Annotated in this window: 51 protein-coding genes; 25 read left to right on the top strand and 26 right to left on the bottom strand. The window is 45.5% G+C overall.

Annotated elements, in window-relative coordinates; translation table 11 throughout:
- From GWO68_RS15640 to pnuC, 3 genes are all read right to left on the bottom strand, one after another.
- Window positions 1-1,546: Ig-like domain-containing protein (locus GWO68_RS15640; protein WP_449578497.1), on the bottom strand; the 1,546-nt coding region annotated here is incomplete at its 3' end.
- Between the two features lie 565 nt (window positions 1,547-2,111).
- Complete coding sequence (locus tag GWO68_RS15635) at window positions 2,112-2,288, bottom strand: hypothetical protein (RefSeq protein ID WP_162347406.1); 177 nt, start codon at window positions 2,286-2,288, stop codon at window positions 2,112-2,114.
- A 157-nt stretch (window positions 2,289-2,445) separates the two neighbouring features.
- On the bottom strand, window positions 2,446-3,150 hold the full coding sequence (pnuC, locus tag GWO68_RS15630; protein WP_162347405.1) for a nicotinamide riboside transporter PnuC: 705 nt from the start codon (window positions 3,148-3,150) through the stop codon (window positions 2,446-2,448).
- A gap of 107 nt (window positions 3,151-3,257) precedes the next feature.
- Between pnuC and GWO68_RS15625 the strand changes: the two genes are divergently transcribed.
- The 9 genes from GWO68_RS15625 (at window position 3,258) to GWO68_RS15585 (ending at window position 13,804) form a co-directional block, all read left to right on the top strand.
- Complete coding sequence (locus tag GWO68_RS15625) at window positions 3,258-3,575, top strand: rhodanese-like domain-containing protein (RefSeq protein WP_162347404.1); 318 nt, start codon at window positions 3,258-3,260, stop codon at window positions 3,573-3,575.
- A gap of 193 nt (window positions 3,576-3,768) precedes the next feature.
- Window positions 3,769-5,238: an IMP dehydrogenase gene (guaB, locus tag GWO68_RS15620; protein WP_162347403.1), complete on the top strand. Its 1,470-nt coding sequence runs from the start codon at window positions 3,769-3,771 to the stop codon at window positions 5,236-5,238.
- 212 nt (window positions 5,239-5,450) lie between these two features.
- Window positions 5,451-7,514: a GAF domain-containing SpoIIE family protein phosphatase gene (locus GWO68_RS15615; RefSeq protein ID WP_162347402.1), complete on the top strand. Its 2,064-nt coding sequence runs from the start codon at window positions 5,451-5,453 to the stop codon at window positions 7,512-7,514.
- 19 nt (window positions 7,515-7,533) lie between these two features.
- Window positions 7,534-7,872, top strand: coding sequence for an STAS domain-containing protein (locus GWO68_RS15610; RefSeq protein ID WP_162347401.1), 339 nt, complete (start codon window positions 7,534-7,536; stop codon window positions 7,870-7,872).
- Entirely contained in the window at window positions 7,865-8,275 is a 411-nt protein-coding gene (locus GWO68_RS15605; RefSeq protein WP_162347400.1) for an ATP-binding protein, read from the top strand. Before GWO68_RS15610 ends, GWO68_RS15605 begins: the two co-directional genes overlap by 8 nt.
- A 159-nt stretch (window positions 8,276-8,434) precedes the next feature.
- Complete coding sequence (locus GWO68_RS15600) at window positions 8,435-10,747, top strand: peptidylprolyl isomerase (RefSeq protein ID WP_162347399.1); 2,313 nt, start codon at window positions 8,435-8,437, stop codon at window positions 10,745-10,747.
- A 162-nt stretch (window positions 10,748-10,909) separates the two neighbouring features.
- Window positions 10,910-12,283, top strand: coding sequence for a peptidylprolyl isomerase (locus GWO68_RS15595; protein WP_162347398.1), 1,374 nt, complete (start codon window positions 10,910-10,912; stop codon window positions 12,281-12,283).
- A gap of 6 nt (window positions 12,284-12,289) precedes the next feature.
- The gene (locus GWO68_RS15590) at window positions 12,290-13,255 is read left to right on the top strand and encodes an AAA family ATPase (RefSeq protein ID WP_162347397.1); all 966 of its coding nucleotides are present in this window, start codon (window positions 12,290-12,292) and stop codon (window positions 13,253-13,255) included.
- A gap of 120 nt (window positions 13,256-13,375) precedes the next feature.
- Window positions 13,376-13,804 carry a hypothetical protein gene (locus GWO68_RS15585; protein WP_162347396.1) on the top strand — a complete coding sequence of 143 codons (429 nt, stop codon included), beginning with the start codon at window positions 13,376-13,378 and terminating at the stop codon, window positions 13,802-13,804.
- A 212-nt stretch (window positions 13,805-14,016) separates the two neighbouring features.
- On the opposite strand, the gene GWO68_RS15580 is transcribed toward GWO68_RS15585, so the two are convergent.
- Window positions 14,017-14,880, bottom strand: coding sequence for an SDR family NAD(P)-dependent oxidoreductase (locus GWO68_RS15580; RefSeq protein WP_162347395.1), 864 nt, complete (start codon window positions 14,878-14,880; stop codon window positions 14,017-14,019).
- Between the two features lie 161 nt (window positions 14,881-15,041).
- Here GWO68_RS15580 and GWO68_RS15575 point away from each other — a divergent pair, with 161 nt between their 5' ends.
- From GWO68_RS15575 to GWO68_RS15550, 6 genes are all read left to right on the top strand, one after another.
- A complete protein-coding gene (locus GWO68_RS15575; protein WP_162347394.1) occupies window positions 15,042-15,674 on the top strand; it encodes a GNAT family N-acetyltransferase in 633 nt (210 codons plus the stop codon).
- A 384-nt stretch (window positions 15,675-16,058) separates the two neighbouring features.
- Window positions 16,059-17,108, top strand: a complete 1,050-nt coding sequence (gene recA / locus GWO68_RS15570) for a recombinase RecA (RefSeq protein WP_162347393.1) — start codon at window positions 16,059-16,061, stop codon at window positions 17,106-17,108.
- Between the two features lie 272 nt (window positions 17,109-17,380).
- Window positions 17,381-18,187 carry a DUF3108 domain-containing protein gene (locus GWO68_RS15565; RefSeq protein WP_162347392.1) on the top strand — a complete coding sequence of 269 codons (807 nt, stop codon included), beginning with the start codon at window positions 17,381-17,383 and terminating at the stop codon, window positions 18,185-18,187.
- A gap of 203 nt (window positions 18,188-18,390) precedes the next feature.
- On the top strand, window positions 18,391-19,083 hold the full coding sequence (locus GWO68_RS15560) for a response regulator (protein WP_162347391.1): 693 nt from the start codon (window positions 18,391-18,393) through the stop codon (window positions 19,081-19,083).
- 5 nt (window positions 19,084-19,088) lie between these two features.
- Entirely contained in the window at window positions 19,089-20,123 is a 1,035-nt protein-coding gene (locus tag GWO68_RS15555) for a sensor histidine kinase (protein WP_162347390.1), read from the top strand.
- Window positions 20,124-20,858: 735 nt separating this feature from the next.
- Window positions 20,859-21,569, top strand: coding sequence for an RluA family pseudouridine synthase (locus GWO68_RS15550; protein ID WP_162347389.1), 711 nt, complete (start codon window positions 20,859-20,861; stop codon window positions 21,567-21,569).
- 140 nt (window positions 21,570-21,709) lie between these two features.
- Here the strand turns inward: GWO68_RS15550 and GWO68_RS15545 are convergent, their stop codons facing one another.
- Window positions 21,710-22,693 carry an NAD(P)H-quinone oxidoreductase gene (locus GWO68_RS15545; RefSeq protein WP_162347388.1) on the bottom strand — a complete coding sequence of 328 codons (984 nt, stop codon included), beginning with the start codon at window positions 22,691-22,693 and terminating at the stop codon, window positions 21,710-21,712.
- Between the two features lie 50 nt (window positions 22,694-22,743).
- A complete protein-coding gene (locus GWO68_RS15540) occupies window positions 22,744-23,967 on the bottom strand; it encodes an ABC transporter permease (RefSeq protein ID WP_162347387.1) in 1,224 nt (407 codons plus the stop codon).
- Between the two features lie 191 nt (window positions 23,968-24,158).
- On the opposite strand from GWO68_RS15540, the gene GWO68_RS15535 reads away from it, so the two are divergent.
- The 6 genes from GWO68_RS15535 (at window position 24,159) to tsf (ending at window position 29,177) form a co-directional block, all read left to right on the top strand.
- Window positions 24,159-24,524: a BlaI/MecI/CopY family transcriptional regulator gene (locus GWO68_RS15535; protein ID WP_162347386.1), complete on the top strand. Its 366-nt coding sequence runs from the start codon at window positions 24,159-24,161 to the stop codon at window positions 24,522-24,524.
- Window positions 24,525-24,526: 2 nt separating this feature from the next.
- Window positions 24,527-26,194, top strand: coding sequence for a M56 family metallopeptidase (locus tag GWO68_RS15530; protein WP_162347385.1), 1,668 nt, complete (start codon window positions 24,527-24,529; stop codon window positions 26,192-26,194).
- Between the two features lie 306 nt (window positions 26,195-26,500).
- On the top strand, window positions 26,501-26,950 hold the full coding sequence (rplM, locus tag GWO68_RS15525; RefSeq protein WP_162347384.1) for a 50S ribosomal protein L13: 450 nt from the start codon (window positions 26,501-26,503) through the stop codon (window positions 26,948-26,950).
- A gap of 7 nt (window positions 26,951-26,957) precedes the next feature.
- Window positions 26,958-27,344 carry a 30S ribosomal protein S9 gene (gene rpsI / locus GWO68_RS15520; RefSeq protein ID WP_162347383.1) on the top strand — a complete coding sequence of 129 codons (387 nt, stop codon included), beginning with the start codon at window positions 26,958-26,960 and terminating at the stop codon, window positions 27,342-27,344.
- Window positions 27,345-27,365: 21 nt separating this feature from the next.
- Entirely contained in the window at window positions 27,366-28,133 is a 768-nt protein-coding gene (gene rpsB, locus GWO68_RS15515) for a 30S ribosomal protein S2 (RefSeq protein ID WP_162347382.1), read from the top strand.
- A 207-nt stretch (window positions 28,134-28,340) separates the two neighbouring features.
- Window positions 28,341-29,177 (top strand): translation elongation factor Ts, encoded by an 837-nt coding sequence (gene tsf / locus GWO68_RS15510; RefSeq protein ID WP_162347381.1) that lies wholly within the window; start codon window positions 28,341-28,343, stop codon window positions 29,175-29,177.
- Between the two features lie 104 nt (window positions 29,178-29,281).
- Here tsf and GWO68_RS15505 read toward each other — a convergent pair whose 3' ends face one another.
- The 19 genes from GWO68_RS15505 to dapF all read right to left on the bottom strand — a co-directional run bounded on the left by GWO68_RS15505 (window position 29,282) and on the right by dapF (window position 49,537).
- The gene (locus GWO68_RS15505; RefSeq protein ID WP_162347380.1) at window positions 29,282-29,848 is read right to left on the bottom strand and encodes a hypothetical protein; all 567 of its coding nucleotides are present in this window, start codon (window positions 29,846-29,848) and stop codon (window positions 29,282-29,284) included.
- Window positions 29,849-29,899: 51 nt separating this feature from the next.
- Window positions 29,900-30,142: a hypothetical protein gene (locus GWO68_RS15500; protein ID WP_162347379.1), complete on the bottom strand. Its 243-nt coding sequence runs from the start codon at window positions 30,140-30,142 to the stop codon at window positions 29,900-29,902.
- Window positions 30,143-30,446: 304 nt separating this feature from the next.
- Entirely contained in the window at window positions 30,447-32,255 is a 1,809-nt protein-coding gene (locus tag GWO68_RS15495) for a MutS-related protein (protein ID WP_162347378.1), read from the bottom strand.
- A gap of 3 nt (window positions 32,256-32,258) precedes the next feature.
- Window positions 32,259-32,681: a RidA family protein gene (locus GWO68_RS15490; RefSeq protein ID WP_162347377.1), complete on the bottom strand. Its 423-nt coding sequence runs from the start codon at window positions 32,679-32,681 to the stop codon at window positions 32,259-32,261.
- 101 nt (window positions 32,682-32,782) lie between these two features.
- Window positions 32,783-33,844, bottom strand: coding sequence for a DUF4097 family beta strand repeat-containing protein (locus tag GWO68_RS15485; protein ID WP_235942095.1), 1,062 nt, complete (start codon window positions 33,842-33,844; stop codon window positions 32,783-32,785).
- Entirely contained in the window at window positions 33,837-34,472 is a 636-nt protein-coding gene (locus GWO68_RS15480; protein WP_162347376.1) for a hypothetical protein, read from the bottom strand. Before GWO68_RS15480 ends, GWO68_RS15485 begins: the two co-directional genes overlap by 8 nt.
- Before the next feature lie 20 nt (window positions 34,473-34,492).
- Complete coding sequence (locus tag GWO68_RS15475) at window positions 34,493-35,053, bottom strand: RNA polymerase sigma factor (protein ID WP_162347375.1); 561 nt, start codon at window positions 35,051-35,053, stop codon at window positions 34,493-34,495.
- A gap of 359 nt (window positions 35,054-35,412) precedes the next feature.
- The gene (gene amaB / locus GWO68_RS15470; RefSeq protein WP_162347374.1) at window positions 35,413-36,990 is read right to left on the bottom strand and encodes an L-piperidine-6-carboxylate dehydrogenase; all 1,578 of its coding nucleotides are present in this window, start codon (window positions 36,988-36,990) and stop codon (window positions 35,413-35,415) included.
- Window positions 36,991-37,140: 150 nt separating this feature from the next.
- On the bottom strand, window positions 37,141-38,655 hold the full coding sequence (locus GWO68_RS15465; protein ID WP_162347373.1) for a Do family serine endopeptidase: 1,515 nt from the start codon (window positions 38,653-38,655) through the stop codon (window positions 37,141-37,143).
- A 170-nt stretch (window positions 38,656-38,825) separates the two neighbouring features.
- Complete coding sequence (locus GWO68_RS15460) at window positions 38,826-39,365, bottom strand: Hsp20/alpha crystallin family protein (RefSeq protein ID WP_235942094.1); 540 nt, start codon at window positions 39,363-39,365, stop codon at window positions 38,826-38,828.
- Between the two features lie 129 nt (window positions 39,366-39,494).
- On the bottom strand, window positions 39,495-40,289 hold the full coding sequence (locus GWO68_RS15455; protein ID WP_162347372.1) for a DUF2490 domain-containing protein: 795 nt from the start codon (window positions 40,287-40,289) through the stop codon (window positions 39,495-39,497).
- Window positions 40,290-40,298: 9 nt separating this feature from the next.
- Complete coding sequence (locus GWO68_RS15450) at window positions 40,299-40,898, bottom strand: hypothetical protein (protein ID WP_162347371.1); 600 nt, start codon at window positions 40,896-40,898, stop codon at window positions 40,299-40,301.
- 9 nt (window positions 40,899-40,907) lie between these two features.
- The gene (locus GWO68_RS15445; RefSeq protein WP_162347370.1) at window positions 40,908-42,095 is read right to left on the bottom strand and encodes a M20 metallopeptidase family protein; all 1,188 of its coding nucleotides are present in this window, start codon (window positions 42,093-42,095) and stop codon (window positions 40,908-40,910) included.
- 272 nt (window positions 42,096-42,367) lie between these two features.
- Window positions 42,368-42,871 carry a sporulation protein gene (locus tag GWO68_RS15440; protein ID WP_162347369.1) on the bottom strand — a complete coding sequence of 168 codons (504 nt, stop codon included), beginning with the start codon at window positions 42,869-42,871 and terminating at the stop codon, window positions 42,368-42,370.
- Entirely contained in the window at window positions 42,855-43,520 is a 666-nt protein-coding gene (gene deoC / locus GWO68_RS15435; RefSeq protein ID WP_162347368.1) for a deoxyribose-phosphate aldolase, read from the bottom strand. The genes GWO68_RS15440 and deoC overlap by 17 nt, the downstream gene beginning before the upstream one ends.
- Window positions 43,521-43,623: 103 nt before the next feature.
- Window positions 43,624-46,995 carry a preprotein translocase subunit SecA gene (secA, locus tag GWO68_RS15430; RefSeq protein ID WP_162347367.1) on the bottom strand — a complete coding sequence of 1,124 codons (3,372 nt, stop codon included), beginning with the start codon at window positions 46,993-46,995 and terminating at the stop codon, window positions 43,624-43,626.
- 217 nt (window positions 46,996-47,212) lie between these two features.
- Window positions 47,213-47,677: a GNAT family N-acetyltransferase gene (locus GWO68_RS15425; RefSeq protein ID WP_162347366.1), complete on the bottom strand. Its 465-nt coding sequence runs from the start codon at window positions 47,675-47,677 to the stop codon at window positions 47,213-47,215.
- Between the two features lies 1 nt (window position 47,678).
- Complete coding sequence (locus GWO68_RS15420) at window positions 47,679-48,212, bottom strand: GNAT family N-acetyltransferase (RefSeq protein WP_162347365.1); 534 nt, start codon at window positions 48,210-48,212, stop codon at window positions 47,679-47,681.
- 548 nt (window positions 48,213-48,760) lie between these two features.
- Window positions 48,761-49,537 (bottom strand): diaminopimelate epimerase, encoded by a 777-nt coding sequence (dapF, locus tag GWO68_RS15415; RefSeq protein WP_202923783.1) that lies wholly within the window; start codon window positions 49,535-49,537, stop codon window positions 48,761-48,763.
- A gap of 107 nt (window positions 49,538-49,644) precedes the next feature.
- Between dapF and GWO68_RS15410 the strand changes: the two genes are divergently transcribed.
- The 3 genes from GWO68_RS15410 to GWO68_RS15395 all read left to right on the top strand — a co-directional run bounded on the left by GWO68_RS15410 (window position 49,645) and on the right by GWO68_RS15395 (window position 52,575).
- Window positions 49,645-50,538, top strand: coding sequence for a class I SAM-dependent methyltransferase (locus tag GWO68_RS15410; protein ID WP_162347364.1), 894 nt, complete (start codon window positions 49,645-49,647; stop codon window positions 50,536-50,538).
- Between the two features lie 463 nt (window positions 50,539-51,001).
- Window positions 51,002-51,619, top strand: coding sequence for a hypothetical protein (locus GWO68_RS15400; protein WP_162347362.1), 618 nt, complete (start codon window positions 51,002-51,004; stop codon window positions 51,617-51,619).
- A 20-nt stretch (window positions 51,620-51,639) separates the two neighbouring features.
- Entirely contained in the window at window positions 51,640-52,575 is a 936-nt protein-coding gene (locus GWO68_RS15395) for a Ppx/GppA phosphatase family protein (protein WP_162347361.1), read from the top strand.
- Window positions 52,576-53,624: 1,049 nt separating this feature from the next.
- On the opposite strand, the gene GWO68_RS15390 is transcribed toward GWO68_RS15395, so the two are convergent.
- Window positions 53,625-56,009 carry a hypothetical protein gene (locus tag GWO68_RS15390; protein WP_235942093.1) on the bottom strand — a complete coding sequence of 795 codons (2,385 nt, stop codon included), beginning with the start codon at window positions 56,007-56,009 and terminating at the stop codon, window positions 53,625-53,627.
- A 205-nt stretch (window positions 56,010-56,214) separates the two neighbouring features.
- Here GWO68_RS15390 and GWO68_RS15385 point away from each other — a divergent pair, with 205 nt between their 5' ends.
- Entirely contained in the window at window positions 56,215-57,282 is a 1,068-nt protein-coding gene (locus tag GWO68_RS15385) for an Ldh family oxidoreductase (protein WP_162347360.1), read from the top strand.
- Window positions 57,283-57,548: the final 266 nt, after the last annotated feature.

Genomic DNA, 57,548 nt, shown 5'->3' with positions numbered 1-57,548 from the left:
TATTGCCGCCGCTTGCCGCATCATACCAAACCAGCGTAGCACCAGTGGAAACTGTGGCAGTCGCTGTAAGCGTCTGGATCGGGCTGGCTGCACAAACAGTTTGATCTGCTCCAGCTGTAACGGTTGGCGTCTCGTTGATGGTCAGCACTACCGGCACGCGGCCGCTGCTGCAGTCGCCTAAATTAGCCTGGGCATAATAGGTTGCCGTGCCGATACTGCTCAAGGTTGGATTGGCAACTGTATTGCCGCCGCTTGCTGCATCATACCAAACCAGCGTAGCACCAGTGGAAACTGTGGCAGTCGCTGTAAGCGTCTGGATCGGGCTGGCTGCACAAACAGTTTGATCTGCTCCAGCTGTAACGGTTGGGACATCATTAACTGTAATTTCCTGAGAACACGTCTGAGTGCCAAAACCAGTTTTACTTATTGAGACCGATAATGTATAACTACCTGCTGAACCAGCAAGTACACTTACTGACGTAGATGTAGCTCCTCCCGAAGCAACTATCGTTTTGGTACCGTCACTGGCAGCATCTACTATTGTACCATCACCAGTTATAGACCAAACAAATGTAGCATCCGCTACATCGCTACTAGCGGTATAAGATGTTGTTGCCAGCTCACATACTGCAGTTGCAGGAGTAATGGCACAAGTAGGGAATATAATCTGATTTACATTTTTAAAAGGAACAGTTTGATTACCAACACTGATAACATCATCTTCAGGATCAATAACTAAAGCAGCTGTAATTGCGGCTTGCAGGTTACCTGTTGGCGAACTAGTCGGATCACAAGCAATACGTACATCTACACGTACAATAACCTCCTCACTGGCTTCCAGATCAGTAATAGTTACTGTACCTACTAATTTATTATCATTAAAAAGCTCACCGTCACCAGTAATATGCTCATTGCTAAGAGTTGCGACACTACCACCATCATCTTTAATACCACTATCTGTACTACCAACACCATCACCTCCACTCACTGCACCATAGTTTATTTGTACATTAACTATATCAGCCAGTGCAACACCTGATTGTCCTGTGGCGTCAGCTAAAAATTCATAATCCAAATCGATCGTCTGACTACCGACGGCATCTTTATCAACAACTATTTGTGTAAGGAAAGTTACAATATCCCCACATGTAAAGTCACCCCCTTCTAATGATTCTACAATATCGTCACCTGTATCTTGACCTACATCCCTGGTATCAAAAGCGCCTCCACCAGTTGAATGGTCATAGGTATTAGGCGAAGAAGCTACAAAATCTAGGCTAAAGTCTCCTCCATCAAATTTTGCTTCAGTAACTTTATGATAATCTACATCATTTGTTATCCCAATTGCACTCCAAAGAATATCCTTTACTTTATTATTATCAAATTCCAATAAGGTATTTCTTATCTCTGTTGTTTTATTCAAGCTTACATAATTAGCATGAAGAACTGCTGGCATGAATACTAGCAATCCAAAAAGCAAAGAACATAGCAGTTGTTTAGACAGTATGCTACTATTCCTACTCGTGTAATTATTAAAATTTTTCATAAGTAAATAACCTTCATAGTGTTGTATGTTAAGTGTTTTGCATTGATACTCCCTGGTTCTCCAGAGCTTTAATAGTGCTATGTGCGGCTAAAAAATAATGGCAGCTAACCTAAACTTCTAGCTCAGGTTGCTGCCGGCTTCATGGTGGTTTTCTGAAATATTGGGCAAAAGAATAGCTGCTGCCCTTGCAGGAGAGACAATTTATAATCATGTTCTTATGTTTTAGAAGGATTTCTTTCTAAAGTAGGGTGTCCGGAATGGAGAAGTAAATTATTTATCCTTATAGCTTATTGCTAAATAGTACCAGATATATGACCTGAAGTAGGTAGAGGAACTACTGTAAGAACATTTAACCTAAACCGGTTAAAACACGATGTAAAGCTGGTTAGAGGACAGCCTGGAATGGAATAGCTACAAAAAAAATAAGTAGCTGCTGTAATAAAGATAACGGCAGCCACTTATTTTTGTACTATGTAAATAATAAATTAAAGTAAACAAAAGAAATATAGTGGGGAACTATACCTGAATATGGGCAAACCTAATTAGAATGTTACAACATTATTTATTAACATTCTGAGAAACTATAGCCATAAAAATTATAGACTTCAAGTTGCTTTGGCTTCTTATCGCCATATTGCCTGTAATAAACCTGCTTGGGGCTTTCATCCGGAGATTCGTATCCCCATTTCAGGCGATTTTTATACTTTAGTTCCTCTGGCAATTCTAGTTTACGTTGTTTCATGTTGCTGCACTCTTAGTGGTTAAACATTACTTCCTAAACCGGACTTACATTTTAATTGAAACAGCCAGTTACCTGCATTTACGTAACCACACCTGCATCGGATTAAACTAAACTAGTATAAACATGGACATAAACAACTAAAAGTACAAAGCTATACTTAAGCCGGCACGCTTGTTTGCTCCTTTGCCAGCCTGGCTCTGCGCTGCCACTCCACTAAACCCCAGAACGCCATTACCAACAGTACAAAATAAAACACCGAGGTAAATACAAGCCCTTTCACAAAGTATAGCGGTATAGATGACACATTGGTCGCGATCCACCAGTACCAGCTTTCCACTTTTTTGCGGGCCATCAGCCACATGCCGGTATAAGCGGTAGCACTGGCAAAGGCATCGGCCCATGGTATTACGCCCGGGTAAAATGCATCTTTTAGATAGATAAGACAGCAATAAATAACAGCATATAAGCCCACAAAAAATGCCAGTTGCCAGGCCCACATCTTAGTTGTAGAAAACGTGATGTGCAGCACATGCTCCTGCTGCCTGTTGCGCCGGGCCCATAAATACCAGCCATAAATGCTAAGTATGCTATAGTATACATTTACACTTGCTTCGCCTATCAGGTGGTATTTAAAGCTCAGGTAAACATAAATCACCGTACTTATCAGGCCTATCGGGTAAACCAGTATATCTTCTTTACGCGAGTACCAGACACTTACAATACCGGCAAGTACTGCTACATATTCCAGCCAGGTGGTTTGCAGCATACCCGCCACAAACTGCTCCCACAACTGGGGCAGGCTAAATTGGGCAACTATAGTTAACAGCAAAGGTATTTCAGGCAGGTTAGGTATAGTGTTCATAGGTAATTTTTTCGGCCAACAGTAGCCTTTGGGTGCAATTGGGTGCTAAGTTTGCAAATCGAAACTAAATAGCCAACTACGCGCTACAACTATAAACTATACCAACCATGGATGAGATCACTGCCCTTGAACTAAAACAGCGCCTGGCGCACGGCCACAAACTACAGTTACTGGATGTGCGCGAGCCTTCTGAGTTCGAGATCTGCAACCTGGGTGGCGACCTTATACCCTTAGGCGAGCTACCTAAACAAACAGACCGTATCCGCCGCGACGTGCCGGTAGTGGTCATCTGCCATCATGGTTTCCGGAGTGCCCAGGCTATTAATTTCCTGGCCCAGCGCTTTGGCTTCGAAAACCTGCTTAACCTGAAAGGCGGCATACACGCCTGGGCTACCCAAGTCGACCCTGACATGGCTATTTACTAAGCACAAACGCTATTTCAGATCTCAGCAGGTGGCAGCACTCAGCTATAGTTACACTTCATAAATCAGCAATCATTAAAGCCCTTAGAAATAGGTTAAACACTGGCCATAAATTAATTTAAAGAAGTTTTGCAAATTAATCCGGGAAATTTTTCGTAGTTTTACGCGGCAAATAACAACCCCTAAATTATTTGCCATGCTCTCCGATCAGAACAAGATTGCCTTCGAAGCGCTAACCTACGACGACGTGCTTCTGCTCCCGGCCTACTCCGAGGTGCTACCAAATAACACAGACACAACTTCCTGGCTTACACGGAACATCCGCATTAACGTGCCCCTTGTTTCCGCTGCTATGGATACCGTTACCGAAGCTGACCTGGCTATTGCCATGGCGCAGGAAGGTGGCATCGGCTTCATCCATAAAAATATGTCGATAAAGAAGCAGGCCGAGCAGGTGCGCAAAGTAAAGCGTTCTGAAAGCGGTATGATCCTGGACCCGATTACGTTACAGGATACTGCTACCCTCGGCGATGCTGTTCAGATCATGACAGATCATAAGATCGGCGGCATTCCTATCATTAACGCCGAAGGCAAACTGACCGGCATCATCACCAACCGCGATCTGCGTTTCGAAAAAGACCTTACCCAATCGGTAATGTCGGTGATGACCAGCAAAAACCTGATTACGGCAGAGCGCGGCACCGACCTTGCCAAAGCAGAAGATATCCTGCAACAGTACAAAATCGAAAAGCTGCCGGTAGTTGATGAGCAAGGCAAACTGGTTGGTCTGATTACTTATAAAGATATTCTGAAGAAAAAAGACAGACCATTTGCCTGTAAAGATGAGTTTGGCCGCTTACGCGTAGGTGCTGCCGTTGGCGTTACCCCTGACGTGCTGGACCGTGTTAAAGCGCTGGCAGAGGCAGGTGTTGACGTAATAAGTGTAGATACAGCACATGGCCACTCGAAAGGTGTGTTGGATGCTGTAAGAAGAATAAAAGAGGTTTTCCCGCAACTAGACCTGATAGCCGGAAACGTAGCTACTGCCGAAGGTGCCAGGGCACTGGCAGATGCTGGCGCTGATGCTGTAAAAGTAGGTGTTGGCCCGGGCAGTATTTGTACCACGCGTGTAATTGCAGGTATAGGTGTACCACAGCTAACTGCCGTAATGGAAGCAGCCCGTGGCCTGGAAGGAACAGGCGTACCGGTTGTGGCAGATGGTGGCATTAAATTTTCGGGTGATATTGTAAAAGCATTAGGTGGCGGTGCAAGCACAGTTATGATCGGCTCACTTTTGGCAGGTACGGATGAAGCTCCGGGCGAGATGGTTATTTACGAAGGTCGTAAGTATAAAACCTACCGTGGCATGGGCTCTGTTGAAGCTATGGAAGAAGGCTCGAAAGACCGTTACTTCCAAGGCAACGAAAAAGACTCTAAAAAACTGGTACCGGAAGGCATTGTTGGTCGCGTGGCTTACAAAGGCCTGGTAAGCGAAGTAATTTACCAACTGGTAGGTGGCATACGGGCTGGTATGGGGTATTGCGGTACGCCAACTATAGCCGACCTGCAAAATGCCCGCATGGTTAAAATAACAGGAGCCGGCCTGCGCGAAAGTCACCCGCACGATGTGCAGATCACGAGCGAGGCACCAAACTATAGCCGTTAATAATATAATTTCTTATCTTTATAGTTGGTTGGTTTTATCTGAATCAAAATAAAGCCAACCAACTATATATTTTATACGTTATGCAAGATGTTTTTCTGAACGCGATAGAACACCTTGCTTACCTAGCAAAAATTTTTATTACCTTTCATTAAACAATACACTGACAAACAGCCAGAACAGACGCTGCCAAACTAAGCACGGTTTTCCGTTTTATGCTATACAAGACTAACGTAAAATCTTTGTTGGTTACTGCTGCTATAGTTAGCTGGGTACTCCTTTTAGGTAACGTGCTCCTGATGGCAGAAAGTGTGCGCCAGCCCGGCGCCATTAAGCTGGCTCTCCCCTATATCAACAACCTGCTCATTATTGTTTTTATCCTTTCGGTCTTCTTTTTTCAGCGGCTTAGCGCCAATAACCTGAAAGGCATCGATTTTAGCAGTTATCTCTGGAATTTATTCTCCAAAGCGGCCATTGCGGCCTACCTAAGTATAGCTTTATACTTTGCCTACAAAATGTCGACGGGGTATGCCCGGTTGCAGTCGCCGCTGTTGCTGCATATTGTGTACCAGGTAAATTTCGGGTTGCTGGTATATTTCCTGGCAAAGGCATTCTATATCTGGCGACAGTTGCTATTATATCATAAAAACAAATTTCTGCAGGTAGCCTGGGAGTGGTTCGAGGTGCTGTTGTTCTGTACGCTTATACTTACACTCCTCAACTTCAACTATACCAACTATATTTTTCTGCCGCTTTTTGGCCTGTTTGTTTGCTATATCCTGTTTTTGTGCACCAACCTGAAATGGGTGGCTTATCTCTCGTTCAATAAAAAAAGCAGGTCGCTGGTGTTGTTGGGCGCTGTGTTGGTGAGCTGTTATATCTTCACTAAGTTTTTCCAAGAATTTGCCGATAGCCCGGAGCTGGTAATTGATTATTCGGATGTAGGGTTCCTGTTGCTGGCTATGCTTTTTGTGGGTACCTATACGTTGGCGGCTTTCCTGGTTTCGTTGTTTAGCTTGCCTACTTCCAGTGTGTTCGAGCAGAAAAGCGAAGACTTATTAAATTTCCAGCGCCTGAGCCAGTCTATACAGCAGGGCCAAAGCGAGGCGCAGGTATACGATCTACTTTTCGAAAGTACCATAAAGGCATCTGATGCCACTGCAGCCTGGTTTGAGATGGTTCGCGGCAACAATACGCACATTTCGCATTTGCTTAACATCAACAACGAGCAGATAGAGCGTATCCGTCACCTGCTGATGGCTTACAACATCCAGCACATCGATTACATCAACAATAACCTGGATCGTAACTCCGGCTTCCGTGACCTGGCCCTGCCCTGGAAATCGCTGATCATACTTCCGATAAAATCTAAAAAGCATGTATTTGGCACCTTATACCTGCTGCGCGATATAGAGTTGGGCTTCGACCGCGAAACCGTGAATGTATTACGCACCTTTACCAGCCAGACCATCTTAACTATAGAAAACCTGCGCCTGGTAGCCGAATCGTTGCAAAACGAGCGTTACAAGGAAGAACTGAAAATTGCCACACAAGTACAGGAAAGCCTGATACCTAAAACCTTCCCTACCGACAGCTGGTTTGAGATTGCCACGCATGCCGTTGCAGCCAAAGAAGTGGGCGGCGACTTTTACGACTTCCTGCAGCTCAGCGAGTCGCGTATTGCCATTATTATTGGCGACGTATCAGGTAAAGGTATTTCGGCAGCATTCCATATGGCCCAGATGAAAGGTATTTTTCATGGACTGATGCAGCAGGATATGCCCCCAAGCGAGTTCATGAAACAGGCCAACAGTGCTCTGAGCCGATGCCTCGAGAAAACTTCTTTTATCACATCCTCGCTATACATCATCGATTACCGTATGCAGGGTTTTATGTTTGCCCGTGCAGGCCACTGCCATACGCTGTACTATAACGCCATGATGGAAGATGTTTTCTATTTCCAGACAGATGGCTTGGGCCTGGGTATAGTTCGCGACAAGAGCTACAACAACCACGTGCGCGAGATGTACTATGACTATAACCCGGGCGATGTAATGGTGATTTATACTGATGGTATAGTTGAGGCCCGCAATGCAGCAAACGACGAATACGGTGAAGACAGGCTGAAGTATATGCTGACGCAGACATACCACCTGGAGGCCGAAGATATCAAGTGTGCCATCATTAACGATCTGGAAGATTTTACTGGTCCGGACAACCTATACGACGATCAAACGTTGCTGGTGATTAAGTTTAAACCTGTTCAACCTAAGGCATAACAATAACGTAAAGTAGCCGATGAAAATAACACAAGACATTAAAGACTCTACCATCATCATGACCCTTGATGGTGAACTCGACGCAAGCTCTTCCGTGATACTGGATGAAGAATTGTCGGATCCTGAAATAATGAAGTATAGCAAAATACTTGTAGACTGCAGAAACCTGAACTATATTTCTTCTGCTGGTCTGGGGGTATTTATCTCGCATCTGCAGCGCTTCGAGGATGCACAGATAAAGCTTATATTCTTTAACATGCAGGACAAAGTACGAAACGTTTTCGAGATACTTGGCCTGGACCTGCTAATGACCATCGTAACCAATTACGAGGAGGCGATTACCATAGCAGATGAATAACTCCATTAAGGTAAGTTGTACTAAAAAGAACCTTAAGTTAATACGGGATTTCGTCACGGATTACCTGGAGCAGCTTGCGCTCTCGGATGTACTGATGAACCAGATCGTATTGGCCGTGGATGAGATATGCGCCAACCTCATCATCCACGCCAATAACGAAGACCCTTCCAAATACATTTACCTTACCATTACGGAGCCTAAAAATGCTGTGCAGTTCGAGATTACCGATAATGGCGTAGCCTTCCAGAGCACCAATTACAAAGAGCCGGATATTTTAGAGCACGTGCGTATAGGTAAAAAAGGCGGTGTAGGAATAGCGCTTGTAAAACGCATTATGGATAAAGTAGAGTTTTCTTCGAAAGACGGCTCTAATGCCTGCCTGCTTTATAAGAAGATTAAATAGCGAGGCTATACACACTTTTACAAGGCTTTGTCCGTTATCCGGAACGAAAACCCATGCAATAGGATTATAGTTATGTTTTTTGGCTTATCTGTCAGAAAAAATAATTAAAATTGCATATCCTGATACAAATCAGCTAAACAAGCTTTGTTTAAATAACTTATGCGCAGCAATCACCTACTTGTTGCGGTAGCCGCTTTAGCCCTTGCCGGATGCACCGCATCCAACAAGAACAACAGCAACGAACCGGCTATCGCTACGCTTGGCTCCGAGCCTCTTTCCACTTCCGAGTTTAAATACGTGTACGAAAAAAATAACGGGGGCAACGACGATGCTTACACAGAGCAAAGCGTTAAAGATTACCTCGATTTGTACACCAATTTTAAGCTGAAGGTACTGGAAGCGGAAAGCCGTGGACTGGATACTACCACTGCTTTTAAGCGTGAACTGGAAGGATATAAAGAACAACTGGCTCTGCCTTACCTTACCGAGAACAGCGTAACCGATAAACTGGTACGCGAAGCTTACGAACGCTCGAAGCAGGAAATAAACGCATCGCATATCCTGATTACCCTGGAACCAGATGCTGCACCGCAGGACACCCTGGCTGCTTATAACCGCGTAATGGACCTGCGTAAGCGCGCACAAGCTGGCGAAGATTTTGGCAAGCTTGCGAAAGAAAACTCTCAGGACCCGTCTGCTGCTGAAAACGGAGGTAACTTAGGTTATTTTACGGCCATGCAAATGGTTTACCCATTTGAGAACGCTGCCTACAAAACAAAACCTGGTGAGTTGTCGATGCCGGTGCGTACGCGCTTTGGTTACCACCTGATAAAAGTGAATGATGTACGCCCTGCACGCGGCGAAGTAAAAGTAGCGCACATTATGGTTCGTGCTACGCCGGGCATGCCGAAAGCAGACTCGCTGGCAGCCAAGCAGCGTGTAGATGCTATTTACAAACGTGTGCAGCGTAACGAGAACTGGGATAAATTAACGGCAGAATTTTCAGAAGACGACAACACGGCAAACAACGGTGGTGAACTACCATGGTTTGGCACAGGACGCATGATACCGGCGTTTGAAGAAGCTGCTTTTGCTCTGCAGAAAGAAGGCGAAACTGCAAAGCCTGTACTTACGCCCTATGGCTGGCACATCATTAAGTTACTGGAAAAACGCGGCCTGCCTCCTTACGAAGACATGGAGCAGAACCTGCGCAACAAAGTAGCCAAAGACTCCCGCTCAGAACTGAATAAAGCTGTATTCCTGAAGCGCATTCGCCAGGAAAATAACTTTACCGAAAATGCCGAAGCTAAAACAGCGGCGTTCAGCAAAGCAAACGGGGCATTACTAAAAGGTACCTGGGATTTTGAGCAGAATGCAAAAGATAAGACACTGAAGTCGACCTTGTTCACGATACAAGGCAAGCCTTATACGATAGCTGATTTCTATACTTACGCGAAAGAGAATCAGCGCCCACGCAGCAGCGGCACCCCCGAATATGCTATGACAGTGCTGTACGATAACTTCGTGAACCAGAGCCTGCTGGAGTATGAGCGTGCTAACCTGGAAAATAAACATACCGATTACCGCATGCTGGTACGGGAGTACCACGATGGCATTTTGCTATTCCAGTTAATGGATGAGAAAGTATGGTCTAAGGCTGTGGAAGATTCGGTAGGTCTGAAAGCATATTTTGAAGCGAATAAAGACAAGTATAAATGGGGCGAGCGCGCCGATGCTATAGTTATAAGCGCTGCAAACAAAGACCTGCTGAAAACCGCACAAGACCAGCTGGCCAAACGTCGTTACGCAGTTAAAACGGCCCGTATCCCGGATGTACTATTTGAAAATGGCAAAGCGACCCTTTCTAAAGATGGCATAGCGCAGCTGAACGAACTGGCAGAACTGCTTTCTGAAATGCCAAATACAAGCCTGGATATAAATGGCCATGCTGATGCCCGCGAAGATGCAGCTGCTAAAGACTTAGCACAGAAGCGTGCACAGGCAGTTGCAACTTACCTGCAGCAGGAAGGCGTACAAGCGGCACAGCTAACTATAAACAGCTTAGGAAAAACCAAACAGGCAGGTCCTGATAAAACTGAAACCGGTCGTCGCCGCAACCGCAGGGTATCGTTTACGCTTTACTCATCAGACCTGGGCGCTCTTGCTGATAACCTGAATGCTGGCAATCCGCTTGCCGTACAGATCTCTGAGAAGAAATTCCAGAAAGGCGAGAATAAGGCTGTTGATGCGGTTAAATGGGAAAAGGGCACTTACAATATACAACTGAACGGCCGCGAGTACCTGATCATTATAAAAGATGTACTGGAGCCGGGCTATAAACAATTAAACGAAGTACGCGGCGTTGCTATCTCTGATTACCAGAATTACCTGGAAGAGCAATGGGTAAAACAGCTTCGCGAGAAATACCCTGTTAGCGTTAACAAACAGGAAGTAGAGAAGCTGATAAAGTAAAACCAATTGCAAAAAAAGCTGCACTTTTATAGTGGAGCTTTTTTTGCTAAAAAAATCTTTAGAGATTGCAGGTTGCAAATGCAGTAAAGCACTTTTGCAGCAACACTCCGATCACAAATAAAGCAAGTATAGCGCAGCAGCAAGCAGAGCGCAAACAACCATATGCATAACCAACCTATAACAACACCCCGAGTATTTTGTGTGGTAGCAGCCATTATAGTTAGTATAATGTCGGCTTTCCAGGCTACTGCGCAGGCACCAGTGCAGCGCCAGGTAGATGGTATCATTGCCAAAATAGATAACCAGATCGTGCTGCGCTCAGAACTGGAGTTCAGCTACCTGCAATACCTGGCACAAAGCAAACAGCAGCCAAACGAAAACCTGAAATGCGAAATTTTTAAATCGCTGGTGCAGGATAAACTTTTGCTGGCACGTGCCGAGATCGACTCTGTAACGGTAGAAGAAGACCGCGTAACCGGCGAACTGAACCGTAGAATTGATTATTTGTCTGCACAGGTGGGTGGTACCGAGCGTTTGGAACAATACTATAAAAAGAGCATCCGCCAATTAAAAGACGACCTTCGCAAAACGATAAAGGACCAGCTGGTAATGCAGAAAATGCAGGAAGAGATAGCTGGAAAAGTACGCGTTACACCAAAAGAAGTAGCTGCTTATTTCAGACGCATCCCACAAGATAGCCTTCCATATTTTTCGAGTGAGGTGGAACTGGGCCACATTGTAAAGTATGCAGAAATAAGCAAGCAGCAGAAACAGGCGGCACGCCAGCAGTTGGAAGAACTGCGCAAGCGTATACTTGCCGGCGAAGATTTTGCTACCCTTGCCAAACAATATTCACAGGACCCTGGATCGGCAGCAGCTGGTGGCGAACTGGGCTTCTTTAAAAAGAAAGAACTGGTACCGGAGTATGAAGCAGCAGCTTTACGCCTGGAGCCAGGTGGTATTTCAGGTATCGTAGAGTCACAGTTTGGTTTCCATTTGATACAGCTGATAGAGCGTAAAGGCCAGGAATTCAACACACGCCACATCCTGATAAAACCTGCTACCGCTACAGTAAACATCCAGGAGGCCATCACAGAACTAGACAGCATTCGTACCCTGCTTGTAAACGACAGCATTACATTTGCAAAAGCTGCCAAAGATTTCTCTGATGATTTCAATACAAAAGATAACGGAGGCACTATAACTACCCGTGGTGGCTCAACTTATATTCCGATGGACCAGGTGGATCCGGGTATTTTCTTCGTGATCGATACAATGGAAATAGGCGAAATATCTAAGCCGATTCCGTTTACAACCGAAGATGGCAAAGAAGCAGTGCGCATTATCCAGTTAAAAGGCAAGTCTACACCACACCAGGCGAACCTCGAAGACGACTACCCTAAAATTGCTGCTGCCGCGCTCAACGATAAAAAGAGCAAAGCCGTAGATGAGTGGTTCAGGAAGAACATCGACTCTGTATTTATCGAGATCGATCCAGAATACCAGGACTGCAAAGCACTACAACTCACGCAATAAAACTATATGGCACAATATACCTCTGACAAAGAAGCAGCCGACGCGCTACACCACTCCTACCGCACCCTGACAAACGAGATTTCGAAGGTAATAGTAGGTCAGGACGAAGTGGTAAGATTAGTACTGACGGCGGTTTTTTGTCAGGGGCACTGTTTGCTGGTGGGCGTGCCCGGCCTTGCCAAAACGCTGCTTATCCAAACTATAGCTTCTGCCCTGGACATGTCCTTTAACCGGGTGCAGTTTACCCCGGACCTGATGCCTTCGGATATAGTTGGAGCCGAAACACTGGATAAGGACAGAAACTTTAAATTTATTACCGGCCCTATCTTCGCCAACATTGTACTGGCCGATGAGATAAACCGTACCCCGCCTAAAACGCAGGCAGCCCTGCTGGAAGCCATGCAGGAACATGCGGTAACCGTAGCCGGCAAACGTTACCATTTACCAGAGCCCTTCTTTGTACTGGCCACCCAAAACCCGATAGAGCAGGAAGGTACGTACCCCCTACCAGAAGCACAGCTTGACCGTTTTATGTTCAACATTACGTTGGGCTACCCAAGCTACGAGTCGGAATTGCAAATTGTAAAAAATACAACCGGGGCATTAACCCAGCAACTCAACAAGATATTGCATGCCGATGACATACTTGCTTTTCAGCAGCTGGTGCGCCGCGTGCCGGTAGTTGACAATGTGGTGGAGTATGCGGTGCAGTTAGTACACAAAACCCGGCCAGGCTCACCTATGGCCTCTAAGGAAGCCAACAACTACCTGGAATGGGGAGCAGGCCCACGCGCCTCGCAGCACCTTATAGTTGGCGCTAAATGCAATGCCATCCTCAACGGCAAGTATAGCCCCGATATTGAAGACGTACAGGCAGTTGCTTTACCAATTCTTCGCCACCGCATTGTACGCAACTTTAAAGCCGAAGCCGAAGGCATTACTGAAGAGAAGATTATACTTGGATTGCTTTAATTGTTGCATTGCTGAGTTTAACAATTTAGCCATTCAACAATTTAACCTTCCATCTATTTAGCACTACAATCAAATTCGTGTAATTTTGCGCCGGATTTATACTTACTAATATTTATACTTATGGAGGCGGCTGCTTTATACTTTCGCTTTAAAGATAACCTGGCAACTATAGTTGGTGCACTAAACAGCAAACTGGAAGTGCGTACTATGCCCTACAATGTTTCTATTCCGTTGGAAGTAGACTTGCTGAGCGAAATACTTCGCATGCATGGCGCTAACTTTACATCTGCAACGACTGGTGCTGCGAGACTACAGGATTTTCAGCAGTGGTTTATGCAGAACGAAGAGCAGGTAGCTGACATTATGCACCGTGTTTTGGAAGACAAAAAAGCCTACATGAAAACAGCAACCGGCGTTATCCTGCAAAAAGAAATGCTGATAAGAAGGCTGGAGTATTTTAACGAAACTGCTCACACTCTTGCGGTAATGATGACACAGCAAAACCTGGGCAGCCCGAAACACCACAACTACCCTTTCCTGAATCAGTAAAAGAACTATACTTTAACAAAAGGGCCGGCAATTTTATAGTTGCCCGCCTTTATAGTTTATAAGCCAATCTTATCAGTTCAAGAATAATACATTTTCCTTGCTGTCATTCCGAACTCACTGAGAAATCTAAATAAAGTGTCTATAATAGATCTCTCCTTTCATAGAGATGACAATTGCTGCTTAAGGTATTGGCTGTTATAGTTCTCCATACTTTACTTCCGGATAGATGTATGGCCATCTTTTGAGTGCTCCAGTTCCAGTTCGCCTTTGGGTTCCTTTTTCATATCCGAATCTGCCTCCTCACCTACTGGTCCTTTTGCCAAAGTAATGCCGCCATCTACCATATACGTAGCGCCCGTTACGTACGAGGCTTCATCTGATGCCAGGAACAAATACACATTAGCTACTTCTTCAGGGGTACCACGGCGGCCCATAGGGGTTGCCTGTTTCATTGTTTTCACCATTTTGCTATCCATTGGCCCGGTACTGTCGTGGGTCCAGGCGGTATCTATCGGGCCGGGGCCTACTATATTGCAACGCACGCCAAACTGCGCCTGCTCTACTGCCAGGCCGCGCATAAACGAATGTATAAAACCCTTGGTACCGCCATACGGGGTATTTTGGGCTATACCTATCACCCCTGCTTCCGAGCCAGCCGACACAATATTGCCTTTGGTTTTATGCAGTTCCGGCAGCGCCGCCTTACTCATTACAAAAGCCGTATTCACGTTGTTCTTGATCATGTAGTCAAACGCTTCTTCGGAATAGTCTTGCAGCAGGTTTACCTCCGGGAACACACCCGCATTGTTTATCAGAATATCCAGTTTGCCAAATTGGCTGACAGCTGTTTCTACACAGCGTTTCGCATTGTCTTCCGTGGATAAATCTGCTGTAAACGACAACACTTTGCCTCCCTCCTTCTCAATTTCTTTTGCCACATCTTCTACCGGGTCTTCGGGGAAGCCGGCCACTACTACACTAGCACCTTCGCGTGCAAATTTCTTACAAATTGCTTCGCCTATACCTGATCCCCCGCCAGTTACAATAGCTACTTTTCCTTTAAGTCTGTCTGCCATAGTTTATTAGTATTTAAATAATTGATAGAACGTATTCAGTAATAACGATTTAGCGCTGTTCATGTTTATTATTTATAGTTCTGTTAATGCTATACCTATTCTCCTGTAAAGCGTAATAAGATACAAGCATCAGTTAAAACTCTACATATAGTACAATTTACATGAGCCTATTATTTAATATTCTACCTGATTCTCTGGACGAACGCCTGGAGACAAATCAGCTTATACTTCGGCCATATCAGGAAGGAGATGAAAACGATTTCATCCGCGTTTTGCAGGAAAACAGCAGCTCATTATATCCAGCTTATAGCGGTAGGCTGGCAAGGGTTAAAGCACTTGAAGATGCCCGCATACAGATGCAACAACTCCGCACTGACTGGGACAACCGCAAGACCTTTGATTTTGGTGTCTGGACAAAAGCTGACAACAGGTACCTGGGTGATATTGCATTGAAGAATGTGGATCATAAAATACCCAAAGCTGAAATAGGCTTATATTTTACCGGCTGGCCTGAAACTAAAAGCCTGGTTGAGGAAGCCCTGAAAAGTATACTGCAGTTTGCATTCGATCTGCTACACCTGAACAAAGTATACATACGCTGCACAGCCAGCAATAAATTTTACGGCGAACTTGCCTTGGAAAATGGCTTTGTAGAAGAAGGCACACTGCGCAGCGATTTTAGAGGTTTTGATTCGGATGAACTGCACGACCTTACTTACTTTGGTATGACCCGCACCGACTTTGAAAAACTACGCCAGCAACAAGGATCGGAGAACAGCACAGCACTGGTATAGCCACTATTTTTTAAACTATAGCTATAGATTTGAATTGGTGCCGTATTAATGGCGCCAAGCACAGGTACTTACTATCAGATGAACACGCCCTTATAAATTCCAATATTTTTAGCATGACACCATTTGATTTTGTAAAACCCTGACAGGCAGCAACTATAGCTAACATAAACTAACCAACTATAGCACAATACCTTTATCCTTAAAAAGCTTTAAAAATAAGTAAGAAAAAAGCCGACAAAATGGGACAAAACAGGTTGCAGGTATGTTAAGAAAAGACAGCAACAATCAGCTAAAATAATTAGCAAAATATAGGTTAACTTTTTTGCATATTGGATCTGAAAGTCGTAATTTCACAATCAAATCAAGCTAAATAAGAAAGAACACATGAGTGTAAGCAACGAAAAACTTAAAGCCCTGCAGCTGACCATCGACAAGCTCGACAAGACTTACGGTAAAGGCACTGTAATGAAGCTTAGCGACAACAAGGTAGAAGACATTCCTGCAATATCTACAGGGTCTCTTGGGTTGGACATAGCTTTGGGTATTGGCGGTTTGCCACGTGGCCGTGTTATTGAAATCTACGGGCCGGAATCATCTGGTAAAACAACGCTTACCATGCATGCCATTGCCGAGGCGCAACGCCAGGGCGGTCTGGCTGCATTTATTGACGCAGAACACGCTTTTGATAAGGCATATGCCGAAAAATTAGGTATTGATACCGAAAACTTACTTATCTCGCAGCCGGATAACGGTGAGCAGGCTCTTGAGATCGCTGACCACCTGATTCGTTCTGGCGCTATTGACATTATTGTTATTGACTCTGTTGCTGCTCTGGTACCGAAAGGCGAACTGGAAGGCGACATGGGTGACAGCAAAATGGGTCTTCAGGCACGTTTGATGTCGCAGGCACTTCGTAAGTTAACCGGTACCATTAACAAAACAGGATGCTGCTGTATCTTCATCAACCAGTTGCGTGAGAAAATTGGTGTGATGTTCGGTAACCCTGAAACTACAACCGGTGGTAACGCCCTTAAATTCTACGCTTCAGTACGTCTGGATATCCGTCGTATCGGACAGATTAAAGAGAATGCCGATAACATTACCGGTAACCGTACCCGCGTGAAAGTTGTGAAGAACAAAGTAGCGCCTCCGTTTAAAGTAGTTGAATTCGACATTATGTACGGCGAAGGTATTTCTAAAGTAGGTGAGATACTTGACCTGGGCGTTGAGCTGAACATTGTGCAGAAATCAGGATCTTGGTTCTCATATGACGGTAACAAGTTGGGCCAGGGCCGCGATGGCGTGAAGCAGATACTATTGGATAACCCGGAACTGATGGATGAGATCGAGCAGAAGATCAGAGCTATAGTTAAAGGCGAGCCTGAAAAAGTAGCCGAAGTGATGGAAGATAAATCAGCTGACAGAGGAGAATGAACATTATTTCCTGAACTAAAATAACAAAAAAGGTGCTATATGTATAGCACCTTTTTTTATACCCCGTACAGTAAAAAAGTAAGATAAAATGCTAACTTGCAATGTATAACAAAGTATAAAAAGAGGTACACATAGTTAAGAACAACAAGTATTTTTAAAAAATAACCTATAATAATTCTGTAAAGGCAAGGCCGTAAATGGTAGGCGCCGTACCGAGTTGGTATGATAGTTGAATAAATCCTGCTATTGATACAGACCCTTAAATGATGCATATGAAGAAGCTCATTCCCATCATCCTTCTACTAGTGATCGTACTTTCTGCTTTTAATGCAAAAGACAGAATGCGCATAATCCGTAACGAGAGTTTTTCGACTGGTGAGATCTTAAAGTATAAAGTACATTACGGACCTATTACAGCTGCCGAGGCAACTATAGATGTATCTAAACAACTGTATACTATAAATGGCCGCCCTAGCTACCGTGCTACCGTGTATGGCAGAACCAGCAGCTCTTTCGACCTGTTTATCAGAGTCCGTGATACCTGGCAGTCTTATATTGATACGGCAGCTATAGTTCCGCACCGCTTCCATAGGAGCATAGAAGAAGGCAGCTACCGCAAAAAAGAAACGGTAGATTTTAACCATGTAAGCAACACCGCTGCCGTTAAGTCTAAGAAAAAGAAAGACCCGGAAAAGACCAGCAGCCATAAAGTATCGGATAACGTGCAGGACATTGTAAGTGGCTTTTACTTTTTGCGAACACTGGACTATGACAACATGCGCAAAGGCGACAAAGTGAACGTGAAAGGTTTTTTTGATAACGAGAACTTTGACATGGAAGTGACTTACAAAGGCCGCGAAACGGTATCTACAAAAGCCGGAAAGATAAAAGCCATAAAACTGGTGCCTAAAATGCCGAAGAACGAAATGTTTAAAGGCGAGAATGCCATTGCCGTATACTTATCAGATGATAATAACAAGATACCGGTTTTAATTGAGGCCGAAATGTTTGTAGGCTCGCTTAAAGTAGACCTGTACGAACATAAAAACCTGAAGCATAAACTAGTAGCTAAAAACTAAAGAAGAAAGCCAGCCACACCGCTGGCTTTTTTAATGCACTTACCACAAGCCAGTGTTAAGAAAATATTAACATTTAACTGTAGCTGAGCAGTTTGCATAAATGATTAGTACCTTTACCATAGTTAAAGTATAGAACCTGGGCCGAAGGCCGAAATTTTAAACTATAACGCAAAAGCGATCAGTTCATCCTAAGTAACATACCCGTGCAAACTGCATCAACAAACTACAAAATACTGATAGTGGACGATGAGCCCGATATTGTGGAACTGCTGCACTATAACCTGACGGTAGAAGGCTACGAAGTGGCGCAAGCCGAAAATGGCAGGAAAGCGATTGAAATGGCACAGGCTTTTAAGCCCGATGTTATTCTGATGGATGTGATGATGCCCGTACTGGATGGAATAGCCGCCTGCCGCGAGCTGCGCAAAATGCCGGACTTCAAACAAACACACATTATTTTCCTGACGGCCCGCGCCGAAGAGTTTTCGGAAGTAGCTGCGTTTGATGCCGGCGCCGACGATTTTATTACCAAGCCCATTAAACCACGCGCTTTGCTGAGCCGCCTCGCAGCTTTTGCCCGCCGCGATGACCAGCAAAAAGAACAGGAACAGGTAATAACTATAGCAGGCCTTAAAATTGACCGCACCAGCTTTGCCGTGTATAAAGGCGAACAAAAGATCGTGCTTCCTAAAAAAGAATTTGAACTGCTGGCTTTCCTGGCAACTACGCCCAACAAAGTATTTACCCGCGAAGAACTACTGAACAGCATCTGGGGCAGCGATGTGTATGTAATCCCCAGAACAGTGGATGTGCACATCCGGAAGGTGCGCGAAAAAGTAGGCGAAGACCACATCCGAACTATAAAAGGTGTTGGCTACAAGTTTAATACCGACTGAGTTACATGAATCTGAATTCCCGTTCGTTAACTGTACTTATAGCATTGGCGGTGGCTTTGGTGCTTACCGCCTTTCTGGCATTAGCTACTTACTTTACATCGCAGGGGCTTATAGTTGCGTTGGTTATTGTTTTTATGGTCTGCTTTCTGTTGGTGTACTTTTCTTACGAGGCACTGGTGCTCCGCGAAATAAAGAACATATACTCTACCTTGGAACGCATAAAACGCCGCGACAACTCACAGGCCGAAGGCCGCTCCTTTTTTACAGCCGACCCGCTGCTAAAAATAAAGAATGAAATTTACGAGATTGCCGCCAAAAAACAGCTGGAAATTGATGAACTGAAACAACTGCAAACCTTACGCAGCGAGTTTCTGGCCGATGTGTCGCATGAACTGAAGACCCCCATTTTTGCTGCGCAGGGCTTCATACATACCTTGTTGGATGGTGCCATAAACGACATAAATGTACGCGATAAGTTTCTACAGAAAGCGGCCACCAGTTTAGATGGGCTTGACACGCTGGTGCAGGATCTGATCAGCATTTCGCAGTTAGAGAATGGCGTTATTAAAATGCAGAAACGCAATTTTGATGTAGTGCCACTTGTAAAGGAAGTATTTGAGCAGTTGGAGCAGAAAGCCACCTCCCGCCAGATTACGCTACACCTGGAAGCACAGCCCAATCAACACATTAACCTGCACGCCGACCCCAACCGCATCCGGCAAGTATTTATTAACCTGATTGATAATGCCATAAAGTATGGCCGTGATGGAGGTAACATCTGGGTGTCGTTTAGTGAAGGCAGGAAGAGATACACTATCACCGTTGCCGACGATGGCAAAGGCATTTCCGAAGAGCATATTAACCGTGTTTTCGAGCGTTTTTACAGGATAGATAAGAGCCGAGCCCGCACGGAGGGAGGTTCCGGCTTAGGTTTGTCCATTTCCAAGCACATCGTAGAAGCCCACCGTTCTTTCATAGCCATTACTAGTACTGTAGGCAAAGGGTCTACGTTACGGTTTAAACTACCAAAAGCGAAATAATTGCTGATTATTGGCTGTTTGAATCAGGCTATCCTTTCAAACTTCCTGTATTCCTGGGAGCTTTACTTGCCTATAGTTCTATAGTTGGCTTTGGCTCCCTCACGGCCGGGAGGCCCCGTCTTCGGGCATCGCGCTGCTGCCTTCTTGCTATCCTCGTGCCTCGGATTGCCTATCGGCAACGCAACAAGTCAAAGGCGCTCAACCCAAAGACTGCGATATTTCTACTATTGACCGCTTAGTTATAGTTTGAAACTACTTGCTTCGACATTGATCATGATAATAGTTTCGTAGGGACAGGTCGCGACCTGTCCGATTCTTAGGCTGTAACTATAGAACTATAAATCAAACTATAGCAAAGGCAGAATATAGCTGAGACATAAAATTCCGCTCTTGAGAGGGGCAGGGGCGTGTTATAGCAAAGGCTTAACCTCCGTTCCCACAAGATCCTTTCAGGATGACAAAAAAATGTAGTCGATAAAATTTCCCACCTTAGACTACCGAGAACGAGAGTTCGAAAGTAGCGAGCGTCGCGCTGAGGGTTAGGGGTGGCTCGACTGCTATGAAACTATAGCCAAACACTCATAGTAACTATCTAAACTCCGAAGACTGAAACAATCCACAAACTCCAGATTAAACCAACACATACCCAACAATAAACAATCAGCAATTTTTATCAGTATCTTTGCAGGATGCATGGCTTAAAGTATAGTTGTGCCAGACAAAGTATAAGTACCCATGAAATACCCGGTTTTTAAAGACCTGATCATATTTGAGAACGAAGACTACATTGTAGTTAATAAACCGCCCTTCCTGGCAACCCTGGAAGACAGAACACCCAATACTACCAACTTGTTGAAGATTGCGCGCCAGTATAGTCCGGACCTGCAAGCCTGCCACCGCCTGGATAAGGATACTTCAGGTTGCCTGGTATTTGCTAAAAACCCGGAAGCTTACCGCCACATGTCGATGCAGTTTGAGCACCGCCAGGTGTACAAAGTATACCATGCTGTGGTTTGGGGTACATTTAATTTTGAGGATCAGTTGGTAAGCAAGGCTATTCTGCCAAATGCAAAAGGCGTGGCCAAACTTACCCCCCAGGGTAAGCCAGCCGAAACCTACTTTACCACTTTAGAAAACTATAGCCGCCACACCTTGGTAGAATGTATGCCTGTAACGGGGCGTTTGCACCAGATTCGCGTTCACCTGGCATCGCTGAAAGCACCTATAGTTGGAGACGAGTTGTATGGTGGAGAAAATTTATACCTGAGCAGCCTGAAGCGAAAATTTAATTTAAAGAATGATACCGAAGAGCAGCCGCTTATTAAACGTTTTGCACTGCACGCTCATACCATTGGCTTTAATTTAATGAACGACGAGCCGATAAAAATAGAAGCACCTTACCCAAAAGATTTTGCCGTGCTGCTGAAGCAACTAAAGGCGCAATAAATATTTTAACAAAGGAAGATTTACCGAAGGACAAAAGACGCAACTATAGCTCTTTTGTCCTTTTTGTTTTTGATCAGGCTTGGCAGGACTTAGTTAGATAACTCTGTTTACAAATATCCGTGCCTGCAACAGCCGAAACATCAGGAATTAACCCGCAGCACGATCTTGCCTATGTTCTTGTTTTGCTCTATGTAGCGGTGGGCTTCGGCCACATCTTCCCAACTATAAACCGAATCTATTACAGGTTTTAGCTTTCCGGCTTTAAACAAGGGCAAGGCAAATTGCGCAAGGTCTTCGGTAAGTTTTATCTGGTAATCTTTGGAGCGGGAACGTAGCGTGGAACCGATAACCTGCAACCGTTTAGATAGTATTTTCCTAAGGTCTACTTCTGACACTTTGCCGCCGCCTAAACTGGCAAGTATAACCAGGCGTCCATCCAGCCGCAGGCAGTCGAGGTTCTGGTTAAAGTATGGTCCGGCTATAAAATCAACGATCACATCTACGCCTTCGCTGTTGGTATAGGCCAGCACTTCATCCTCGAAAGGTACTTCTTTATAGTTAATGGCTTTGTGGGCACCCAAGTCCAGGCAGGCTTGCAGTTTACTTTCGGAGGCTGTAACCAGTACTTCGGCATTAAGTGCGCGGGCAAGTTGTATGGCGGCTGTACCTACTCCGCTGGCACCAGCATGCAACAGTACACGTTCGCCGGGCTGTAGTTTGCCCAGCCACACCAATGCCTGCCAGGCCGTTAAAAAAACTTCGGGTATAGCGGCAGCTTCTTCAAAACTCAGGTTGTCTGGTATAGGCATGGCCATTTCCTCACTGATAACAGCATATTCGGCATACCCGCCACCAGGAAGCAACCCAAACACCTTATCGCCTTTTTTATACGTTGTACAATTAATTCCTGCTTCTTCAACTACACCTGCTATCTCTAACCCAAGTATAGGGCTGGCACCTTTGGGTGGCGGATATTTACCCTGGCGCTGCAGGGTGTCGGCACGGTTCAGGGCGGTGGCGTATACTTTTACCAACAGTTCGTTTGGCGATGGCAGCGGCTGTTCATACTCTCCCAAAATAAGTTGCTCCGGTCCGCCGGGTTGTTTAACAAGTATGGCTTTCATAGTTTTTTATAGTTGCTATAGTTAACTACTATAGTTTGCAGTGGCTTGTTTTACTCTCTCCGGATTGCCTCTACCGGATTTAGCCTGGCTGCGCGCGTGGCCGGGTAGGTCCCGAATACAATGCCGATGACAATGGCAACGATGGTTATCACCAGGAAAGTATCTAACGTATAAGCCGCCTGGAACGGAACATCTGTAAGGGCTTTGATGATAGGTACAATACCCAATGTAGCAAGTATGCCCAGCACCAGGCCAAGCAAACTGCCAAACAACGACACTGTAACCGACTCGGCCAGGAACTGCAGCAGGATGTCGCGTTTTTTGGCACCCATGGCTTTGCGCACACCAATCTCCACGGTTCGCTCTGTTATTGATATCAGCAGCACATTCATAACGCCGATGCCGCCAACTATAACCGAGATACCAACTATAAGCCCCATAATTACCCGGAATAATAAAAAACCTTTTGCGGCCTGCTCTACCCTGGCCTCGTTGGTCATCACCCTGAAATCGGTGGTATCGGTGGCAAATTCCGTTTTGAGCCATGTTTCTGCATTCTTTTTAAAAGCCTGCACCTGCTCTACATTCTCTACCTCAAACACCACGCGCGGCGGGTCGGTCTTCAGTTCATCATCTGTAAACAGGCTGATGGGCAGGTAAACTTCGGGCTGCTCCTGCTTTTGGGCTTGCAGCACACCAATTACTTTCACTGCTTTAGCTTTACAGGTTATGGTTTGCCCAATTATAGTTTGTGCCGGACTTTTGCCAGCAGCTTGTTTAGCGAAGGCATGATTTACAAAAGCTACAGGTGATTTGGCTGCCACATCCTGGGGCGAGAAAAGGCGACCGGTTGCTATAGTTGCGGCTGTAGGATGGATTGTGTTTATACCCTGCACTACAGCGCCAATGCTGCTGCTATCCGGCAGCTGTACTTCGCTGTTCTGCTTAAATGCTATATAACCTGTGGCCGGTAAAGTCATGGCCTCGTCGAAGGCCCGGAAGCGCTCATAGGTCAGGTAACTATAGTTTTCTTTTTGCAGGCGCACATCGTTCACGCGTTTGTAGGTATCTGTCTCTATCATAACAGCTTTCAAAGACGTAGTGTTGGTTATTTGTTCGCGGGCGTATTGTTCCATGCCATCTATCAGCGAAAGCACCGTTACCAGCGCGCCCACCCCTATCACAATGCCCAAAATAGACAGCAAAGTATGGAACAGCCTGGTGCGGATGGTATGCAACGCCAACGCGAAAGAGTTAAGTAGTTTTTTGAGCATACGCCTATAGTTTATTGTAGAGATAAGGTACAGATATTTCTGACTTCCACCAATTCTATAGTTCAACCCGAACTTTTTCAACTATAAAAACCATCTTTTCTGACTCAAATTGCGCACCCTAAAATTATTTACGAAACTTTCGTAGCTTTTATTACGAACATTTCGTAACTATACGAAAACATCGTAAAACTATGGAAAAGCTGACCCAACAAGAAGAAGATGCTATGCTGGTAATTTGGGAAACCGGCGGCGGGTTTATAAAGGATTTTCTGGAAGAGTTGCATGAGCCGAAACCGCCTTACACCACGCTGGCATCAACGGTGAAGAACTTAGAGAAGAAAGGTTTTGTGCAGGGCGAAAAGTTGGGCAATACCTACCGCTACACGCCTATCATTAAACAGGAAGACTATAAAAAGCGCTTCATGAAGAGTTTTGTGGGTGATTATTTTAAGAACTCCTACAAAGAGCTGGTAGCCTTTTTTGCGCAGGACAAAAAGATCAGTGCCGAAGACCTGCAGGAAATCATCAACATGATAGAGAACAAAAAAGCCGAATAGCCATGCCGGAACTGCTCTTATACCTACTGAAAGTAAACGTGGCACTGGTACTGTTTTACCTGGCTTACCATGTAGCGTTCCGCCGGCTCACGTTCTACCACCTCAACCGCCTGTTCCTGGTGTTTGGCATTGTGTTCTCTACGATATATCCTTTTATAGATTTGACAGAGCTGTTTGCCAGGCATGAGCCTATTGCCAACGCCTATATCGTAACTATACCAGCCTGGGCAATTACATCGCAAACTATAACCCAAACCCCAACCTTCGATTACTGGCAACTACCGGTTTACCTGTTTTGGACCGGGGTTATAGTTATGCTTATCAGGTTTATAGTTCAGTTGGTGTCGCTGTATAATATCCATGCCGCTTCAGAGCCTGCTAACTATAAGAACATCGGTTTCCGGCAGGTTAAAACTATAAGCCAGGCGTTCTCTTTCTGGCAAACCATATACCTGAACCCCACCCAGCACCAGAACGATGAACTGGAAAAGATACTGAACCACGAACTGATCCATATTACCGGCTGGCACACTTTAGATGTACTGCTGGCCGAGTTGAGCACCGTGTTTTACTGGTTTAACCCGGGCGCGTGGCTCATGAAAAAAGCTGTGAAAGAAAACCTGGAGTTTATTGCCGACCAGAACGTGGTAAACACCGGGGTAGATAAAAAAGAATACCAATACCTTTTACTGAAAGTTGTAGGCGCCACACAACCTCAGATTGTCAATCAATTCAATTTTCCATCACTAAAAAGAAGAATTGCCATGATGAACAAAATGCCGAGTACCAAAAAGCACCTGCTTAAGTTCCTGGCTGTGGTGCCAGTTGCAGCAGTGTTGCTACTAACTTTCAATAGTATAGCCAAACCGCATAATGATACTGCAGCAGATATTTCAGAGTACACCAAAGTAGGTCCTGATATTTATATTAAAAACGCACCCACATTTACAAACGCCTGCTGGAATGCCCCTAATACGCTAACCATAACCCCTATCGAAGGTGAAGCAGATAGTTACCAACTCGACAACGAGCAGGAACTGGCAAAAGCCTACACAAAATATGGATTATACTTACCAGACAATGAAATGTATGACAAAGTACTGGCCGCTATACCAGGTGCAGCTGCAGAAAGCAAACCACAGATAGTAAATGAATACAAGGACTTCTACAAACGCAATCCGCAGGTACGAAAGCTTTTCTGGACTACCACAAATCAAATAATAGTAAGATTAGAGGCAGCAGAAGAAATATATAACCTGGAAGACAAAGCAAGCCGTGCTGCCGCTGAGAAAAAGTATGGCAAACTCCCATCTACTCCACCAATTGCAGAAGCTGTGTCGCAGGAAGAGTTTGATGCCCGGTCTAAAAATAGTATGCAGGAGAATGGAGAAAAAGTTTTTATACCAGAAGATATGGCTTACTACCAGGACAGGAACAACCTGCCTGTAGCATATACCAACTTCCTGAAGAAAAACACAACTATAGAAAAAGTTGGCTGGAGAATTAATGAGCAGACAGGCCCACAGGCAATTGTTTTCTTTATGAAAGCAGGAGGCCAGGAAAGCTATGAGTTTAAGGATGCTAAAAGTATAGCTACTGCCAAAAGCAAGTATGGAGAACTCCCTAACCTACTGCCGCCTCCACCACCAGTAAGAATAAAAAAGAACTAACAGCGTAGTTTCTGGCACAGCCTATCACTATTACTTTGCCAGTTTCCGAATAGTATCGATTAGTACACTTAAAAAGCAGAGCTAAACTATAGCTCTGCTTTTGTTTTACAGTTTATAAAACTATAAACCGCTGGTAACAAGAGCTACTATATAGGTTAACTTTCAGAAGTAAAATGCTACTGCACTGATTTAGGGCAATTTACACAATGCTGTTGCATATAAAATAAATACCTTCTATCTTTGTGTCCATTTTCGGATACCCGAAATAAAATTATTCATTAAATAAATCGCTTACTACCACCAAAAATGGATCATTTAAGTTATAAGACCCTAAATGTCAGCAAGAAGACGGCCAACAAAGGCTGGGTGATTGTTGATGCAGGGCAAGGAAACTTGGGTCGCGTGGCGTCTGAAATCGCCAAGATCCTGAAAGGCAAGAACAAGCCTTCGTACACGCCAAACGCTGACTGCGGTGACAACGTGATCGTTATCAACTCTGATAATGTACGTTTCTCAGGCCGTAAGTGGGATCAGAAGTATTACCTGACACACACTGGTTACCCAGGCGGTCAGAAGAGAACTTCTCCACGTGAGCTTAAGGCTAAATCATCAACGCTATTAGTAGAGCGTGCAGTTCGTGGCATGTTGCCAAAAGGCCCACTAGGCCGCGAGCTATTCAGAAATCTTCATGTTTTTGCAGGAAGCGAGCATCCATTTGCAGCTCAGCAGCCTAAAGAATTAACCTTCAATCTATAATTAATTAATGGAAGTTATCAATACATCCGGTAGAAGAAAAACCTCGGTGGCACGCATCTACATGACGGCCGGGCAAGGGAATATCACTATTAACGGTAAAGATATCAAGGCATACTTCCCTAACGAAGTATTGCAAACTATAGTAAATCAGCCGTTTCAAACCTTAGAAGCTATTGGCAAATACGATGTAGTTGCCAACCTAAAAGGTGGTGGTGTAAGCGGCCAGGCTGAGGCACTAAGACTTGCTATCGCAAAAGCCCTGGTAGTTGAGAACGCCGAGACTAAGTCAGTTCTGCGTAAAGAAGGTTTCGTAACACGTGACCCTCGTATGGTAGAGCGTAAGAAGTTCGGTAAGCGTAAAGCGCGTCGTTCATTCCAGTTTAGCAAACGTTAATATTTTAGGTGTATCAACAACATGGCAAGTACTAATTATAAAGAATTACTGGAAGCTGGTGTACACTTTGGTCACCTTACCAGAAAGTGGGATCCGAAGATGGCTCCATACATCTTCATGGAGAAGAACGGTATCCACATCATTGACCTTAACAAGACACTAGTTGCGCTTGATGAAGCTACTTCAGCTATCAAGAACATTGCTAAGTCTGGCCGTAAGATCATGTTCGTAGCTACTAAAAAGCAGGCTCAGGACATCGTGGCTGAAGAGGCTAAGCGTCTTAAAATGCCTTACGTTACCGATCGTTGGTTAGGCGGTATGCTTACTAACTTCGCTACGGTGCGTAAGTCTCTTAAGAAAATGTCTACTATCGATAAGATGATGAAAGACAACACAGCTTATGCAGCTATCGCGAAGCGTGAGAAGCTTATGCTATCTCGTGAGCGTGAGAAACTGGAGCGTGTACTTGGTGGTATTGCAGATCTTTCTCGCCTACCAGCTGCCCTTTTCATCGTTGACGTAAAGCGTGAGCACATCGCAGTTAAAGAAGCACACAAGCTTAACCTGCCTGTTTTCGCTATCTGCGATACAAACTCAAACCCTGAGTCTGTAGACTTCCCAATCCCGGCGAACGATGATGCTTCTAAGTCTATTTCCCTGATCGTTTCTATCATGGGTAAAGCGATTGAAGAAGGTCTGTCTGAGCGTAAGGTTGACAAAGAAGAAACTGAGCGCAAGCGTTCTGAGGACGAAGGCATCAAGGCTAAACAAGAAGCTGACGAGCAATAAGAACTTGTTCATATTGCAACATATCAAACTGAACATTGGGCAAACTGCTTCAATGTTCAGTTTGTTTTAGGGGTTCTGTATCAGGCATCAGCAAACCAACTATAGTTAGTATACTTTATTAGTTAGCTATAGTTGGTTAAAGCACGCTGCAGGAACCCAAAACCGAAATTCTTAATTATTAATTCGTAATTCATAATTATAAAAATCATGGCTATTACAGCACAAGACGTTAACAGACTTCGCCAGGAAACTGGTGCTGGTATGATGGACTGCAAAAAAGCGCTTACTGAAGCTAACGGCGATTTTGAAGCAGCTAAAGATATTCTGCGCAAGCAGGGACAGAAAATTGCCAGCAAGCGTGCTGACAACACAACTTCTGAAGGTATTGTATTAACGCAGGTTTCTGCTGATGGCTCAACTGGTAAAGTAGTAGCTATCGCTTGCGAAACTGAGCCGGTATCTAAAGTTGAAGATTTCAGAAACCTGGCGCAGGCAGTTCTGGATGCAGCTGTTTCTACAAACGCTGGTTCTAAAGAAGAATTATTGGCTACACCACAGGCAGATGGCCGTTCGCTGCAGGACCACATCACTGACCTGATGGGTAAGATCGGTGAGAAGATTGATGTAGTTTCTTACGAGACTGTAAACGCTGAGAAAGTTGTAGCTTACAACCACTCTAATGGTAAATTAGGTGTACTTGTTGGCCTTAACAACACAAACGGTACTGATGTAACTGAAGTTGGTAAAGACATCGCGATGCAGATTGCGGCTATGAAGCCAATCGCGCTGGATAAAGACGGTGTTGATGCAGCTACTGTAGAGCGTGAAATTGAGATCGGTAAAGATCAGGCGCGCCAGGAAGGTAAGCCAGAGGCTATGCTTGAGAAAATTGCGATGGGTAAACTGAACAAGTTCTACAAAGAAAGCACACTGCTTAACCAGGAGTTCGTTAAAGATTCTTCTTTAACTATCGCTCAGCTGCTTGAGAAGACAAGCAAAGGCTTAACAGTAACTGATTTCAAGCGTGTAGCTATCGGTGCTTAATTAGCTTTTAGCTTATAAAATAGAAAAGCCCGCTGATGAAGCGGGCTTTTTTTATGTGTATTGATTTTTAACTTGCTATGGTGCTTCGGGCACTATAGATTTTGTTAGAAAGATTTATATTCCTTAAACTTTTCTTTAAAATATGCATGTCCCTCTTTTGTGAAAGATTTTTTCTTCATGGAGGCGACCGTATAAAAATAAGTGCCGGTTGAATCAATATAAATATCTATCCAAACGGTATTTATCCAAACAGTTTTAAAAGAGTTAGTGTAGATCTTTAAAGCTCCAATAGGCTTTCCAAATTTTATAGGTGGGGGTATGACTGATGAGTTATGATTTGTTATTAATGGTAAGGTACTTGTATCGTTGGGGATAAAATTAACAAGACGTTCTATATCTTTTCTCTTTGTTAGCTTTTCGCTAACAGGAAGCGGCACCTTATGTGGACTATCCTCACCAATAAGAAGGTAGACGCTGTCACTCGCTAGAATTAGATTTTTAAGATCCGATACATTTAAGTTATTCTCTATATTATCATAAATCTCCTGCTTTTTAGCTCTCTCCAATTCCAAAGCCGCAACTTCAGAGTTAAGTCTTTGCTTTTGGTTACTATCATCGCTACAGCCTGTCAAAATTAGAAAGGCAAGAGAAGAGAATATGTTTGTTTTCATTGTTTTCTTATTCTCTCTAATGTTCAGATAAGCGTAATAACGTGAGAAACCTTATCCATTCCTTCTCACCGTACTTACAAAAGCATCACGCATATCCACAAAACGATTCACAACAGCTTCTATAAATTCTTCATCCAATAAGGCAATAGCGCCTTCATCTCCCATCACTTCAGATTCTTCAATTTTATAGATCTGCTCCAGATTGGCTTTCTCAAGTTTCAGGATATACTTACCGTTATAAGAATGTAAGGTGATTTTTACGTTCGGGTTTGGTATGTCTGCTACTACTCTCATAATTTATAGTTTAGTGTGTTTATAGTTAGTTTGTTAATTAGGGACAGAAAACCCACCCCTACCCCTCCGAGGAGCAGGGCCGTTTCATTCTCATAAATTAATTTACCATGGCGCGAGCGTCCTCGCTCGTGTCGAACTATAGTTGGGCCTCTGGCCCAGTCGGATTGCAAATCCGACTTTATAAGTAAGTCACGGATCGCAGATCCGCGCCAGCAAAAGGAGAATGAAACAGCCCTGCTCCCTAGAGGGGTATTAAAAATTCTTTTGTCTTTTGTCAAAAACTCTTTTGTCAATGTAACTATAGTTACTCTTCTATGGCAATGCCCATTAATTGCATCAGTTTGCTGGCATTAAAGCTGCCGCAAATGCCTCGTTGCAGTTTATAGTCGAACAGGATCTTATCGCCTTCTATCGTGCTGTTGAAACTATAGTTCTCTACGCTGCCAGCCAGTTCTTCTTCCATGGCGCCAAGCTCCAGGTCGTGCGTCGAGATCATACCTGAACTATAGCGGTTATGCAGCTGCCTGATCAACGCCATGGCTCCTAAATGCCTGTCGCGGGAGTTGGTACCTTTCAGTATCTCATCGAGTAAATAAAAAACCGGCTCGCCCTGTTCGGTCATATTCAGGAGTATACGCAGGCGTTTAAGTTCGGCATAAAAAGAAGATGTACTTTCGGCCAGGTTATCTACGGTGCGCATGGCCGTGTATACCTGCACCGGAGCCACACGCAGTTTGTGGGCACAAACAGGCGCTCCGGCAAAGGCCAATACCATGTTTATACCTACTGTCCGCAGAAAAGTGGTTTTACCCGACATATTAGAGCCGGTAACTATAATCGTGTGACCTACTCCCTGCATCGAGAAATCGTTGGCAATACGCTCCGATACAAAAATGAGTGGGTGCGCCAGTTGCTCGGCTGTAAACTCAAACGGTGTTTCGCTGATCTCGGGGATGGCATGTGTTGGATTGGCGTATTGGTGCGCAGCTATACTTGCTATACTTTCAAAACTGGCCAGTACATCCAAAGAACCTTTCACTTGCTCCAGGTATTTTTCCCGCCAACTCTCCAGACGGTATATCCATATAAAATCCCACATCAGGATCGTATTCAGGAAAAAAGCCATCAGCGTACTCAGTCTGTACGAAAAGAAATCTATGATGAGGGCCAGTTTGCCCAAGGCAGCCGATGCTTTTACATTGCCTGCATGTAGTTTGTGTTGTTGCTCTTTCAGGTAAGATGCCTGAAATTGATGTTGCTCTATATGTTGCAGTTGCCGGGTATAACTCTGCATAGACTCATAAATGCCGATACTGTTATCATAAAACGCATCGCGCTCCACCCTGAAACGGTAAGCCAGCAGCGATTGCACTACTAACAACCCAACAGCCGGATACCCTGAGAATCCATAGAACCAGGCAACTATAGCTACCAGCGTGAGTACCGGAAGTATAAAAATGAGCGGCCTTAAATAGGTGTGTCTACTATAAAAATGATTTTGCTGGAGCCATCCGAAGAAGTCCTCATTCGTAGTTTCAGCATGTTTGTAGTGCCGCGGTGTGGCCAGCAGGTTTTGTAGCCAGTCTATACTTTCGGGCTGAGCAAGTTCCGCTACGGCTTCCTGGCGATGTAAAACCTCATGCTTGGTAGCCCTATGCTGCAACCAGCCAGCCAGTTTTGCTTTGCCTATACTTGTAACCGACCTGTTCAGTAACTGAAAAAGGGAATTAGGCCCGAAAATATCCAAGTCGGAAGTATACGGGTGATGATCGTCTGAGAACTGCTGGCCACTGTCCAGTTTGCTGATGTTTCCTTTCAGCCGGTCAAGCTCTTCCAGGTTGAGTTGGTGCAATAGCCGTAAATGTTGGCGCTTATACTCGAGGCGCGTATGCCAGCGCATGACAACTACAAACAAACTATAGCCAGTAACTATAGCCAGTGCACCCAGCAGATTATTACCGGAGCTAAAGAAATGGTAGGCGGCTGCAGCACCGGCCACAAACAGGAACACGCGCAACCACGACACACGCGATGCTTTACCTGCGGCTATAGTTTGCTGCTGCTTAAAAATTGAAGCCCGCGAACTATAGATCTCTGATGGATTATGCTGCATGGATTATATGGTAGCGATACACTTGAGTTCGATAGCGATCGGGGTTGGCAGGCTGTTAATTTCTACCGTGGTGCGGCAAGGCTGGTTATCCTTAAAATACTCGGCGTAAATGCGGTTATAGGTAGCAAAATCGGCTTTCATGTTCGTCAGGAACACGGTTACGTCTACCAGCTTATCCCAGCTCGAGCCGGCATCTTCTAAAATATACTTCACATTCTGGAATACAGACCTGCACTGCGTTTCTATGTCGTAAGAGGTAATGTTCCCAGCTTCGTCGAGCTCTACGCCGGGTATCTTTTTAGTGCCACGCTCGCGGGGGCCAACGCCTGACAAGAATAACAAATTGCCAACTTTACGGGCATGCGGGTATAGCCCAACCGGCTCGGGGGCTTTAGATGAGTTAAGTATTTCGTTGTGATTTGCCATAGTCAAATATAAGCAATGTGCCTTTATAAACCCTACCCATACGCAAAGAGCCGGCTGTGTGCCGGCTCTTAACTATAACAAAACAACTTTTACAAACAGGTTTATTGGGTAAATCTTACGTCGCCGTATTTAGAGGTGATGGACACAGCAGCTTTAGAGGCGGCAGACCCAAACTTACCTTTATAGTCAGCGGAAGTATAATCTTTTTCGACGGTGGTCATGTTCACCAAATCTTTGCTCACTTTAAAGTCGCCGTACTGCACATTTACATTAAAATTAAAGGCAGAATTATCATCAAAGTTAAGCGAGATCGGGATGTAGGTACTGGCCAGCCGTATGTTGCGCACGTTATTACTGATGTTATTTACCCGGAACGAACCGTATTTCATATCCATGTTCAGTTCTTCGCCCAGCTTGCCTATGGTTAACTCGCTATACTTACTAAAGCCTTTCAACTCTTTCGCCTCCGCCACATTCATATCAAAATAAGCGATCTGTACAGCGCCACCATTTATATACCCACAACTACCGGAGCCATACGCCAGTTTAAGGGTGTTGTTTGCATTGCTTAAGCGGTCACATTTCAGGTTGCCATACTTTACATCCACATCCACTTTGCCTTTCAGGGCTGCCAGGTATACATCCCCATACTTGTTTTTAAGGGTAATGGCATTGGCCTCGGGCATGAAAATGGTATAGTTGATCTCAGAAGAGCTAGGCCCCGACACGCGCGATGGCTCATATACTGTTCTGACAGTTATTACATTGCCTTCTTTTCCATCAGCTATGTTCATTCGGCTCAGCATGTCGCTCGCTTTGCTGTCAGAACCGGCCCGGGCTATCATGTCTACCTTAACTTTTATCTCATTCTTGTTCCAGGTGTTTACATGCACGCGGCCGTAGCGGTTATCAATGTTCAGTACATCAGAGCTGTTTACTTTGTAGGTCTTCTCAAAGGTTTTGCGTTTCTCAGCATCAAATTTTACACCTGCCGATGGCTGTATGTGGATTTTGATGTCTGGCATAACTATAGCCATTGCTGTGTTAGGGCAGGGTGCAGCCGGAGGCGTAGGTTGGGATGGTGACTGGGGCGCTTGGCGGCCGAGTACCATAGCAGGAGCCATTACAAACATAACGGCCAGGTAGCGTAAAGATCTATACATTGGTTTCATCGCTTAAAGGTTCTTCGGTTGTTGGTTGTTTTTGAAGTTTCTCAATTTTCTGGAGCACTTCCAGCTGTCGATTCAGCACTTCGATCCGTATCTGCAGGTTCTGGATCATGGCGTTCATCACTTTTTCGGTATTAGGGGTTGTTAGTAATTGCTGTTTCAGTTGCAGGTAGCTGCTGTCGAGGCGGGCAATCTCGCGGTCAATGTCTTTTTTCTCGTCCAGGCCAAGCACTTTCATATCGTAGGCACTCAGCTCTTCCCGTTTATCTTTCAGCTGGCTGGTATAGTAAGCTTCCACTTCTACCAGTTCTGGCGCGATGTTATTAATAGCGGGCTGGTTTGCAGCAGCTATCGTATAGTTGCCTTCTGCGGTGTTTTGTTTGGTCACCCAAAGCGTCAGGCCACAACCAAGCAAAAGTATAATCGCCGCTGCCACCCGCATAAAGAGCATATCGCCGCTAAAGCTGAAACTATCGCCAAAGCTGAATTTGATAACTTTGGTAGTCTCTTTGGGCTTCGCCGAAATTTCCTGACAGATCTCCTGCCAAAGCTCGGTCCGCGGCTCGTACACATCGAAATCATCCCGATGCTCGCTTACAAAATCTTTCAGTCTATCGTTCATGTCTGTTGTTGTTTTTTTTATCAGGCCGCAAAATGTGGCGTACTCATAATCTCCAGTAGCTTTTTCCGGGCCCTGCTGTACTGCGATTTAGAAGTAGACTCCGAAACACCCAGTATCTCTCCTATCTCGGCATGGTCGTAGCCTTCCAGCAAGTATAAACTCAGTACCACCCGGTAGCCATCCGGCAACTTTTGTATGGCCCTGCGGATGTTCTCCACCTGCCACTCGGTATCATTATCTTCGGTAATATCGTCTGCTACTTCGGCGGCAACCTGCTCATCCATCGGCACCAGTTCAGAGCGCCGCTTCCGGATTGCGTTTATAGCTGCATTTACCACAATCTTTTTGAGCCAGCTGCCAAACGAAGCTTCAGACTTATAGGCGTGTAGGTTTTTGAAAGCACTGATGAAAGCCTCCTGCAGTACATCTTCTGCTTCGGCGTAATCGTTGGTGATGCGCATGCTCACGTTAAACATGGCCTTGGAGTATAACTTGTATAGTTCGTACTGTGCCCGGTTGTCGCCACCCTTGCACCGTTCCACTACATGCTGGTTTACGTCCTGATAAGTAGATGTCTCCAAGTTATTCCAGTTTAGCTATTCTGATCTTGTTACTTCACCACCGGCTCTGCCGTTTTCTTTCTTTCATCATTTTCTTCCCTACTTCCACACTAAAGACAAAAGCATTTACCCGGGGTTGCATCAAGTTGCAAAATTTTTCCTGATTTTTTCCGTTAGCTGCACCGCCTGGTAAGTATAGCTTGGTTATAGTTGGGTATAGACGCAAAAAAGCCGGCCCTTTTACGGGACCGGCTTTATATTTATAGTTTGTCAGGATCGGGATTTTCAGAATTAAAAATGATTTACAGGATATGAGTGTATCTGCGCAACTCTGAATCCTGTCTATCCTTCCAGATCCTGAAAATCCTGATTCAGAAATATTAGTCCATGATATCAAACTTTATACCCTGGGCCAATGGCAGCTCGCGGCTATAGTTAATGGTATTGGTCTGGCGACGCATGTAAATTCTCCAGGCATCAGAACCAGATTCGCGGCCACCACCTGTATCTTTCTCCCCGCCAAAAGCACCGCCAATCTCAGCACCCGATGTACCGATGTTTACGTTGGCAATACCGCAGTCAGAACCCCAATGACTTAAGAAAGCCTCTGTCTCCAGTAGGTTAGTTGAGAAGATGGAAGATGAAAGGCCTTGTTTTACACCGTTCTGCAGCTCTATAGCATTTTCCACATCACCGCTATACTTGATCAAGTATAAAATTGGTGCAAAGGTCTCTTCCTGCACCATCTCGAAATGGTTCTCAGCTTCAACTATAGCCGGGGTTACATACGTACCGGTCTCGTAGCCCACACCCTCTAGTATATCACCTCCAATTAACAGGTTGCCGCCTTCTTTCTGTACATGTTTTAAAGCCCCCTGGAAAGCCTTTACCGCATCCTTATCGATAAGTGGACCAACCAGTGTGGTACTGTCCAGCGGATGGCCGATTGGTAGTTTAGGGTATACTTTAAGCAGGCGCTCTTTTACCTGTTCGTATACATTTTCGTGGATAATAAGGCGGCGTGTGGATGTGCAGCGCTGGCCACAGGTACCTACCGCACCGAAAACGATCGCATTCATTGCCATTTCCAGGTCAGCGTTCTCGGTCAGTATAATCGCATTGTTACCACCCAGTTCCAGCAACGATTTACCTAAACGGGCACCTACTGCCTCGCCTACCTTTTTACCCATGCGCGTAGAGCCTGTTGCCGAGATCAACGGAATTCTGGTATCGTTAGCCATTAAGCTGCCTATTTCCGCATCGCCTATGATCACATTAAAGATACCTTCCGGCAAATCGTTATCTGCTAATACATCTCTTATAATGTGCTGGCAGGCTACTGCTGTCAATGGTGTTTTCTCAGATGGTTTCCAGATGATCACGTCACCGCATACGCCGGCCAGCATGGCGTTCCAGCTCCATACAGCTACCGGAAAGTTAAACGCCGAAATAACGCCAACTATACCCAGTGGGTGATACTGCTCGTACATGCGGTGCTGCGGACGCTCCGAGTGCATGGTATAGCCGTGTAACTGGCGCGATAAGCCTACTGCAAAATCACAGATATCGATCATTTCCTGCACTTCGCCAAGGCCTTCCTGCAGAATTTTACCCATCTCGTAGCTTACCAGTTTGCCCAGCGCCTCTTTATGCTCACGCAGTTTCTCGCCAATCTGTCGCACTATCTCACCTCGTTTTGGTGATGGCATCATGCGCCATACTTTAAAAGCTTCCTGGGCTGTGCTAACTATAGTTTCATAATCTTCTGCAGTAGCCATGTTTACAGAGGCAATCAGGCTGCCATCTGCCGGCGAAAGTATATCGCGTGTAGTGCGACCTTCTGTACCGCCCCACTCAAGGCCGGTGCTGTAAGCCGGGTTCACTTCTTTTATACCTAACTGGTGCAGCACATCAGTTATTTCCTGGCGGAGTGGCATTTCGTCTATGGTCTGTTTCATGAGTTTTTACTTTGTAAAGTGCTCCGGAGCTATAGTTATACCTGCCATTGCACTGCATTAAGAGTTAGAAATTCGGTTGTTATACAAATCTAAAAAATAAAAAAGCTTCTGCAAGGCTGCAGAAGCTTTCTATTTAAATGCTGCTATAGTTTATCCTTTCCCGATAGGGTAGTAAGCTTTCAGGCCATCCGGATAAACACCCTCGATGTATACCACACCACCTTCAAAGCTCTTCAGGTATTTCTCTACATCGGCTGGTTGGTTTACATTGTACTTATCTATCCTGGTAATGATGAAGCCGTCTTTTATACCTGTCTCACGGAATTTGCTGTTACGCACCCCAGAGATTTTGGCGCCACCATCAATGCCAAGCTTGTTCATTTCCTGTTTGCTTACAGGCTCAAAGGTTGCTCCATCAAATGATGCGGATTTAGCTACAGCACGCTTCGTGATCTCGGTGCTAGAGTTCAAGTTCTTCAGCGTTACATTGGCAGTTTTCTCTTTACCACCACGCAGATAGGCAACTTTCACTTTATCGCCAGGGCGGTAACGGGCAATCTGCTCCAGTAACTGCGACGATTTGTTTACAGCCACATCGTTAATAGAAGTAATCACATCACCCTCCTGCAAGCCAGCTTCCTGAGCGCCACTCTTTTCAGTTACGCGGGCAATGTATACCCCATTCAGTGTTTTCAGGCCTTTTTCTTTTGCAAGGGCTGCGTCAATTTCCTGTATGTTGGCTCCCAATAAAGCACGCTGTACTTCGCCATACTTTAATAAGTCATCAACTACTTTGCTAACTATAGCCGATGGCACTGCAAACGAATAACCGGCAAAAGAACCCGTCTGCGATGCAATAGCGGTGTTTATACCTACCAGGTCGCCGTTCAGGTTTACAAGCGCACCTCCCGAGTTACCAGGGTTTACAGCTGCATCTGTTTGTATAAACGATTCGATGGTCATATCACCAACCTGGCCATTGCTGCGCTGGTTAGTGCTAAGTATGTTTATGTTACGGCCTTTGGCACTTACAATACCGGCAGTTACCGTTGAGGTCAAGTTCATAGGGTTACCAACGGCAAGCACCCATTCGCCTACCTGCAGGTCATCAGAGTTTCCGTAGCGTATAACTGGCAGTTTATCGGCATTGATCTTCAGCAGGGCAAGGTCGGTGTTTGGGTCGGAGCCAACCAGGGTTGCTTCAAACTTACGTTTATCGTCCATTACCACTTCAATCTTATCTGCCCTATCGATAACGTGGTTGTTAGTTACGATGTAGCCATTAGAGGCAATGATAACACCCGAGCCTGAACCCATCTGAGGTCCCTGCGGCACGCGCTCACCAAAACCATCGCCAAAGAACTCGCGCAGGAACGGGTCCATTGGGCTGTTATAGCGGTCTGAGGAACGGACGCTATACTCCGTCATAACGTGTACTACAGCCGGGGTAGATACCTGTGCTGCTTTAATAAAATTCAGGCCTTCGGGTACTGCATTGGTGCTGCTGCGCATTTCGCTGGTGTAGCGCACTTTCGGGTACTGCACCTCTTCCTGGCTGGTGTTTGCTTGATTGTCGTCTTCCAGCAGCTTATAGCTACCTACCGCAACACCGCCACCCAATAAGGCTGAAAGCGTGAGGCCAACGATAAACTGTTTCGTCTTCATGTACTGAATAAGGTTTTTTAGGTTAATATATTGTATTGGCTATATTTAAAACTATAACGCTATACTTGTATACGGTAGTATGATACCGGATGGCGAACGCGCCATTTCTAAGGTATAAACAAACAAAAAAGAGGCCAAAAATTTCAGCCTCTTTTTTGTTTGTTGTTTGGTTAGGCTTCTACTGCTTTACCATTATCTGCAGTTTTGGCCTGTTTCTGTTTTATAGTTTTAGTTTGCTGCTCTTCCGCCTCAGATGTAATACTGATCTGGCGCTTCATGGTCTTCTGCTCATCCTTCGGAACAGTTACCAGCAACATGCCATTTTCCATGCGGGCTTTTATTTTGTCAGGGTTTACATTATCTGGCAGGTAGAAGCTGCGGTTAAAAGTACCGTACTGTGTCTCCAGCATTTGGTAGCGCTTGCCATCGCCTTCGCTTCTCTCAAATTTACGCTCCCCGCTTATAGATAATCTGCCTTCCTGAAAATCGATGTTGATGTCTTCTTTTTTGATACCTGGTAAAGCTACTTCAATCTCGTAGCTGTTTGCTGTTTCGCAGGCATCAACGTGTGGTGTAAAAGAACTTAAACCCTTTGAATTGACTGACTCATTAAAGAATCTGTCTAACATTGAACTGAATGACTGTGGCATGTTGGTTTCCATGCCTGTATACCTGTTAAGTGCCATAGTTACCTCCTTTTTATAGTTCATAATTTTAATTACAACTATAGAACTATAAAAAATATGCCAACAGAATTATTATTCATAATCCTGAAATATTGTCATTTTTAGACTAACAAAGGCAGTTAACTAACTGACGGTTTTGCAGTTAGCGTTAAACTAGTACGTAATACTGGCAGTTTCGGGGGTAGCGCCAAAACTATACTTAAGCTCCAGGCCAACTATAGGTGTAATGTTATTGCGTTTGGTCGTATAGCCGTCCTTCAGTAACTGTCCGTCTTCATCATATTCGGGTGGCACCTGCACGTAATAGCGGTCTGTCTGGCGCATAAAATATGGGTTAATTCTAAACCTGTCGGTTACTTCATAGTTCAGGCTCAGGCGCAGGCGGGTACGGTCAACTGTTCTTTTTTCGTCGGTATCGTCTTCGTCTTTGTTAAACTCTGATAACAACAGCGCCTCGTAACTTAAGCTTGGCGTGATAAATTTATTTTTCAGAGGTAAGCGCTTGCCAAGTTCTGCCGACAACCGGAAATTGCCAAAAGCATCCATCTCTTCCTGGTTTACATACTCAAACAGTAGCTGCTTATTAAAGTACAGGCTTTTAAGATTTCCGTTGTGGCGCAAAAACAAACTATAGAACTGGCTCGACGGAAAATTTTCGGCAGCATATCGGAAAATACCGCCCCCACGCCAGTGCTCTGATAGCGTATGTTCGTAGCCAACGCTAAACTCGATGCGCTCAAAATTGCTCAGTACGCCAGCTTGTTTAAGGTCGTTGTAGCGGCTGTCGGTGTTGATACGGTACTGGTTACGGATGAAAAGAATACCATCTTCGCCGATAGTTGTGCTCAGCTGCAGTTCCGGCCATAGTGCCGTTGGGGATGATATTTTGCTTTGCGCCAGCAGGCTTACCGGAAGCAAAAGCAGCAACAGGAAGTATAGTCTTTTCATGGGTAGTTGTTAGCAACAGTTAAAGTACAGCACTACTTTTTTCTGCGATTTTGAGTAAGCGATCCAGCGGCCGTCTTCTTTGCCTAGCAGGTAATAAAATCCTATCGCGGTTTTATCGCCTTTAATATCGTCCCATATAGCTTTATCGCCAAAATTCGTGTCATAGGTCATATCCGCTGTTATTGCCGGAGACTTAAAGTTATCATCAGCAAAAAAAGTATCAATCCGGTTAAGAATAAAAGCCTCCATCTGGGCTTTGGTAGCATTTTCCGGTACACCATAGTTTAGCAGGAAGTCTGCCTTAAATGTTTCGAAATGGAGCAGTTGCCCTTCGCTATTTTTGATCTCAAACGTTACATCAGCTGTCAGCACAGAATCTCCGGCAAGCGTAACTGTGAAAATGTCATTGGATGCCGGATCGGAGAAAGGGTGTTGCTTTATGTTTTGCTTTATGACCTTAACATTGCTCGCTGACTCAGGTGTAACTTCAACACTATCAGTTTCTGCTACCGGTTTATCCTTCTGCACATCTATCGTTTCGGGTTGTTGGGTTTTGCTGCAAGCACTTAGCAGCATGATGTAAATCCCGATCACAAGTAACTTTTTCATAGGTATAGTTTAAGCGTTCATTTCCTGAAGGGCTATAAACGCCATCAAACCTATACTTGTTTCCAGGGCAGCTTCGTCGATATCGAAAGTTGGCGTATGCACACCAGATATGATGCCGCGCGCTTCGTTTCGGGTGCCCAGGCGGTAAAAACAGGCGGGCACCTCCTGCGAGTAATAAGCAAAATCCTCAGCACCCATCCACAGGTCCAGGTCCACTACATTATCAGTACCTAAGTATAACTCCGCGGCTGTGCGTGCTCTGCCGGTCAGTTCCGGGTCATTCTGCAGGAAGGGATACCCGTTCTTAATATCGATGTCGCAGCTGCCACCCATACTTTCGCAAAGGCTTCCGGCCAGTTTCTTTATCTTCTGGTGTGCTTCGCGGCGCCAGGCCTCGTTCATCGTCCGGAAAGTGCCTTCAATCTTCACCTCGTTAGGAATAACGTTAGTAGCTCCTTTGGCTTCTATTTTACCGAATGATAACACCGTTGGAATTTTTGGGCTGGCATAGCGACTTACGATCTGCTGCAATGCAACTATAAGATGCGCTGAAATAAGTACCGGGTCAATGTTCATTTCCGGTAAAGCGGCGTGGCCGCCTTTGCCTTTCACAGTTATATAAATCTCATCGGCACTGGCCATGTACATACCGGATTTAAATCCCACTTTACCAGCCGCTAACAACGGAAACACATGCTGGCCAATGATCCCTTCCGGGGCTGGGTTCTGCAGCACACCTTCTTTAATCATAATAGAGGCCCCACCCGGAAACTTCTCCTCACCTGGCTGAAAAACCAGTTTTATAGTTCCCTCAAACGTATTGCGCATTTCCTGTAAAATACGCGCAGCACCTAGCAACGAAGCCGTATGCACATCGTGTCCGCAGGCATGCATCACACCTTCGTTTTTCGATCTATAGTCTACTTCACTGGCTTCCACAATCGGCAAAGCATCCAAATCAGCGCGTAGGGCTATGGTTTTCTTTTCAGGATTACGTCCTTTAATCAATGCCACCAAACCGGTTTCTGCCATACTTTCAGCAGCAATGCCATAGCGCTCCAAGGTCTGCTTTACATAGGCTGCGGTGTTATACTCTTCAAAACTAAGCTCCGGGTTGGCATGTATATGGCGGCGCACCTGCACCGTATCGGGCGCATAGGCTTTTGCCAGTTGTTTTATTTTATCTGCTGTATTCATTTGTTCTATCTATGTCGGGGAAAGTATAAACCTACCCCTCCCGAGAGGGGAATTTATCTTCTTTAATTATTTTGCTGGCTCTAGACTCGTGACGCAGGGTGTGTGCGAGTCTCCATACTCGCTGGGCCAGAGGCCCCACTATAGTTCGACACGAGCGTTGACGCTCGCGCCATAACTTAACACTCCTTTTCCCAACTAAAGGTAGCAAAAATAAAAAACGTTGCGAACCTGTGTGGCTGCAACGTTTTATTTATACTTTGTTATGGTAGCTGTTACTTAATGTTGATCTGATCCTGCACGATCTGGGCATTCGGTATCAGGTCCGAGAGTTGGTTAAGTACCTGCTGCGCTTCTACCCTGTTAAAGAAATCGCCTACTTTTAACCTGAAGTTTGGTTGATTATAGGTCAGGTAATCTTTCACCTCCGGTACGCGCCTGGCTATGGATTTGCGCAGGTTCATAACAGTTTGTCTTTCAGAGCCATTATACGCCAGAATGCGGTAACCCTGGGCATACTTAATGTTCTTGTTCACGCTGGCAACCGTGTCCATCAGCATGGCCACTTTATCATTTACATGATTTTTAGGCTCTATACGGGCTGTAGTTGTGGTTTCTTCCGAGGTGCTATACTTTGGCCGGTAAACGCTCAGGTCTTCCACTACCTTATCTTTACCGCCCGACTTAACCGTTTTGTCGGTAGAGCTAGCCGATGAAGATGCGCAGCCTGATGTAATAACTATAGTTAGCGAAAGTAAAAGACTAATGATTTTGTTCATGGGTAACAATTTGAATACTTGCTGAGCAACCTAACCTGTCGGCGCCTGCCTTCACTAACGCCTGCGCATCTTCGAATGTTCTGATACCGCCTGATGCCTTTATTTTAATATGAGATGGCAATACACGGCGCATCAGTTCAATGTGCTCTACTTTAGCACCACCCGAAGCAAATCCTGTCGAAGTTTTCACATAATCTACACCGGCGTTGGCACAAAGCTCACAGGCTTTCACAATTTCGTCATCCGTAAGCAAAGCTGTCTCGATAATCACCTTCAACACGGCCTCTTTCAGATGACAGAATTTAGCCAGTTCGCTCAGTTCATTCTCAACGTCGCTATACTTGCCAGATTTGAAAGCCGAAACATTGATCACCACATCTATCTCGTTAGCGCCGTCGGCAATGGCCTGGTGGGTTTCCAGGAACTTTACTTTAGGATGATTATAGCCTAACGGAAAGCCAACTACGGTAGCCACATTTACATCTGTGCCCGCTAATCGTTCTTTCGAAACTTGTACATAGCAAGGTGGCACACATACGGCTGCAAAATTATACTCGCGGGCTTCGTCGCAAATCTGTAGTACCTGCGCTTCGGTAGCGTCGGGTTTAAGTATAGTATGGTCTATGTAAGACGCAAGATCTCTTGCCATAATTCCAAGTATTAAATGAAAGTAAAAAAGACTGCTCTTTTATACTTTCGGGATGATGTAAACATAAAGCAGCCACTAAGTTTAGTTAGTGGCTGCGGTTATTTTATTCTTCAATCAGTACACAGCGGTTGTGCAGCAGGTCGTCTTCTACAGTTTTATACTTTACGTCCTTCACTACACGGCCATCGGTATATTGTACGCTAACACGGTCGTTGCGACCAGCTACTTTCTGTGAGTGGGCCGGCATTATTTTTTCCGGTTCCGGAGCTGGGGCCGAAGTATGGCCACGCTGATCTTCCAGCGATGAATGCACTTCCTGCTTCTGCTCTTTCAGCACAGGGGCTTTAGGAGCAGGCTGCGGACGCGGCTCACGCACCTGGTCTGGCGCCTGCACCGGTATAAAGGCATGGAACAGGAACGCAATTGTTTCTTCGTTCACTTTTCCGATCATGCGCTTAAACAGCTCAAACGACTCAAACTTGTAGATCAACAGCGGGTCTTTCTGCTCGTACACCGCATTCTGCACACTTTGCTTCAGGTCATCCATCTGGCGCAGGTGTTCCGTCCAGGCCTGGTCTATCGTTCCCAGCGTAATGATCTTCTCCATGGCGCGGATCAGTTCTAGGCCATGCGATTCATACGTTTTAGTCAGGTTAGCCACGGCAGCCAGTTGGCGCTTGCCATCTGTAAACGGCACCGCCACGTTCTCGATCATCGGCCCACGGTTCGCGTGAATATCGGCGATGATCGGGTAGGCATGCTCTGCGATCTGCTTGTTGCGTGTCAGGTAATGGTTCAGGGCCTCGTTATACAGGCGCTCCACTAACTGGTTAGCCGGCACCGTCTTAAACTCATCTTCGGTAATAGAAGCTTCGATACCAAACACGCGCAGCACGTGCAGCTGGAAGTTTTCGTAGTCGTTGATGTTCTTGTAGCTCACGATAACATCCTCGCTTATATCATAGATCATGTTCCAGATATCCAGCTCCAGGCGCTCGCCGTAAAGGGCGTTTCTGCGGCGCTTGTACACCACTTCACGCTGTGCGTTCATTACGTCATCATACTCCAGCAAACGCTTACGCTGTCCGAAGTTGTTTTCTTCTACTTTCTTCTGCGCACGCTCAATAGAGTTCGTGATCATTGAGTGTTGAATAACTTCACCTTCTTCCAGACCCATACGGTCCATCAGGCGGGCAATTCTGTCTGAACCGAACAAACGCATCAGGTTATCTTCCAGCGATACAAAGAACTGCGAAGAACCCGGGTCACCCTGGCGACCGGCACGACCACGCAACTGGCGGTCTACGCGGCGCGACTCGTGGCGCTCTGTACCAATAATGGCCAGACCACCGGCTGCTTTAGATTCCGGGGTAAGCTTAATGTCGGTACCACGGCCGGCCATGTTGGTAGCTATAGTTACCGTGCTCGGCTTACCAGCTTCGGCTACAATTTCAGCTTCTTTCTGGTGTAGTTTCGCGTTCAGTACCTGGTGCTTTATTTTGCGCAGCGTCAGCATACGGCTCAGTAACTCCGAAATCTCTACTGAAGTAGTACCCACCAGCACCGGACGACCAGCTTCCGTCAGCTGTACAATCTCGTCGGCAACGGCATTATATTTCTCACGAACAGTTTTGTATACTTTGTCGTGCTCGTCTTTTCGTTGGATAGGGCGGTTGGTAGGAATAACTACCACGTCCAGTTTGTAGATGTCCCAGAACTCGCCTGCTTCTGTTTCGGCAGTACCCGTCATACCAGACAGTTTGTGGTACATACGGAAGTAGTTCTGCAGCGTAACCGTAGCGTAAGTCTGTGTGGCATCTTCTACCTTCACGTTCTCTTTCGCCTCAATGGCCTGGTGTAAACCATCTGAGTAACGACGACCTTCCATCACACGACCTGTCTGCTCATCTACAATTTTTACCTTGTTATCCGGCGTTACGATATACTCGGTGTCTTTCTCGAACAGCGTGTATGCCTTCAGTAACTGGTTTATCGTATGGATACGCTTTGATTTCTCCTGGAAGTCTGCGATCAGGTGCTCTTTTGCATGCAGCAGCTCATCATGCGAAAGCGACTTGTCATTCTCCAGGTTAGCGATTTCGGTACCGATATCCGGCATGATGAAGAAGTTCGGATCTTCGCCCTGGCCTGTGATAAGGTCAATGCCTTTTTCGGTCAGTTCTATTTGGTTATGCTTCTCATCAATCGTAAAGTATAGCGGCTCATCGGCTTCCGGCATCTGGCGCGAGTTGTCCTGCAGGTAATGGTTCTCCACTTTCTGCATGATGGCACGGTTACCGGTCTCGCTCAGGAACTTGATAAGCGGCTTGCTCTTAGGTAAGCCACGGTATGCTCTGAAAAGGGCCAGGCCACCTTCTTTATCGTTTCCTTCCTTCAGCATACGCTTTGCATCTGTCAGGAAGTTAGAAACCACCTTGCGCTGTGCTTCAACCAGCATCGAGATGCGCGGCTTCAGGATATGGAATTCGTGCTCATCACCGCGTGGCACAGGACCCGAAATGATCAATGGCGTACGGGCATCATCTATCAATACCGAGTCAACCTCATCGACCATGGCGTAATGGTGCTTGCGCTGTACCAGGTCCTGTGGCTCGCGGCTCATGTTGTCGCGCAGGTAATCGAAGCCGAACTCGTTGTTTGTACCGTAGGTGATGTCTGCTTTATAGGCGTTGCGGCGGGCTTCAGAGTTTGGCTGGTGCTTGTCTATACAGTCGATGGTGATGCCATGGAACTCGAATAACGGTGCCATCCACTCCGAGTCACGACGGGCCAGGTAATCGTTAACCGTTACCACGTGAACGCCACGGCCGGATAGTGCGTTCAGGTAAGCTGGCAGGGTTGCTACCAATGTTTTACCTTCACCGGTCGCCATCTCGGCAATTTTACCCTGGTGCAGTACGATACCACCAATCAGCTGTACATCGTAATGCAGCATTTCCCAGGTTATCTCGTTGCCGGCAGCTTCCCATTTGTTCGCCCAGGTAGCTTTGTCGCCATCCAGTTGCACGTTTGGTTTGCGGGCAGCCAGGGCGCGGTCCATGTCGGTAGCAGTTACCACTAACTGGCCGTTCTCTTTCCAGCGGCGGGCTGTTTCTTTAACTATAGCAAAACCAACAGGTAGCACTTCCATCAGCACTACTTCCAGGTCTTTGTTGCGTTGCTTCTCTAACTCATCAATCTCAGAGAAAATAGCCTCTTTTTGTACGATGTTCAGTTCCGGCTCATCGGCTACACGTTTATGCAGAGCAGCAATTTTCTCATCAATAGGCTTCAGGCGCTCATTTATGATGCCTTTAATTTCAAAGGTTTTCTGACGCAACTGGTCATCTGAAATACCCTTTAATTTAGCGTACTCTTCGTTTATTTTAGATACGTAAGGTAGTACCTCTTTTATATCTCTGTCGGACTTGGTTCCGAATAGTTTCGCAACGGTTTTACCGAAAAAATCAAACATCTGTGTCGGTTGTTCTTAAATGAAATCTTCTGTTTGCAATATCGTCAAAAGTAAGGTGTTTTTCTGACATATTTTACGTTCTATACTAAAACAATACCACATTAATTGCCACATAGGTTATCTGCCATATTTACCGATATAGTATAGGATATCTACAATTTATAGTTGAAAAGGCCAATTTACACTGACAGAACGGGTAGGTAAGGGCGTTAGGTGGCTAACTAGTTGATTGCTGATGTGCTGCAACTATAGTTTTATACGTTGTCCTTTCCATTTCGAACCTGATCTCGCCGCTTTGTGTGATACCGGTTTGCTGCCAGCTTGCTTTGCGGTAAAATGTTTCTGCCCTGGTTCCGGGTCCAGTAGAGAACCATAGTTTACTTATTTCCAGTTCAAAGCTATAGGTCAGCATCAGATCGTGCAGTTTCCGGCCTATGCCTTTTTTGTCATGGTCAGGGTCAACAAACAGCGCCCAGATATTTGCATCTGATAAGTCAACTATAGCAAAGCCAACTATAGTTTGGGCTATTTCACAAACCCAGCCTGCTCCCTTGTTTTCCAGCATCTCCCAGTAATCATCAGCGGTTACCCGATCCGGATTAGAAAGAACATTCTCCTTCACTGCCATCCGTACCCGCGACATGCCGGGTATATCTGCAACTATAGCTTTCCGAAATAACACGTTACATTCCCTGGTTGTTGTGAAAAATACGCTGCATTTCAACTACGTTCTCCCAGCCATCGGGCGTAAGAAACCACTCCTTGCGAATGCCTACCTGCTCAAAACCGGTTTTAGTGAATAGATTTATACTTGGCAGGTTGGTAGCCGTAACCGAGCAGTACACCTGGTGGAGCCGGAGCGTGTCGCGGCAGTAGTTTAGCAGCAACTTAAGCGCATCGGCAGCATGGCCGTTACCACGGTGTTCTTCCGTGACAACAATACCTATACCTGCCCGACGGTGCAACGGATCAAAATCATAGAGGTCGATGGCGCCTATAGTTTGTGCTTCAGCGTTGCAGATTATTAAGCGGAGTTGCTTTACTGTGTAAATATCCAGTGCAGCATTTTCGAGGTATTGCTCCAGCACAAATTTAGAGTATGGTGTAAGCGTATTGCCCACATGCCACACGGTGGTATCGTTCTCTAAGGAATACAGGAAATCCAGGTCGGTAGGCTCGAGGGCACGCAAATAAGTTTGGTCTGTTTTCAGGAACACGGGGCTATAGTTTGGTCTATAGTACAAGCTACATAAAAAAGAAAAGACTCCAAATAATTTATAGTTACTGAGAGTCTTTTGCTATAGTTTGGCCTTCTGTAGTTAACCAACCCTTACCCCTCCCGAGAGGGGAAATGGGCTTTTGTTTAGTTTGATCTCCAAAGTTGTCATTCCCCTGCCCTTTCAAAGGGGACTTTTATCCTTTTGTCATCCTGAAAGGATCTTGGAAGCCAGTAGCATAGGTTTAACCTCCCTTCCACTAAGTTTCTTAACAGAATAACAATGAACTTTTAGTCAATTTTGAATTACACATTATCAATGCCCCCTTTGAAGGCAGGGTCGTTAAGTTCTAGCAAATTCTCCCCTTGAGGGGAGCGCAGAGGGGTGTTTGCATTAGCGGGTGAATTTAAAACTGGCTAACAATTGGCATTTTGGCCCTGAATAACACCCTTATAATCCCCTCAAGGGGATAGTTCTCGGCAGAACTTAACGGCCCTGCCCTTTGAAGGGGGTAGGGGGATGATTTACGATTGCTGAGAAACTATAGCTTAAACCGTAACTGTACCGGTAAATACCTGCCTGGCTGGCCCGATCAGGTAGATGTATTTAAAGCCATCGTTGCCGGATCTTTCAAAAGCTACTTCCAGTTCGCCGCCCAATACCTTTACTTTTACCGGACTTTGCATGCCTTCCAGGCCTGCCACTAATGCAGCTGCTGTTACGCCTGTTCCGCACGACAGGGTCTCGTCTTCTACGCCACGCTCGTAAGTGCGCACAAAAATTTCGTTCTCGCCTGTCTTCTGTACAAAGTTTACATTGGTGCCAACTGCTGCAAAGCGATCGTTATATCGTATGGCGCGGCCTTCTTCAAACACATCTATAGTTTGCACATCATCCACAAACCGAATGTAGTGTGGCGAGCCGGTGTTCAGGTAATAATCTTTACCAATATGCTCCACGCCCTGCACGTCGTTCATTTTGAGCTGAATCAGGTCGCGCTCTATACTTGCCTGGTGCTCACCGTCGGCCGCTAAAAAACAGGCTACGTCTTCTATCACACCCAAATGGCGGGCAAAACGTACGGTGCAGCGCCCACCGTTTCCGCACATAGAACCTACACGGCCATCGGCGTTGTAGTATACCATCTCGAAATCATAGTCCGGGTGGTCTTGTAGTAATATTAGTCCATCAGCACCAATGCCCACGCGGCGGTCGCAAAGGTGTTTTACCAACGCTTCGTTCTCGCCCGGGAAGGTCATTTTCCGGTTATCGATCATCACGAAATCGTTGCCGGTGCCCTGGTATTTATAAAAACTGATTGCCATGTATCTGAAACAATTAAAACTGCAGGTTCGTGCCCTTTTAAGGTGTGGCAGATAATGCGTAATTTTACCACCTTATAGGCACTGCGCCTGAAATAAACAACAAAGATATGTATTCCTTTCTTACAACAGAAAACTGGGCTGATTACGAATTAGTGGATAGTGGCAACTTTGAGAAACTGGAGCGTTTTGGCCAGTATTATGTAGCCCGCCCCGAGCCACAAGCCATCTGGGACAAGCACCTGCCCGAGCAGGAGTGGCAGCGCCTGGCCAATGCCGTTTTTACCCGTGACAAAGGCAGCCAGGAAAAAGGCCAGTGGAAACTGAAGAAAGGAATGCCTGAGCAGTGGTTTATCAACTATAAATACAACGACCTGAAGCTGCGTTTTCGTCTGGGCTTATCGTCGTTTAAGCATGTGGGATTGTTTCCGGAGCAGGACGCTAACTGGAAGTTTATTTACGACACCACTCGCAAACTTAAAACCTCACAGCCAAAAGTGCTGAACATGTTTGCTTACACCGGAGCTGCCACCTTAGCTGCCAAAGCTGCCGGCGCCGACGTAACCCACCTGGACTCTATAAAGCAGGTTAACTTCTGGGCCCGCGACAACATGGAAGCCAGCAACCTGGACAACGTGCGCTGGATTGTGGAAGACGCCATGAAGTATGCCCGCCGCGAAGTGAAACGTGGCAACAAGTATAACGGCATCATTCTGGACCCACCAAGCTACGGCCGCGGCCCGAACGGCGAAAAATGGCAACTGGAAGACGAACTGAACGAGATGATAAAGCTTTGCCGCGAAATGCTGGACGGCACCGATTATTTCCTGCTGATAAACCTGTACTCGATGGGCTTTTCGGCAATGGTGCTCGATAACCTGATGCGCGGTACGTTTGGCGACATGGTGAAGAACGAAGAGCTCGGCGAACTATACCTGCATGATAAAGGTGAGCGCAAACTGCCGTTGGGTACTTTCTTTAGGTTTACTTCGGTGGGGAGGTAGAGGTTAATAGTTATTTAAAATTTCATTCTGAAAATAGTAAGTAATCTGAATATGTTAAATAATCGGATTAATCTTTAAATTCGAAATGATAAATAAATTAATAGCAAATAGCTTTAAATCTACTCTTCATGATAATACTTAGCGGAGGCATTTCTCTTGGAATGATGATTAGCATGTTGGGTGGATTTTTAGGAGGTGTAGGAATGATAGTTTGGGCTCACATTTTTATAAAGAGAACAGTACTATACAATGAGCTATTTAAGTCGTTAAACCCTTTTTTAAAGCCTATAGCATACTTAAGTTATCTTTCCATTGTAATACTCATAGCAGTTATCGTGTTTTATATTTTGATGTTTTCTCTAGGTTGGGTTTCTCTTCAATTAGAAGAGCTGTAATATATTAACAGAACTCGTTAGAGAAACAAAAAGATATCTTGTCAATAACTATAAAGCAGACACTACTTATGAAAACAGTACCGTCCCTGCTTATGCTATTTAGCTGTATTGCCTGTAGTAAACCAGATTCTATACAGACGAAAGAGACCCCTCCTTATGTTGTGTCTAAGATAGACTCTACTCTTAAGGCACAATGGGTAGGGAGTAGTATTCCGCCACCTCCTAAGGTTTTTTACACAGATTATAATTTTATAGTTGATAATAAGTCGGAACAAGTTTTTCTTCATAGGAAAAAGTTTATGTTGTTTTGTGGAACAGGTGTAGACTTTACGAAACCTGATTTCTTATATCTTACTCCTGAAGATTTTAAACTGCTATCTAAAGACGAAATACAAAGTTACTTTACAGATACCCTTCCTAACTTAAATAATCAACAAGCTATAGTTTTAGCTAGCTTTCAGGATTCGATCAAGTTAAAAGAAGTCCGCACATTTATTGATTCTGTTTTTATAGCTAGAAATATTCCCCGGTTTAATATTCGGATGGTTACTGAGGAAGAAAGAATAGTGTTGGAGCACAAGAAGCAGAATCTTCCTTATTTCGCTGATAGTATTCAATGGTCTGATAATTTCACGATACCTTTTATCCACAAAAGGAAGAGAATAAATAGTAGAACTACACAATAATCATCAATTAACAACTAACCATGAACAACCGCCTTGCACTGATAGACATGGGTACGAATACATTTCACTTGCTGGTTACGGAAGTGAATGAGCAGGGGCAGTTGCGCGACCTGTATAAAACCAAAGTACCGGTGCGTTTGGGACAGGGCGGCATCAGCAACGGCAATATCGCACCCGAAGCCTACGAACGGGCCCTGAAAACCCTGAAAGATTTCCGGAAGGTGATTGATGAACATGGCGCTGAAACGGTGCGGGCCATGGCTACCAGCATGGTGCGCAACGCAGCCAATGGCGACGATTTTGTGAAGGACATCTACAAGCAAACCGACATTGAGGTAGAAGTGATAGACGGTGCCCGCGAAGCCGAACTGATCTACTACGGCGTGCGCTTCGCTGGTGTACTGAATGAGCAGACTGCCCTGCTCATGGACATTGGCGGTGGCAGCGTGGAGTTTCTCCTTTGCAACAACCAGGAAATCTTCTGGAAACGCAGCTTCGAGATCGGAGCCCAACGCCTGATGGACCAGTTCTTCTCCGCAGACCCGATACCAGCAGAAAGTATAGCCGCCGAAAAAGCTTACCTGGCCGAAAAACTACAACCACTTACTGAAGCTGTAGCTACCTATAAACCAACTATACTCGTAGGCTCATCCGGCACCTTCGATACCCTTTGTGATATTGATGCACTTCGTAAAGGTGACACCTCACGCCAGCAAACTATACCACCGGCTTCAGAACTGGTGATGGAGGATTTCTATAGTATCTATAAAGAGTTGTTGCGCAAAACCCACGACGAGCGATTAGCGATTCCCGGTATGTTAGAAATGCGCGTGGACATGATCGTGCTGGCAACTATACTGGTAGATTTTGTGCTGGAAAACTATAAGCTGCAGGAGATTCGGGTATCGTCGTATGCGCTGAAGGAAGGTGTGCTGCAGCAAATGCTGGCGAAGTAAGTTGTCTGAATCAGGATTTTCAGGATTTAGGGATTAACAGGATTTAAGACCTCGTAGCGTGCGCAGCTCCTACGAGCGTCTGGCTAAAAGCTATAGTTTCTGATTTAACCCACCCCTGCCCCTCCAGGGAGGGGAATTCTGTTGTTGCTATAGTTAAGGGTATTGTTTTATAGTTACTGTTTTGACACCCCTATAGTCTCCTCAAGGGCAGAGCCGATCCTATTAAATACAACCTCTTTAAAGCCCTCGCGTCCCGCGAGAGTGAGTTAGAGTTACATAGTGGCGTCCCGCTACTTGTGCCGCAGGCACAGGTTAAAGCGGCCAGAGTCCGCTGGTAGCTTACACTCGCGGGACGCGAGCGAGGGCGAATCAGAGAATGAAATGGCCTTGCTCACAAGAGGACAGTTTCTGCCACTGCTATAGTTTGAGTTATAGTTCTATAGTTACAGCCTGCCGAGCGGACAGGTCGTGACCTGTCCCTACGAAGGGGGACTTTCTGCTACTTCTTGCCCAACTGTCATTTCGACCAGCGGGAGAAATCTGAATTAGCTATAGTTACAGACCACACACAGGACAGGTCTCGACCTGTCCCTAAGGAACTACAACCACGATAAAGCGATGCAACTATAGTTTCTCAAGTAAACTATAGTTGCAGCTATCGAACAGATCGCAGTCTTTGGGTTGAGCGCCTTTGATTTATTGCGGTGGCGTCAGGCAACCCGAGGCACGAGGGTAGCAAGAAAGCAGCAGTGCGACGCCCTTATCGAGGGCCCCTACCCCCAAGACGGGGCCTCCCGGCCGTGAGGGCACCAAAGTCAACTATATGACTATAGGCTAGTAGAGCTCCCAGGATGAGAAGTAACTATAGAAGAAAAGACTTAGTTCGAAGTGTAGAGTATCAAACTATAATCCGAGATAGATTTCTCACTTTGTTCAAAATGACAAAGAGAAGCTATATAACATAGAATTTTCCTAAGCTAATGCTCAGAATGACATTGAAGAAGCTAGATGCAACAAAAAAGGCAGGATATTCTCCTGCCTTTTTGCTTTTAAGCTTTTGCTAAACGCTTTCTTTCCTTTTCGTACGCCTTTCTCAGCTTTTTCAGATCGCGGTTGTTATTGGTGTGCTTCATGGCTAAAGCTTCTGCATCGTCTTTTAAACCCAACTGCACATCCTGCGACGCCAGCTGCTTGCCAAGTTGCTCCTGTACACGCTTCGTTTTACGGTTTTTATAATCTTTCTGCAAAAGTATAGTTAGCAGGTTAATGGCAATTTCTTCTTCGCCCTGGCTGGCATAGTACTGTACTACTTCAGCAGTAAATGGCAGCTTGGTTGTTTCCTTGGCATAGTTGTACAGCAAGATATAGTCCAGGCCGAAACGGTTTACTTCGTAGGCCTTATAATGCTTTTCTGCCTGGTTGTAGGTTTGCAGAGCTTCGGTGTAGCGACTACTGGCCACAAAACGGTTTATATCTTCGAGCATTTGCTGGTATCTAACTGCTGGCAGTATAGCTTCACGTCCGTCTTTGGCTGTAAAGTCCGCTAACTGGCAGACAGTATTATCTCCAGCAACTTTTAAGGCAGCCAGGTAAGCTTTATCGGCAGCCAGGAATTGTTTGTTACGGGCCAGTTCTTTTGCTTTCTGCACTTCTGCGTCGTAGGCAGTTTGAGCATTCTGGCATTCCTGGGTTACAATACGGTCGCGGAGCAGGTTATACTTGCCCAGCACCTCTTTATCCTGAGCCAAACCATAACGTCCCAGCATAGCAATTGCTTTAGAGGCCAGCGCGCGCGCATCGGTTAACTGGTTATTCATGGCTTGCTGGTAGCCGGTCTGTAGCTCGGCCAGCAATACCGGTTTAGCAGCTTTCTGTACAAGGGTACCAAGTTCGTTTACTTTCTTAAAAGTATACCTATCCTGTAGTTCCAGTGCAGCATCAAACTGACTGAGGGCTGCACTATAGTTCTTACTGTTCAGGTAGCTTTTTCCTTTATCGATGTGCTCTACATAATAGGTGTATTTTACCTGGTTCTGTAAGTCAATGGCTTCGGTTGGCTGCGGCATCACATCCCTGTAATCGCTCTGGAAACGCAGGGCTTCTTCGGCTAACTTATCTGCCTGAGCAATGTTGTTGCGGCTAAATTCGCGCTTGCCTTCTGCTACTATGTTGTGGTACATACCGGTTGCGGCACGGCCTTCACCTTCGCGCAGGGCTGGCAGATTACAATCTAATCCGCCAACTTTATCGCACATTTCGCGGGCAGTGCCAAAGGCCTGCAGAGCAGCATTATAGTCTCTATTATTAACTAAACTATGGCCACGGTTTATGTGTGATGTATAAATATCATAAGCCAATACCTGTGCCATCTGGCGTGTTTCCGGATCAATACGCATTCCAGTCAGCACACTAAGGGTACGGGCTGTGGCTTCGTTCAGGTAACCGTTCACAAAATCAAGGCGGGCAAGCTGCAGGTGCGACGGCGCAAACTTCGGGTTCACTTCCAGAGACTTTATAAAATAACCCTGCGCTACATTTCCCTGCCCCGAAGTTACAAGGCTCATACCTTTGTTAAAGAACTGCAGATCCATGGTGCTCAGGGCATAATCTACAGCACGGCGGCGTTCCTTCATCAGGCGGTTCAGGTCGGCCATTTTATCTGTCAGGTGCTGTGGATCGTACTGGCGCAGGTTGAGTTTATCTTTATAGTTCTCATCCTTAATGCGCTCGTACATGTCCTCCATCTGCTCCAAGTTGCGGTCGTGCAGGCTGATGCGGTCCACATCTTCCGGCTGAATACGGTTTATATCCTGCAAGGCGCGGCTGATAGTTGCTTCGGCAGTGTAGTAGCTCTGCACCAGCTCCTGGTGTCTTTTAAAGCTGTTTACACTTTCTGAAGTATAGATCAGCTCTTTTGGCTCTACCACCAAACTATAGTTCTGGTTAGCTGTAGTGGTATCAGGCATCGTTACATCAAGCACCACCACACCTTCTTTATTAAAAGAGATATTGGTCAGGTTAAATGCCTGCAGTTCTTTCTTCTTCGCATCCAGCAGTTTGATCTTTGCATTCAGTTTCTCAGGCAGTAGTACATCTTCCACGCCAAAGCCTTTGTAAGTAACGTCGCTACCAACCCCGATTTTGCTGAGTTTTACTGTTAACTGCAGTGCATTACCGGTATCAGCAATACGGGCTTGCTGCTCCATTTTAACGGTGAATTCAGGGTTACGTGTCGGGCGGCCACCACCTTTACGCACATCACCATCGCGGAGCAGGTTAAGTATAGTATTGATGTGTGTCTGGCTGCTGTTACCAGTGGTGCTATACTTTATGAGGTAAGCTTCCGGGGTAGTCTGATCGAAAATAAGTTTGGTCTGGGCCTGTGCTACAAAAGCGGCCAGCAGCATAAAAGCGGAAAGTATAGCTCGTATCATAGTAAAAATATAATTTGCCTAAGCTGGCACAGACAAAATCTGTTCCACAAACTTATTCAGGCTCTAAAGTATATAAAAAAGTACATATTTACAGCGATTTACAGAACTATAGCTTTTACCGGAACAAGGATAAAGCCGGTATTAATGAAGCGATTAGTAACAGAATTTAGTAATTTGCCGCCCTTAATACCGCAATTCAGAATACATGTATACCTACCGACACTTATTTGATTTTACTCAGGAAATATTTTTAGCCATCGGGTGCCCGCCTAAAGATGCCAAGTTAGCCGCCGAAGTCTTACTGGAAGCCGACCTGCGTGGTGTCGATTCGCATGGCGTTGCCAGACTGAGTGGCTATGTGCGCCTTTGGGAAGCCGGAAGAATAAACCCGACTCCTAACATGCGCATTGTGCACGAAACACCTAGCACGGCCACCGTAGATGGCGATGGAGGTTTAGGATTGGTGATTGCCCCAAAAGCCATGGATATTGCCATCGAAAAAGCGGAAAAAGTAGGTACAGGCTGGGTATCGGTGCGAAACTCAAACCACTTCGGTATTGCCGGGTATCATGCCATGGAAGCGTTGAGTTCTGATATGATCGGTATGGCCATGACCAATGCAAGCCCACTGGTTGCCCCGACTCACTCTATAGACCGCATGCTGGGCACTAATCCTATTGCTGTTGCTGTTCCAACCAAAAAGCAGCCACCGTTTGTAGCCGACTTTGCCACCGCATCTGCCGCAAATGGTAAGCTTGAAATTTTACAACGCAAAGAGAAGAAAGCCCCGGTAGGCTGGATACAAACCGCAGAAGGCGATGATACAGATAATGCCAATGAACTGAAAGACGGTGGCGCCCTGCTCCCACTTGGTTCTGATTTGGTACATGGCAGTCATAAAGGCTATGCACTGGCAGCTATAGTTGATATTTTTTCGGCTGTACTTTCGGGTGCCAATTATGGCCCGTGGGTGCCACCTTTTGTAGCATTCCTGAATCCGCCTGCTGATCCGGTTGGGAAAGGAATTGGTCACTTTTTAGGAGCCATGCGCATCGATGCCTTCAGGCCGGCAGATGAATTTAAAGAGAACATGGACCGCTGGATAGAAACCTTCAGAGCAGCTAAAACCAAGAAAGGCGAAAAAGCGGTTTTGATCCCTGGCGACCCGGAACGAGAAATGACCGACATCCGCCTGAAAGAGGGGATTCCGTTACTACAACCTGTTGCGGAAGATCTGGAGAAGCTGGGTAAAAAGTTTGGGATTAAGTTTTAAGTACAGGTCTGCCCTCGCTCGCGGGACGCGAGCGAGGGCAACACTTAAAGTCAACTATAAAACAGAAGCGCCGGCAACTATAAAGTGCCGGCGCTTCTGTTTTCGGGAATGATTAAACACACCCCTCCCCCTCTCAAGAGCAGGGCCGTTAAGTTCTATTTTTCGTAAACTAATATGTTTAGGAAAGGGGGAGCAGATGCAAAATAGTGAAGTAAGTTTACTAGCCTGTCTGCGTGAGGTACCTGATTTTCGTCGCCCGCAAGGCC

Origin of the sequence: Pontibacter fetidus (assembly GCF_010119545.1) — a bacterium.
GTDB classification, from domain to species: Bacteria; Bacteroidota; Bacteroidia; order Cytophagales; family Hymenobacteraceae; genus Pontibacter; species Pontibacter fetidus.
This window is presented reverse-complemented; position numbering and strand designations above follow the sequence as displayed.

Excerpts from the sequence above, each read along its gene's own strand:
- GWO68_RS15635 (WP_162347406.1), bottom strand. The coding sequence starts at position 2,288 with ATGAAACAACGTAAACTAGAATTGCCAGAGGAACTAAAGTATAAAAAT.
- pnuC (WP_162347405.1), bottom strand. The coding sequence starts at position 3,150 with ATGAACACTATACCTAACCTGCCTGAAATACCTTTGCTGTTAACTATA.
- GWO68_RS15625 (WP_162347404.1), top strand. The coding sequence starts at position 3,258 with ATGGATGAGATCACTGCCCTTGAACTAAAACAGCGCCTGGCGCACGGC.
- guaB (WP_162347403.1), top strand. The coding sequence starts at position 3,769 with ATGCTCTCCGATCAGAACAAGATTGCCTTCGAAGCGCTAACCTACGAC.
- GWO68_RS15615 (WP_162347402.1), top strand. The coding sequence starts at position 5,451 with ATGCTATACAAGACTAACGTAAAATCTTTGTTGGTTACTGCTGCTATA.
- GWO68_RS15610 (WP_162347401.1), top strand. The coding sequence starts at position 7,534 with ATGAAAATAACACAAGACATTAAAGACTCTACCATCATCATGACCCTT.
- GWO68_RS15605 (WP_162347400.1), top strand. The coding sequence starts at position 7,865 with ATGAATAACTCCATTAAGGTAAGTTGTACTAAAAAGAACCTTAAGTTA.
- GWO68_RS15600 (WP_162347399.1), top strand. The coding sequence starts at position 8,435 with ATGCGCAGCAATCACCTACTTGTTGCGGTAGCCGCTTTAGCCCTTGCC.
- GWO68_RS15595 (WP_162347398.1), top strand. The coding sequence starts at position 10,910 with ATGCATAACCAACCTATAACAACACCCCGAGTATTTTGTGTGGTAGCA.
- GWO68_RS15590 (WP_162347397.1), top strand. The coding sequence starts at position 12,290 with ATGGCACAATATACCTCTGACAAAGAAGCAGCCGACGCGCTACACCAC.
- GWO68_RS15585 (WP_162347396.1), top strand. The coding sequence starts at position 13,376 with ATGGAGGCGGCTGCTTTATACTTTCGCTTTAAAGATAACCTGGCAACT.
- GWO68_RS15580 (WP_162347395.1), bottom strand. The coding sequence starts at position 14,880 with ATGGCAGACAGACTTAAAGGAAAAGTAGCTATTGTAACTGGCGGGGGA.
- GWO68_RS15575 (WP_162347394.1), top strand. The coding sequence starts at position 15,042 with ATGAGCCTATTATTTAATATTCTACCTGATTCTCTGGACGAACGCCTG.
- recA (WP_162347393.1), top strand. The coding sequence starts at position 16,059 with ATGAGTGTAAGCAACGAAAAACTTAAAGCCCTGCAGCTGACCATCGAC.
- GWO68_RS15565 (WP_162347392.1), top strand. The coding sequence starts at position 17,381 with ATGAAGAAGCTCATTCCCATCATCCTTCTACTAGTGATCGTACTTTCT.
- GWO68_RS15555 (WP_162347390.1), top strand. The coding sequence starts at position 19,089 with ATGAATCTGAATTCCCGTTCGTTAACTGTACTTATAGCATTGGCGGTG.
- GWO68_RS15550 (WP_162347389.1), top strand. The coding sequence starts at position 20,859 with ATGAAATACCCGGTTTTTAAAGACCTGATCATATTTGAGAACGAAGAC.
- GWO68_RS15545 (WP_162347388.1), bottom strand. The coding sequence starts at position 22,693 with ATGAAAGCCATACTTGTTAAACAACCCGGCGGACCGGAGCAACTTATT.
- GWO68_RS15540 (WP_162347387.1), bottom strand. The coding sequence starts at position 23,967 with ATGCTCAAAAAACTACTTAACTCTTTCGCGTTGGCGTTGCATACCATC.
- GWO68_RS15535 (WP_162347386.1), top strand. The coding sequence starts at position 24,159 with ATGGAAAAGCTGACCCAACAAGAAGAAGATGCTATGCTGGTAATTTGG.
- GWO68_RS15530 (WP_162347385.1), top strand. The coding sequence starts at position 24,527 with ATGCCGGAACTGCTCTTATACCTACTGAAAGTAAACGTGGCACTGGTA.
- rplM (WP_162347384.1), top strand. The coding sequence starts at position 26,501 with ATGGATCATTTAAGTTATAAGACCCTAAATGTCAGCAAGAAGACGGCC.
- rpsI (WP_162347383.1), top strand. The coding sequence starts at position 26,958 with ATGGAAGTTATCAATACATCCGGTAGAAGAAAAACCTCGGTGGCACGC.
- rpsB (WP_162347382.1), top strand. The coding sequence starts at position 27,366 with ATGGCAAGTACTAATTATAAAGAATTACTGGAAGCTGGTGTACACTTT.
- tsf (WP_162347381.1), top strand. The coding sequence starts at position 28,341 with ATGGCTATTACAGCACAAGACGTTAACAGACTTCGCCAGGAAACTGGT.
- GWO68_RS15505 (WP_162347380.1), bottom strand. The coding sequence starts at position 29,848 with ATGAAAACAAACATATTCTCTTCTCTTGCCTTTCTAATTTTGACAGGC.
- GWO68_RS15500 (WP_162347379.1), bottom strand. The coding sequence starts at position 30,142 with ATGAGAGTAGTAGCAGACATACCAAACCCGAACGTAAAAATCACCTTA.
- GWO68_RS15495 (WP_162347378.1), bottom strand. The coding sequence starts at position 32,255 with ATGCAGCATAATCCATCAGAGATCTATAGTTCGCGGGCTTCAATTTTT.
- GWO68_RS15490 (WP_162347377.1), bottom strand. The coding sequence starts at position 32,681 with ATGGCAAATCACAACGAAATACTTAACTCATCTAAAGCCCCCGAGCCG.
- GWO68_RS15485 (WP_235942095.1), bottom strand. The coding sequence starts at position 33,844 with ATGTATAGATCTTTACGCTACCTGGCCGTTATGTTTGTAATGGCTCCT.
- GWO68_RS15480 (WP_162347376.1), bottom strand. The coding sequence starts at position 34,472 with ATGAACGATAGACTGAAAGATTTTGTAAGCGAGCATCGGGATGATTTC.
- amaB (WP_162347374.1), bottom strand. The coding sequence starts at position 36,990 with ATGAAACAGACCATAGACGAAATGCCACTCCGCCAGGAAATAACTGAT.
- GWO68_RS15465 (WP_162347373.1), bottom strand. The coding sequence starts at position 38,655 with ATGAAGACGAAACAGTTTATCGTTGGCCTCACGCTTTCAGCCTTATTG.
- GWO68_RS15460 (WP_235942094.1), bottom strand. The coding sequence starts at position 39,365 with ATGAACTATAAAAAGGAGGTAACTATGGCACTTAACAGGTATACAGGC.
- GWO68_RS15455 (WP_162347372.1), bottom strand. The coding sequence starts at position 40,289 with ATGAAAAGACTATACTTCCTGTTGCTGCTTTTGCTTCCGGTAAGCCTG.
- GWO68_RS15450 (WP_162347371.1), bottom strand. The coding sequence starts at position 40,898 with ATGAAAAAGTTACTTGTGATCGGGATTTACATCATGCTGCTAAGTGCT.
- GWO68_RS15445 (WP_162347370.1), bottom strand. The coding sequence starts at position 42,095 with ATGAATACAGCAGATAAAATAAAACAACTGGCAAAAGCCTATGCGCCC.
- GWO68_RS15440 (WP_162347369.1), bottom strand. The coding sequence starts at position 42,871 with ATGAACAAAATCATTAGTCTTTTACTTTCGCTAACTATAGTTATTACA.
- deoC (WP_162347368.1), bottom strand. The coding sequence starts at position 43,520 with ATGGCAAGAGATCTTGCGTCTTACATAGACCATACTATACTTAAACCC.
- secA (WP_162347367.1), bottom strand. The coding sequence starts at position 46,995 with ATGTTTGATTTTTTCGGTAAAACCGTTGCGAAACTATTCGGAACCAAG.
- dapF (WP_202923783.1), bottom strand. The coding sequence starts at position 49,537 with ATGGCAATCAGTTTTTATAAATACCAGGGCACCGGCAACGATTTCGTG.
- GWO68_RS15410 (WP_162347364.1), top strand. The coding sequence starts at position 49,645 with ATGTATTCCTTTCTTACAACAGAAAACTGGGCTGATTACGAATTAGTG.
- GWO68_RS15400 (WP_162347362.1), top strand. The coding sequence starts at position 51,002 with ATGAAAACAGTACCGTCCCTGCTTATGCTATTTAGCTGTATTGCCTGT.
- GWO68_RS15395 (WP_162347361.1), top strand. The coding sequence starts at position 51,640 with ATGAACAACCGCCTTGCACTGATAGACATGGGTACGAATACATTTCAC.
- GWO68_RS15390 (WP_235942093.1), bottom strand. The coding sequence starts at position 56,009 with ATGATACGAGCTATACTTTCCGCTTTTATGCTGCTGGCCGCTTTTGTA.
- GWO68_RS15385 (WP_162347360.1), top strand. The coding sequence starts at position 56,215 with ATGTATACCTACCGACACTTATTTGATTTTACTCAGGAAATATTTTTA.